Raw genomic sequence first — 43818 nt, 5'->3', positions numbered from 1 at the left:
ATGTGGATCAGGCTCTCCTTGTGGGCACGGATCCGCGGGGGCAGGGTAGTGAGGTCGAGCTGGATCATGGTCTTATCCTCTGGTCATTGTGCTGTGAGTGGCTGATGTCATGGGGTGTTGCTAGCCCCGGGTGAACGGGGTCAGCCCCTGCTCACGGGCACACTCATGGGCAAAGGCGAGCAGTGCCGGGTCATCGAGTGGCTGCAGGGGGGCCTGATAGGGTTGGTCGAGCAGGGCGTACTTGCCCGCGCCCAAGGTGTGGTAGGGGAGAAAGTGGATCTCCTGCACAGTGCCAAGGCTGGCGGCAGCTTGGGTAATGGCCTCTATGGATGCGCGGTCGGCATTGAAGCCGGGGATGAGCGGCACCCGGATCTGCATGGCCACGCCGCGCTCGGCCAGACGCTTGAGGTTGGCCAGGGGCAGGGCGACCTTGCCGCGAGTCCAGTCGAAGAAGCGCTCCTCATCCACATGCTTGAGATCCGCCAGCAGCAAGTCGAGATGGGGGAGGCTTGGCTCAATCTGGTGCCAGGGCACGTGCAGGCAACTTTCCACTGCGGTATGCAGCCCCTCGGACTTGCAGCGGGCCAGCAGGTTGGCAGCAAACTCGGGCTGCATAAACGGCTCGCCACCAGAGAGGGTCACTCCGCCGCCGCTGCGCTCGAAGAAGGGGCGATCCCGCAAGATGGTGGCCATCAGGGTGTCCAGGCTCTCCTCCCGGCCGCACACCTGCAGCGCTTCGCTCGGGCAGAGGCCGCGCAGCCGTTCCACATCCTGATTGCCGAGGGTTGAGCGGACGAGCTGGACACCCTGGCTGTCACGCAAGATTGCCGGACAGGCATCGCTGCAGAGCCGGCATCCCTCGATGCATTGGCGCCGGTCGAGTAGTATGTCCGGCTTGGGAGAGCGGCTTTCCGGGTTTTGACACCAGCGACAGGCCAGCGAGCACCCCTTGAGAAATACCAGGGTGCGAATGCCGGGGCCATCGTGAGTTGAATAGCGTTGCAGGTCGAAAATCATACCGCCTCCTTTTGTATTTGCATTCTATTTGCTTTCGTTCGAAAGTTGATTTGATTTTGATCAACTAAATTGCGGATGTTATCTGGCTAAAATGGCGACAGATTGAACATCCCTTTAAGGAGTCAGAGATGGAGCTTTATCTCGATACTGCCGATGTGGCTGCGGTGCGCCGCTGGTCACGGATCCTGCCGCTGGCTGGCGTCACCACCAATCCGTCCATTGCTGCGGCAGGCGGCATGCCGCTGACCGAGTTGCTGCCCGCCTTGCGGGAGGTGCTTGGGCCCAAGGCACGCCTGTTTGCCCAGGTGATGGCCAAGACCGAGACCGAGATGGTGCGCGAGGCGTTTGCCCTGCGTGAACTGGACCGCGACCTGGTGATCAAGATCCCGGTATGTGAAGAGGGATTGGCGGCCATCAAGACCCTGACTGCCAACGGGGTGCCGACGCTGGGGACGGCGGTCTATACCCCGCTGCAGGGCTGGCTGGCGGCGGTAGCGGGGGCAGAATACGTAGCGCCCTACGTCAACCGGCTGGATGCGCAGGGGGGCGACGGCATCGCCACCGTGCAGGAGCTGCAGCAACTGCTGGCGCTGCATGTTCCGGGCAGCAAGGTGCTGGCGGCGTCGTTCCGCACGCCGCGCCAGGCGCTCGACTGCCTGCTGGCGGGCTGCCAGTCCATCACTCTGCCGCTCGACGTGGCCGAGCAGCTGCTGAGAGTACCGGCGGTGGATGCGGCGCTGGCAAAATTCGATCAGGATTGGCAGCAGGCATTTGCCTGAACCTGATTGAAGGCAAGATGACGGGGTGGCAGAGGGCTAAGCTATAAGGGAGAGCCCGACGTGACGGGTTGGTGTCGATGGTTGACCGGAGGTGCCCCATGAGCGACCACTCCCTGCTGCCCCATGGTGAAGATCTGCGCCGCGCTGTGCGCTGGCTCAGCGAGCACCATCAACACGATATTCGAGCCATCGAAGAGGCGTGTATCCGTTTTGATTTGTCGCCGCTGGATGAGGCGTTTCTCATCCAGCATTGCGCCGAGCGGCGGCGAGAAGGCGAGTCGGGCTAGACGGAGCGGATTTAGACGAAGTTGGCCAGATTGATGCCAAACTCCTTGGGATCAACCGTGTTTTCGATGGTTTCCTGAACCCCGTTTTTGGCGAGATCCAGCCACTGCACATCAAGGTAGTGGCGCTGGGTCGCGTGATAGATCACCTTGACCACCGGCTTGAGCGGCTCCTGCTGATTGCGCTGCATGACGATGGCCAGCCGCTGGTTTGACAGCTGCACCAGCGTACCCACCGGATAGACCCCCATGCATTTGATGAACTTGGTGACCAGCTCGGCATCGAAGTGGTTGTGCAACCCCTTGAGCAGGATGCGAAACGCCTGGGTCGGCTGCATTCCTGCCTTGTAGACCCGATCCGCAGTGATGGCGTCATAGACATCAACAATCCCGCTCATGCGGGTATAGAGTGAGAGCTGATCGCCTTTCAGACGCCGCGGATATCCGGTGCCATCGAGCCGCTCGTGGTGGTTGGCTGCCACTTCCAGCATGGTGGGGGTGATGCCCGGGGTATTGCTGAGGATCTCGTAACTGTGCACCACATGCTGGCGCATGATATCGAACTCCTCGTCAGTCAGCTTGCCCGGTTTGTTGAGCACCTCGTCGGGCGTCATGATCTTGCCCACATCGTGCAGTAACCCCCCGAGCGTCAGCTCCTTGAGCACGCTGCGCTCCAGTCCCAGATAGCGGCCAAAATTGGCCAACAGGATGGCAACGTTCATGGAGTGCTCCATCAGGTAGGCATCCTTGGCGCGGATGCGGGCCAGACAGAGCATGGCATCGCCGTGGGTAAACATGGTGTCTACCATCTCTTCGGCGACTTCGGCCAGCGGCGTGATATCGATGGGTTCGCCCGCCTTGAGGTGGCTGATGAACTTGCCTTGCAGCTCGCGCGCTTCCTGATAGAGGCGGCGGATCTTGAGTTCCTTGCCCTCACCGTTGGCACTGACCCGGCGTCTGGCCTGATCGCTGCCGTTGCCAAGTTCCGGTGAAGCGACCGCTTCGCTCTCGGCATGACCCAGCTTGCTGCGGGAGAGATCGATCCGCACCGTGAGTACACCCTGACGAACCAGATTGGCAATTTGTCCCTGAGTGGTGACCAACCCCATCTGGGCAATTTCCATTCCGCCGGTCTGACTGGCAATAGCGATGACATACATGCCGGGTTTCAGCTGATTGACGGGGATGACAGGATAGGATGCTTGAGACTTCATGGCGGCTTCCCGAGATTTATTATTATGAGTATCGCCCGTGATGGGTCATAGCGCAGTGTAACATCTGATGGCCACTTCGTCACAATTGGCCGCCCGTTAACAGTGGCGTTGTCGCCCCCGCCAGATATAATGTTGCCCCTTTACTTTTTGGACTCCGAGGTTGTGAATGCGGCTTGATAAATTTCTGTGCGACTGTTCCGATTTGACCCGTTCGCTCGCTGGCAAACTGATCCGTCAGGGTGAGGTCATGGTGGATGGCATCGTGGTCAAGCAGCCCGCTTTTCATATCAACGAAGAGAGCCAGATCGAGTTCGACGGCGTTGTCCTGACGCTGGATCGCCGCAATCGCTACTTCATGCTGCACAAACCCGAGGGATATGTCTGCTCCAACGAGGATCCCGATCATCCGACCGTTTTCTTCCTGATGGATGAGCCCTCTATGGGCAAGCTGCACGTGGTGGGGCGCCTTGACCTCGACACTACCGGCCTGGTGCTGGTGACCGACGACGGTCAGTGGTCCCATCGCATCACTTCTCCCCGCCACGAGTGTGCCAAGACCTATCACGTCTGGTTGGCCGATCCGGTGAGCCCCGATGCCATCGCCCTCTTTGCCGAAGGTGTGCTGCTGCGCAGTGAAACCGAGAAGACTCGCCCCGCCCAGCTGGAGTTACTGGGGGAGTGCGAGGCGCGTTTGACCATTCATGAGGGCAAGTACCATCAGGTGAAGCGGATGTTTGCCGCAATCGGCAACAAGGTGGTGGGTCTGCACCGCGAGCAGGTCGGCGGCTTGGCGCTGGATGAAGATCTGGCGCCCGGCGAGTACCGTGAACTCACGTCCGACGAGATCGCTCTCTTCTAAATCCTCCCGGGTGTCAGTGGCCGCTGGCACCCAGTACCAGCACTGTGCCCAGCGTGGCGAGCAGGGTTCCGCACCATGCCGCCGCCGAAGGTCGTTCCCCCGAGTGCCACCACAAGAGCGGCAGCAGGATCACCGGCGTGGTGGAGGATAGAATCGCCACCATTCCCACATCTCCATGTCGCAATGCGAGCAGGATCAGCGTCATCCCGAGAGCCATGGCCAGAAAGCCGTTGATGGCGATCATGCCGAAGATTTGACGGTTGATGGGACGAAATGGTCGGGTCAGCGGCAATCCGGTTAGTCGCAATGCGCAGTGGGCCAGCAGGGCGCTGACCATCCTGACTCCCGATGCACTCACCGCATCGACGTTGCCGCTCATCATGACCGGCTTGGCGATGATGGCGCCCAGACTCTGACAGAGGGCGGCGGTGAGGCCCAGCGCCACGCCGATGGTCAGACTTCCCCGTATCCGCTCCCATTCGCTGCCACTGCTGCGCCGACCAAACAGGATGGCCAGCATGACGCCGGCAAAGACCAGCAGGGCGCCAGCCAGTCGTGAGCCGGTCAACTGCTCGTTGAAGATCCAGAGCCCGAGCAGGGCGGAGAAGAGGGCATGGCAGGAGAAGAGCAAACCGCTGCGCCGCGGGCCGAGCCGGTTCATGCAGGCGTAGAGGGCGGTATCGCCGATAAAGATGCCGATCAATCCGGACAGGGCGAGCAGGGGAATGGCGCTGCCGGAAAGGGTGTGCCAGCCGCCAGTCAGCAGACTGATGCTGCCAAGCATCAGGCTGACCAGAAACATCCGCCAGCGGCTATAGGCAAACGGGCCCAGATGGCGGGCTGGTTTGACCGAAATCAGGGCGGCAACTGCCCATAAACTGGCCGATGCGAGAGCCAGCCACTCATAACCCATAAAAACTCCCGAAAAAATTAACCCTAAAGACTCCATCTCCGGGGCAAGCCCGATACAATACGGGGCGTTTTCGGGGATAACAAGGGCGGCATCAGGCATTCATCAGGCGCGCCGTCGGCCTTCCCCTCCTGCAGTGGTTTTATTCGAGGTTCTGTCATGAGGTATGGTCTCTTCCCCCGGCTGGCGCAACGCTGGCTTTCCCCGCTTTTGCTCGGTGTGCTGGCGCTACCGCCGGCATACGCCACTACGGTGGAGATGGCGCCCCGCTTGTCGGATCGGCAGGTGCTGGTCAAGGGCAATGGCGGTGAACCCGACTCTCTGGATCCGGCGTTGATGCGCAGCGGTTTTCCCGGGGAAGAGGTGCTGGTGGATCTCTTTGAAGGTCTGGTCAGCGAGGATGGCCAGGGACGCATTGTTCCTGCCCAAGCTGCGCGTTGGGAAGTGAGCGAAGATGGCCTCGAATGGCGGTTTTTCCTGCGTCCACAGTTGAAGTGGTCCAATGGCGATCCGCTGGTTGCCGGTGACTTTGTCTACGCCTGGCGCCGGCTGCTTGATCCTGCCCTCGGCTCTCCCTCGGCGACCTTGCTGCTGACTGCCGGGATCAACAATGCCCAGTCCATCTATGCCGGTGCGCTGGAGCCCGCCAATCTCGGGGTCGAGGCGCAGAGCGACCAGATCCTGAAGGTTACTCTGGAGCGACCGGTGCCCTATTTTCTGCAGCTCATCAGCCAGCTGCCATTTGTGCCGGTCAATCAGAAGGCTATAGCTCGTTTTGGCAAACAGTGGACCGAGCCCGGCAAGCTGGTGAGCAATGGTGCTTATCGCTTGGCAAACCGGGTGACCAACGAGCGGCTTGAGGCGGAGCGCAACAGCAATTACTGGAATGATCGCCATACCCGTATTCAGCGAGTCACCTACCTACCCATCGCCTCACAACATGCCGAGCGCTTGCGTTATGAGGCGGGTGAGATACAGCTCACCAACCGGGTGTCGCCCGACTATTACCAGAAGATGAAGCAGAGCGATCCGTTGCGAGTCTGGGGATCGCCGTTGCTGGGCACCTATCTCTACACCTTCAATATGCGCCGCCCCGAGTTGCAGGATGTGCGGGTGCGCCAGGCGCTCTCCATTGCCATCGACCGCTATCAGTTGGCCAAGTCGGTGATCGGTCAGGAGGAGCTGGCGGCCTGGTCTCTGGTGCCTGATATGCCGGGTTACTCCCACCTCTCTCCCCCCGTTGCGCTGGAGGATCAAACCACCCGTCAGGCCAGGGCCGTTGCATTGCTGACCGCCGCCGGTTACAGCAGTGCTCATCCACTCAGGCTGAGCATTACCTACAACACGGCAGATACCCACAAGAAGATAGCCACCTTGATTGCCGGTATGTGGCGTCAGTTGGGGGTGGAGGTCACGCTCAACAATCTGGAGTGGAACAGCTATCAGGTCGCCAAGGATAGCGGCGATTTTCTGGTGGCAAGAAGCTTTCTGTTCGGTGATTACGTCGAGCCCTCGGCCATGCTGAACAGTTTCCGCTGCCAGGATCTGCGCAACGAAAGCGGTTACTGCAATCCCGATTTTGATCTGTTGCTGGAACAGGCTGCCAGCACTCTGGATGAGAAGAGCAGGGTTGCACTCTATCAGCATGCCGAACAGCTGCTGATGGAAGAGGCGCCCATCATCCCCGTGTATCATTACAACCAGATGCGACTGGTCGATCCCACTTTGCACGGGTTGCCCAGCCAGAATCTGAAAGGGACGATTGCCACCAAGGATCTCTATTTCGGCCCGCTGTAAGGAGCACTTCATGAAACTTGCCATTATTTCCGACATTCACGGCAGCATCATGGCACTGGAGCTGGCGTTGTCACGGCTGGACGCCTGGCAGCCCGACCACTACCTGTTGCTCGGCGATCTGCTCAACCACGGCCCGCGCAATCCCGTGCCTGAAGGATACAACCCGGCCGCAGTTGCCGAGCGGCTCAACGAGCTGGCCCCCTATATCATGGCGGTGCGTGGAAATTGCGATTCCGAAGTGGATCAGATGCTGCTTGCGTTTCCCATCACAGCCCCTTACAACCAGCTGCTGGTTGATGGGCGCCGCTGGTTTATGAGCCACGGCCATCTCTACCGCCCCGATGAGGTGCAACTGCCTGCGGACAGTGTATTTTTGAGCGGCCATAGTCATGTTCCGGTACTGGAGCGGCAGGGAGACCAGATCTTGATGAATCCGGGCTCCATCTGTTTTCCACGCGGTGAACTGCCGGCCAGTTATGGCTGCTATGAGGCGGGCGTACTGAGCGTCAAGAGTTGTGTCGACGGGCGAGAATTACTGCGACTGGCGCTGTAGGTCTTATTGATTGCAGAAAGTGGCAAGGCCCGATTCGTCGAGAGTCAGGCCTTGATACCGAAGGAGCGGGTGCCTGAGCGGGTATTGCCTTTGGCATCGTAGGTGAGGCTGTTGCGATCGCGCAGCTGGCTCAGAAAGCTCGCAAGACGGCGATTGGAGACAATACTGAGCTCCAGCAGTCGACCGTTGAGGTCATTTTGTTCCTGACAGGCATCCAGTTTTTCCCGGATCCGGGTCATCTCGTCAGGATAAGCGGCCAGTTGCTGAGTCAACTCGGGCAATTGGGCCAGCTGTTTATCCAGACTTTCTATCTCAGCAAGCAGCAGCTGTTTTCGCTCGGTGAGTTCAGGCAGGGCCAGAGCCTGATGCTTTTCGAGCAAGGAGAACTCCTCTTCCAGAAGGCTTTGCATCTGGCTGAGGTGTTCATCCTGGGTGTGCAGTAACGAAGGCAGATCCATCATCCGAGAACTTTGTCCAGATTGGTCTCAAAGCTGAACATCTTTTTGGCCACAGCTTCGCTGTTAACCTGATATTCGCCACTGGCAACGGCTTTCTTGAGCCGCTCGACCTTGCTTTCGTTGCCGGTAGAGGCTGTATTGAGATTCTGCTGCATCTTTTGCAATTGTTGGGCCTCACTGGTCAAGGAGACGGAGTCCAGCTTGACTGCAGCCGCTTTATTTTCGGGCTCTGGCGAAGAAGAGGTGACTGACTTGCTGCCTGTCCCCTGGCTGCTAACGGTGTTTTGCAACCGATTATTCGCCAAGTTGTTGATATTGTTGATGGCCATTTGAGTTACCTTCGTCTGCTTTAAGGTTTGCTTACCTGTTTATCGGTGCGGCAGGTCAAAACTTTAGAAAAAAGTTGGTGATAAACCCGACATTTAAAAAGTGACCGTTACGGCACCGACTGCACTGACTTTTCCTTCGACAGTTTTTCCGGAGCGAATATTAACAAGCCTGATGATCTCTCCGAAGCTGCCATCTTGCAAGGCTCGGGCCATGGTTTTGATCTGGAAGCTGCTATTTTCGGCTGTCAGAGTGACCTGATCACCTTTACACACGACACACACCTGACTCAAACGGATTGGTTGCCCCGGTTTGATTTCTCGTTTGCTGCGTACGCCGACCAGCATGCTCATGTCGGTCAGGTAGTCGCCACGGATCAGCGTCTGATCCTGATAGCCCAGTTGCAGCTGGCTTTCACTCAATAGGTCGCCTTTAGCAATCGGAGTGTTGACCGTCACATAGGGCTTCTGGATGCTGACTCGTACCGGAAGATAGACATCCCAGGGTTTGTCTTCCTCACATTTCAGGTAAACTGTTGTATTACGGCGAATTTCCATTTTTGCAGGTAAGCTGATAGTCAATAGATCGTCGCAGCGGGTCAATGGAAGTCGGTCATCAAGGGTTGCCGCCGTTACTTCAGCCCTGGCATCTAATGGCACCTCGAGCTGGTTAAACACGAACTCTTGTGCTTTTTCTTGCAAATAGGTGGTGACGTCCGAGGCGTGGCTGGAAGAGATGCTGCCCAAAAAGAGGCTGATGAGTAAAAGTCGGTTAATCATTTTTGCTCGTTGGTCGATAAGTTGTTCACGCATATCACCATATTTAACTATGATTGCTTCAGAATCTGTTCGTTGTCACATCGATAGTCTGACGCAATCCATCACGCATGCATGATTAATGCCAAGCGTTTTTAGGGAGTGTTTATGGCCAGTATCCTGGACTCGGTCAACCAACGTACCCAGCTAGTGGGGCAAAACCGGCTGGAGTTGTTGTTGTTTCGTCTCAATGGACGTCAAAGATTTGGCATCAACGTATTCAAAGTGCGTGAAGTGTTGCAGTGTCCTCCCTTGACCGTGATGCCCAAGTTGAACTCCTGTATTCGTGGAGTTGCACACATTCGGGGTCAGACTATTTCGGTTATCGATCTGAGCATGGCGATGGGCAAACGTCCCATTGAAGACCTGAGCAAGTGCTTCATTATTATCTCCGAGTACAACCGCTCCATTCAGGGTTTTCTGGTGCATTCGGTCGAGCGCATCATCAACATGAACTGGGAATCAATTCTACCGCCGCCGAAGGGCGCAGGCCGTATAAACTACATGACGGCTGTTACCGAAGTGGACGGTGAGTTGGTTGAAATTCTCGACGTTGAACGCATTCTCAACGAGATCTCTCCGGTCTCCACCGAGGTTAGTCAGGAGCTGGTTGAAGCTAGTGTCGAGCACCCAACTCTCGGACGCCCTGTGCTGGTAGCCGATGACTCATCGGTTGCTCGCAAACAGGTTCAGCGTGCACTTGAGGCGATCGGGGTTGAGTGCGTATTGGCAAAAGATGGCCGTGAAGCATTGAACATGCTGCTCGAAATGACCAAGAATGGCCCGATTAAAGAGCAGATTGCTCTCGTCATTTCGGATATCGAGATGCCGGAGATGGATGGTTACACCTTCACTGCCGAGATCCGCAATAATCCCAACCTCAAAGACTTGCATGTTATTCTGCACACATCCCTCAGTGGAGTATTCAACCAGGCAATGGTGCAGAAAGTGGGGGCCAACAATTTTATCGCCAAGTTCCAACCGGATGAATTGGCCAAGGCCGTACAAAACGCACTCTAATAAAGAAGAACAGCTGCATGAAGACACTTTCGGACGACTTATACAAACAGTTCAGCAATTTTCTGGCGGTACAGAGCGGAATCGTGCTGGGTGATAACAAACAGTATCTGGTGAAGAGCCGTCTTTCACCTTTGATGGCTCAGTTTGGCATCGAGAGTCTGTCTGACCTGGTTACCCGTGCAATGAGTGTGCGAGAGCGTGACCTGAAAATGGCGGTGGTAGATGCCATGACAACCAACGAGACACTCTGGTTTCGTGACACCTATCCGTTCCAGTTGTTGACCGACAAGATTTTCCCAGAACTGGGTAAAAGTGGCCGCCCCGTCAAGATTTGGTCTGCGGCGTCATCTTCCGGACAGGAGCCATACTCTATTGCCATGACGGCACTGGAACAGCAGATGAAAAAACCTGGCACTCTGCCTGGCGGTGTACAGATCGTGGGTACAGATATTTCGACCACCATGCTCAACCAGTGCAAAGAGGGTGTATACGACAGCCTTGCTTTGGCGCGGGGCTTGTCACCTGAGCGCAAGAAAATGTTCTTTGAACCCTATGGTGACAATAAAATGCGGGTGGTGGAACGAGTCAGAAAATTGACCACTTTCCGTCCCTTGAATTTGCTCGAAAGCTACAGCTTGCTCGGTAAATTTGACATTATTTTCTGTCGTAATGTGTTGATTTATTTTGCTCCGGAAGTGAAGTCAAAAATCCTCAACCAGTTTGCAGCGAGCCTCAATCCGGGAGGATATCTGATGCTAGGGGCATCAGAGTCACTGGCCGGTTTGACTGATCGATTCGAGATGATCCGTTGCAATCCGGGGATTGTTTACAAGGTGAAATAGGCCTTAAATCCGCACTCCTGGAGGATTGACAGAATACCGGCAATATCACGTCAGAGGGAGGCACAATGCCTCCCTCTTTATTTACGTTAGAAGCATACTGGTTGATATCTGCGTGGGTTTTCCACAATCGTCAGCCTGTTTATTGGCGCGTTCCGTGCTTCCTGATAATGCAACCCCTTCCTTGCCTATCTCTCATTACCGGTCTTTTGTGGCATAGCTCTTGCTTGGAAACAGTATCAAGCAGGAGGTGAGCTATGGCTCTTTCATTCGACAAGGCATTTGGTGTTCATCAATACACGCTGGGGGTTCGTGCCAATCGTGCAGAAGTGCTCTCCAGCAATATTGCCAATGCCGATACCCCTGGCTATAAGGCCAGAGATATCGACTTTGCACAGGCATTGCAGGATGCGCAGCACCAACAACAGGGGTTTGGTCTGGCGACCACCAGCGAAAAGCACTTTGCCTTGAATATGGATGTGCCCGGTTCGGTTCAGTATCGCAACCCGCTGCAGCCTGATACTGGTGACGGCAATACGGTAGACGTGCAGCAGGAGCGAACAGAGTTTCTGCGTAATAGCCTTGAGTATCAGACCTCTCTTGAATTCATGAATAGCAAGATCAGTGGCCTGCTCAAGGCGCTGAAAGGAGAACAGTGATGAGTTTGTTCAAGGTCTTTGACATCGCCGGCTCGGCCATGAGCGCGCAGACCGTGCGGCTCAACACCGTTGCCAGCAATATGGCCAACGCAGATAGCGTCAGCTCCAGTGTGGAAAAAACTTACCATGCCCGGCGGCCAATTTTTGCCGCCCAGCTTGATCAGGCTATGTCTGATAATCAAGGCTCGGTTGGGGTCGAGGTGAAAGGTATTGTCGAGAGTAAGGCTCCACTGCTCAAGGAGTACAACCCCAATCACCCAATGGCGGATAAGGATGGCTTCATCTTCAAGCCAAACGTCAACATGGTTGAAGAGATGGCGGACATGATCAATGCCTCGCGCAGCTATCAAACGAACGTTCAGGTTGCAGACTCGGCCAAGAAAATGCTTCAGCAGACGCTGAATCTTGGCAAGTCCTGATAGGGGGAATGCAACATGGCCAATACAAACGGTGTGAGCGGAGTTAACTATGCGTCCACTCAGACAAATGGTACGACAACAGCGCCAAAGAAGGAGCTGGACCAGGCTTCATTTCTGAAATTGCTTACGATGCAGCTCTCGTATCAGGATCCTTTCAAGCCTGTTGATAATGCTCAGATGCTCTCCCAGATGGCGTCCATGTCCACCTCGGAGGGGATTAGCAGTTTGTCTACCCAGATGGGCAAGCTAAATGAGCAGATGATTTCCAGCCAGGCTCTGCAAGCCTCTTCTCTGGTTGGGCAGAATGTGTTGCTGCAAAGCAGTACCGGGTTTTTGGATAAGGAAGGTTCTTTGTCAGGGGTTGTTGCGGTTGGTACGACTAATAAGTATGCAAGCGTCAAAATTACTGTCGAAGACGAGAAGGGGCAGGTTATCAAAGAGTTTCCCCTTGAAGGTGATCAGATGGGTAACGTCGAGATTGCTTGGGATGGAACAGATAAAGATGGTAAGCGTGCTCCATCAGGTAAATATGTGCTTAAGGCCAGTGGCAATCTTGATGGCAAGTCGGAAAGTATTACCACTTTTGCTTATGGCAAGGTGGAAAGTGTTGCCTTGGGTACAGCCACAAGCCCGACTCGCCTCAATTTGAAGGGGCTGGGTGGAGAGTATTTAAACAACATCCTGCAGGTGTCAGGAATTAATTCAAATCAGACGACCACGTCATCCAAGACCACGTCGACATCATCGATCTAAGGAGCTGGGTATGTCATTTAACAATGCTTTAAGCGGTGTCAACGCGGCACAAAAAGACTTGAACGTCACCGCTAACAACATTGCCAACGTTAATACGATGGGCTTTAAAGAGTCCCGAGCCGAGTTTGCGGATGTTTACGCCAACTCCATTTTTGTCAATGCGAAGACCCAGGTTGGTAACGGTGTGGCAACCGGTGCTGTTGCGCAGCAGTTCCACCAGGGGGCGCTGCAATTTACCAGTAATGCGCTGGATCTGGCGATCCAGGGTAACGGTTTCTTTGTGACTTCCGATGGTCTTACCAATCTGGACCGTACCTATACCCGTGCTGGTGCTTTCAAGCTCAATGAAAACAGCTATATGGTCAATAATCAGGGCCATTACCTGCAGGGTTATGAAATAAACGCAGATGGTACTCCAAAGGCCGTCAGTATCAATGCAACCAAGCCGATCCAGATTCCAGACCGTGCAGGTGAGCCGGTGAAGACTAGCAAAATTGACGCTAGTTTTAACCTGCCGTCTACGGCAGCGCCATTACCATCCGGTTTTGGTGGTGGTCCAGCATCAACATTTGACCCGAAGGATTCAAAGACCTATTCATCATCGACTTCTGTAGTGATTTATGACTCGTTGGGTGAGCCTCATACAATAACCCAGTATTTTGTCAAAGAGGCTGATCCTGCAAACCCGGGCAAGCCGACCACCCCTACTTCTTGGCGGATGTATCTGTATCAAGGAGATAAACCGATCGATATCGTTGGTGGTGCGGCGCCTACGATGGCTGCGGGCTTGAACCAAGCTCCGCTGGGCGCACAGATTACGTTTGGTGCTGATGGCAAAATGATCACACCGACAGTTCCGGCAACCATCAAGACAGAGCAGTTGGGTGTCGCGCCCCCTGCTGGCGCCGGTATTATCACTAACGGTGCAGATCCTACCCAGCAGGTTGATATTTCGTTTGGGACTGTGACCCAGTATGCGTCACCGTTTGAAGTCAACAAGTTGTCACAGGATGGCTCGACCGTCGGTCGTTTGACCAAGGTAGAGATCACGCCAGATGGTATTGTCTCTGCCACCTATAGCAATGCCACCACCATCAAGGTTGCCATGGTCGCTATGGCCAAGTTTGCCAACTCGCAAGGGTTGACTCAGGTGGGCGATACCTCTTGGCGGCAATCACTGCTCTCTGGCGATGCCTTGCCGGGTACCCCCAACTCGGGCACCTTCGGTACCATCAAGTCCTCGGCACTGGAACAATCCAACGTGGATTTGACTTCGGAGCTGGTGGATTTGATCACTGCCCAGCGTAACTTCCAGGCCAACTCCCGTTCCTTGGAGGTTAACAGCTCGCTGCAACAGACCATCCTGCAGATCCGTTAATGGATGTACTGACAATATATTGATCAGAGGAGGGGGCTCGTGCCCCTTCTTCATTTCTGCCCCTAAATCCCCGCTATCTCCTCCCATTTTCCTGTTGGCACTCAAATTGCAGTTCCCTAATTAGAGTCATCTGTTTGACGGAGGATCCCATGGATCACCTGCTTTACATCGCCATGTCCGGGGCTAAAGAGAACATGAATAGCCTGGCTATTCGCAGCAATAACCTCGCCAACGCCAATACCACCGGCTTCAAGTCCGACTTCGAGCAGGCGCGCAGTATGCAGGCTTTCGGCGAAGGCTTGCCCAGCCGGGTATTTGCCATGACGGAGCGCCCAGGCCAGAACTTGCAGCATGGCATGTTGATGACAACAGGACGGGATCTTGACGTGGCAGTAGATGGTCCGGGTTGGATTGCGGTGCAGGATCCCAAGGGGGGAGAAGCCTATACCCGCATGGGAAACTTGCAGGTGAATGCCACTGGCAATCTGCAGACCTCAACCGGACTGAACGTAGTGGATGATGGTGGCCAGCCCATCGTGCTGCCGATGCCGATGGAGAAGCTTGAAATCAACCGTGATGGCACCATCACCGGCCGGCCCGAAGGTGCGGCGGCCAACCTGTCTGAGGATTTTCAGCGGATCAAACTGGTTAACCCGGCTGCCAATGCGGTAGAGAAGGGGAGTGATGGCCTGTTTCGCCGCAAGGATGGTCAGAATGAGCCAGCTTCTGCCGCTGTTGGTCTGATTGCCGGATCTCTTGAAGGAAGCAACGTCAATGTGGTGGATGAGATGACCAACCTCATTCAACTGCAGCGTCAGTTCGAAACCCAGATCAAGTTAATGAAAACGGCCGAAGAGAATGACGAGGCCCAAACCCAGCTGCTGCGTATCAGCTAATCAAGGAGTTACACCATGAATCCTGCACTCTGGATCAGCAAGACCGGGTTGGATGCTCAGCAGACCAATATTTCGGTTACCTCGAACAACCTGGCGAACGCCAGCACCGTGGGCTTTAAAAAGTCGCGGGCCATCTTTGAAGATCTGCTTTATCAGAACATCAACCAGCCCGGTGGCCGCTCCTCGGCTGATACCGAACGCCCCTCAGGTTTGATGCTGGGGGCCGGTGCCAAGGTAGTCGCGACCCAGAAAGATCACAGCCAAGGTAACGTGCAAACCACAGATAACTCTCTGGATCTGATGATCAGTGGTCGCGGTTATTTTGAAGTTCAGTTGCCGGATGGCAGCTCTGCCTACACCCGCAACGGCCAATTTACCCTGAACAGCGAAGGGACCATCGTTACTCCCGGCAACGGTTACACCCTGCAGCCGGAGATCCAGATCCCGGAAAATGCCCAGAGCGTGACGGTTGGCGAAGATGGTCAGGTCTCTGTCCAGCTCAAGGGGGATGGCGCATCTCAGGTTGTCGGTCAGATCACGCTCTCCGATTTCGTCAACGCCAGCGGCCTGCAGCCGATGGGGGAGAACATGTTTGTGGAAACCCAGTCCAGTGGCGCGGCCATTCAGGGGACTGCGGGGGCCGACGGTATGGGTGTGGTAAAACAGGGGATGCTGGAGACTTCCAACGTCAACGTGACCGAGGAATTGGTGAACCTGATCCAGGCCCAACGGGTCTACGAGATGAACTCCAAGGTTATCTCGGCGGTGGACGGCATGATGTCCTTCCTTATCCAGCGTACCTAAGTAGGAGGTGCATGATGAAAGCCGTATGGATGCTGGGCTTGCTGGTGCTGGGCGGTTGTACCTCGACCCCCAATACCCCCAAACCCGATGATCCCGAGTTTTCCCCCGTGTACGGGGAGTCGGAGCCGGTCTCGGTGAGACCGACAGGGGCGATCTTTCAGCCGGAGCAGGTCAACGGCATCTATTCGGATATCAAGGCACACAAGGTTGGCGACATCATCACTATCGAGCTGTCTGAGTCGACTTCCGCCTCCAAAAAGGCCAATACCCAGAGTGGCAAGGACAATAAGTTCAATCTGGACCCGGTCAAGCTGGGTGGCGTGCCAGTCACCGCCAGTCCCTATGATCTCTCGGCTTCCATTGGACAAGACAGCGCGTTCAAGGGGCAGGCCAAAGCGGATCAGAGCAACAGCCTGCAGGGCAATATTTCAGTTAGCGTGGCCAAGGTGCTGCCCAACGGCAATCTGCTGGTGCGCGGCGAGAAGTGGATCATGCTTAACAATGGTAACGAGTATATCCGGATCACCGGCCTTATTCGCCCAGAGGATGTGACCTCTGATAACAGCGTTTCATCCCAGAAAGTTGCCAATGCCCGTATCTACTACGGTGGTACCGGTGATCTGGCCAATACCCAGGAACAGGGATGGTTGACCAGCTTTTTCAATGGTCCTTGGTGGCCGCTCTAGGAGATGTTATGAAGTCACTCCGTCTTGCCACACTCCTCTGCTGTCTGTTGCCGCTGGGCATGGCTCATGCCGCCCGGATCAAGGACATCAGCTCGGTTGAAGGGGTTCGCACCAACCAGTTGATTGGTTACGGTCTGGTGGTCGGTTTGCCCGGTACTGGCGAGAAGAACAACGCTTTCACCGAGCAGACTTTCCGCACCATGCTCAACAACTTTGGCATCAAGGTGCCGGACAACATCAAGCCCAAGATCAAGGATGTGGCGCCGGTGGCTATTCATGCCGACTTGCCGCCCTTTTCCAAGCCGGGCCAGACCATTGATGTCACGGTTTCCGCGATTGGTGAGGCGAAAAGTCTGCGTGGCGGTACTCTGCTGCAGAGCTTCCTCAAGGGGCTTGATGGTCGGGTCTATGCGGTTGCCCAAGGCAGTCTGGTAGTTGGCGGTCTGGGCGCCGAAGGGGCGGATGGTTCCAAGGTGGTGATCAATACCCCGACCGTCGGGCGCATTGCCAACGGGGCGACTGTCGAGCGGGAAGTACCCAATGCGTTCAGTCAAGGCGATACCATTACGTTCAATCTGAACCGTCCGGATTTTACTACTGCACGCCGACTGGCGGATGTGGTGAACGATCTGGTCGGCCCCAATACCGCGCAGGCACTCGACGCCACGTCGGTCAAGGTTTATGCGCCGCGAGATCCTGGTCAGCGGGTTTCCTATCTCGCGACCATCGAGAATCTGGAAGTTGATCCGGCCAATGAAGCAGCCAAGATCATCGTCAACTCGAGAACTGGCACCATTGTTATTGGCAGCGAAGTCAGGTTGAAACCGGCGGCCATCAGCCACGGCGGGTTGACCGTCACCATCGCGGAAAATCAGCAGGTATCCCAGCCCAATCCGCTCTCTGGCGGGCAGACCACCACCACCAACAGCTCGACCATCAACGTCAAGCAGGAGCAGGGGCGGATGTTCAAGTTTGATACCGGTGCCACGCTGGATGAGCTGGTTCGGGCCGTCAACCAGGTAGGGGTTGCTCCCGGTGACCTGATGGCCATCCTCGAGGCGCTGCAACAGGCTGGCGCTATCGAAGGACAGCTGGTCATATTGTAACAAGCGGCAAGGGGTTGCCACGGGCGGCAAAGAGGTAAGCAAAATGGCGGATTTTGACACTAACAGCGGTATCAATCTCGGGGTCGTGCAGGACGTCAAGAACCTGGATCGTCTCCGTCAGATGAGTAACAGCAAAGAGGGGCAGGCTGAAGCGCTCCGGAGTGCATCGCGCCAGTTCGAGTCAATTTTCACCCAGATGATCTTTCAGGGGATGCGGCAGGCCAATCAGGTGTTGACCAAGGATAGCCCGTTCAACAGCAGCTATACCCAGTTTTATGAAGGGATGCTGGATGAGCAACGTGTTTCCGATATGACCAATAAAGGTGGGTTGGGTCTGGCTGATATGGTGGCCAAGCAGCTTTCGCCAGCCACCTTTACCCACAAGGATGGGCGGGTGCTCAAGATGCCGCAGCGCACGGAGCGTGCCTACAAACCCTACGAGCCGCCCACCGGAGCAGCAAATGATCTGATTGAAGCCTCTAAAGTTGGCAAGGATTTTGCTGAAAAGGGGATGGCAGAGGATAAACCCGTGTTCACCATGCCGGTACGTCCTCACCGTACCGTGCCGCCGATGGGCATTGCTGCCAAAGCTGACAGTAGTGCTGATGGCAAAGAGTTTGATAGCCCGGAAGAGTTTGTGCAGCGCTTGATGCCACTAGCCAAGAAAGCGGCTGACAAGCTGGGGCTCAGTCCGGCGGTACTGGTGGCTCAGGCCGCACTGGAGAGTGGCTGGGGCAAACGGGTGATCAAGGATGGCGAGGGGAACGTAACTCACAACCTGTTTGGCATAAAGGCTGATCCCCGTTGGGAGGGGCCCAAGGCAGTGGTGAGTACGCTCGAGTATGAGGAAGGGGTTGCATCGCGCCAAAAAGCGGCCTTCCGCTCCTACGACTCTTTTGAAGAGAGCTTCAATGATTACGTGGATTTTCTCACCTCCGGTTCCCGCTACAAGGGGGCGTTGGCCAAGGTAGGCAGTCCGGACCACTACTTTGAAGCGCTGCAAAAGGCCGGTTATGCCACGGATCCTCACTACGCCAACAAATTGAAACAGGTATTGCGCAGCGATGCCATTGCGCAATACAACGAGATGGAGCTGTAACGTATGGCAAGCGATCTGCTTGGAATTGGCTCATCAGGTGTGCTGGCACAGCAGCGCCTGTTGCAGAGCACCAGTAACAACATAGTGAACGTCAATAGCCAGGGCTATGTGCGTGAGCGTACGCTGGTATATACCAATTCTATTGGGCTGGGTACTGGCGACATCAAGACCGAGCGGATCCTCAACAGCTATATGCAGGGGGAGGTGCGCCGTGATACCTCTGCCTACCATGCATCCTTGACTCACTATGATCAGCTTTCCTCCGTGGACAGGTTGCTTGGGGATACCAGCAACAGCGTAGGGGCTGCCATGACCTCTTATTTCAATGCTTTCCATTCTGCCAATGAGTCACCCGCCGACACTGGTGGCCGTAAGGTTGCCATGACCGAACTGAGCGGCATGGTCAACCGGTTTCACACCCTTTCGGCCCAGCTCGACAAGCAGAGTGACACCATCAGCACGCGCATTGAGGACGAGACCAAGCAGGTCAACAGCCTGCTTACCAGCATCAATGACCTGAACCAGGCGATTATACGGACCCAGGGCTCACCTGAAGAGAACCTGATGCTGTTCGACCAGCGGGACGAGGCCATTCGCCAGCTCTCCGAAAAGATGGATATTCGCACCATCCCCCAGGCCAACGGCAGTATGCTGGTCAATATGAGCACTGGTCATTCATTGATCCTCGATGGTGGAGTGGCTCAGTTTAAGGTAGTGGCAGGGGACCCTGATTCGCGCAACCAGGAGCTGCAACTGACCTTGGGTGATAATCAGGCGCTTATCGATCACGATACCTTCGGGGGTACTGTGGGTGGGCTTTTCAAGGCTCGAACTGATCTGGAGCCGACCAAGCGCGAGTTGGGGCAACTTTCTATTGCCATGGCCGATGCCATGAACCAGCAAAACCGGCTGGGGATGGATCTGGATAACGAGCTGGGTAGCGATATTTTCACCCTGCCCACCAGCAAGGGGTTGCCTTACAACTCCAATGGCGGTACTGCCGGTGCTACGGTCAGTTTTGTACCCGGCAAGGGAACAGAAGTGACCCCCTTCGATTATGAGATCCGTTTTAGCAGCGCCACCGGTTACGAGGTTTTTTCGCTGGACAAGGATGGCAATGCTACTTCCGTTGCTACGGGAACGACACCACCTGCCACTTTCCAGATCCCGGGCCACGGCATTTCAGTCGATTTGACCGGGGCGCCAGTTGCCGGCGACAAGCTGCTGTTGCAACCAGCCAAGAGTGCAGCAGCGGGCATTACGCAAAATATAACCAGGCCTGAAGATTTGGCTTTGGCTTCTCCGCTCAAAGCGCAAAAGGCCACAAATAATACAGGTACTGCAGATATCAAGCTGGGCGGTGTGTTCAATACCGGAGCCGGTTCAGGTTTTGGTACCAATGCGCTGAGCGCTGCTGCGCCTCAGGTTGTCAAAATAAACGGAGCTGGTGACTACGAGGTTTATGACAAAGGGGGCACGCTGATCGGTGTGGCTCCGGCTGCCAGCAAGGGTCAAGATTTGATGGCGGCTCTGCAATTGCCGCCTCCCGCTACGGGGCCTGTCTATGCCAATCCCAAACAGACTCCTGGCTACGAGTTCAGTATCACCGGTACGGTCAACGCGGGTGACAGTTTCACCCTCAGTTACAACAGCAATGGCTTTGCCGATAACAGCAACGGTCTTGCATTGGCGGAGCTGCAAAACAAGGATTTGGTGCGTAAAGGCAGTAGTGGCGGTACAGCCAATGACAAGATGACTTTCAATGAAGCCTATTCAGGACTGGTTATGTCGGTGGGTAACAATACCAGCCAGGCGAAGACCTTGCTCAAGGCCAATGAGTCCAAGCTGATCCAGAGTACCGGAATCTATGAAAGCGTCTCCGGGGTCAATCTGGAAGAGGAAGCTGCCAATCTGATCCGGTTCCAGCAATCCTATGCGGCATCGGCCCAGATTGTCAGTACTGCCAAAACCATTTTCGACACACTGCTTGCTTCCGTGAGGTAACGTCATGCGCATTACGACCAACATGATCTACGACCGGAATATCTATTCCCTCAACAGTGCCAATGAGCGGCTCAATACCGCTTATCAGCAGTTGCAGACCGGCAATAAGTTCCAGACGGCGGGTGAAGACCCGGCTGGCATGAGCCAAAAAATGGCGCTGACCAAGGAGATCGACCTCTTCAAGCAATATGGGGTCAACGGTAGTCTGCTAGAGAACAGCCTTGGTCATGAAGAGACGGTATTGACCTCTCTGAATACCGCCATGCTGAGCGCCCAAACCCTGATCCAGAAGTCAAATAATGGCTCCATCAGCATGGAGGATCGCAAATCGATCGCCAGCGAACTGGAGGGCTTGCAGCAGCAGATGTTTGATCTGATGAACAGCAAGAACTCTCAGGGGGAATATATCTTCGGGGGCAACCAGAGCAAGACCCAGCCCTACGTGAGAGATACCAACGGCAAGTTCATCTATCAGGGGGATACCGGACAGCGTGAGATCCAGGTCTCGCCGACCGTCAAGATTGCTGCCAATGACTCGGGGCAGGATCTCTTCGAGATCGTGGCGACCAGGCGCACAGCCAGTGCAGGGACTGCCAATATCAAGGTGGGCATCGCAGATCAGGGCAACTTTGATAACTTTTTCCAGTCAAACTACAACTCGGCACTGGCCAGCAATGACTACACCGTTTCCACCACAATAGGGCCTCCCGATACCTATCAGATCAAGGATTCCGGTGGCGCTACGTTGCAGACTGGGAATTACACGCCCGGTACCAAGATCCCGTTCAATGGCCTTGAGTTGACGCTCGATTTGCCAGCAGGTGGGGCAGCACAGCAGTTTTCGCTCAATCCGCCAAAGAATGACAACATTCTCAATGGCATGTCCGACTTTATCAATACGCTGCGTGATCCGACCATCTCTGCCGATACGTTTCAGAGCAAGGTGGCCGATGTAACCGTTCATATGAAGAATGCCCGCCAGAACATCGATCATGGGCTCGGTGAACTGGGCGGTCGGATGAACAGCCTTGAACAGGTGATGAGCTCCAACGAGGGGTTGAGTAACCTGAACACCGAGGCTCGGGCCAAGGTTTCCGAGGCCGATCTCTACGAGGTGATATCCACACTGGCGAAAGAGGATGCGGCGTTGAGTGCCTCACAGCTATCCTTCAGCAAGATAAGCCGGCTGACCCTTTTTGATTACATCCGTTAAATGCATAAAAGGCCTCATCGGGGCCTTTTTGCATATTGGGCTATCCCATCGTTGAGCCATGATTGGGCCAGTAATTGTAACAAGCTGTTACCTATGGCGGTTTCTGGCTAAACCGGGGTTGACCTTGTTGTGTGATTGGACAATTATGCCGCCCGCACAACAGAGCGTTGTGCAAGTTTAATTGCAGCATCTCGTTAGGCGAGGCTCCTGTATAAACACAGGCCACTGATCTCACGACGTCCAGAGACGCCCAAGATCAGGACAGTTTTCATCGGATTAAGGTGTAAACCCAAGTGGCTTCCGGCATGCCGGATACGTTATGCAGTGCTAAAGCTGGTACGTGGGGATGATGACACGCCGAACGGCGTCATTTCCTGCCTATTACTCGTCAATCAAATTGCTGTTTTCTTTCAGATGGCGAACGGATCTCCGCTCGCGCTCAGGCTTGCCTGAAATCACATGGGATTATTTGTGATGAAGAAAACACACACCATTCTCAACCGTCATCAACTGCTCGATCTCGCCAGCCTGCAGGGTTGGTTGGAACATAATCTGGATCCGGTTCAGCGCGCAGATCAACTGCTGACCCTGCGTCCGGAAGAGCTCAACTGCATCTTTGATACCTTGCCTGTGCCGCAGGGGGCTGAACTTATCGCTTCTCTCTCGGCAGAGAGTGCGGGTCGCCTGTTGCAGCGCATGCATGGCAGCATCGTTACAGTCTTGCAAGAGGCCATTCCCCGTCGCGAGATGGTGGCTATCCTGCGCAAGCTCGGCCGTCAGGATCGTACCATGCTGTTGGCACGTTTTCCCACCCAGGCTCAGGCCATGTACTACTCCCTGCTCGACTGGCCTACCGAGTCGGTCGGGGCCAACATGCGTCACGAATATCTGGCCGTGAGTGAACAGGACACAGTGGGCAAGGCCAAGCAGCTGATCCACGATGCCTGGGACAATGCCCAGCTGTTTCGCCACATCTATGTGGTCAACGCGGATGGGCGTCTGCAGGGGAGCATCTCGCTCAAGACTTTGCTGATCGCCGACCCGCTGGCCAACGTCGCGACTCTGATGGACCGTGAAACGGTGCGGATCAACGCCCGGGCGGATCAGGAGCTGGCGGCGCGCCTGCTGATTGACCGCGACTTGTCGGTGTTGCCGGTCGAGGATCAGGGGCGGCTGGTCGGTATTTTCCACGTTGATGATGCAGCCGATATCCTGGAGCTCGAATCCACCGAGGATGCCGAGATGCAGGGTGGTTCATCGCCGCTGGATACCCCCTACCTGCAGGCAACTCCCTGGCAGTTGTGGCGCAAACGGGTGGGCTGGCTACTTATCCTGTTTGTGGCTGAAGCCTATACCGGCACCGTGCTGCGGGCATTCGAGGAGCAGCTGGAAGCGGCCATCGCGCTGGCGTTCTTTATCCCACTGCTGATCGGTACCGGTGGTAACAGCGGTACCCAGATCACCACCACCATAGTGCGTGCCATGGCGGTCGGGGAGGTGAGTCTGCGCAACCTCGGTACCGTACTTAAGAAAGAGATTTCCACCGGTCTGCTTATCTCGGCGGCTATTGCGCTGGCGGCTTGGGTACGGGCCTGGAGCCTTGGGGTGGGGCCCCAGATTGGCATGGTAGTTACTCTGACCATCATCGCAATCGTGCTCTGGAGTGCCACCGTGGCGTCGGTTATCCCCATGGTGCTGCGCCGCTTTCGTATCGACCCGGCGGTCGTATCGGCTCCCTTTATTGCGACGCTGGTGGATGGTACCGGTCTTATCATCTACTTCGAGATTGCCAAGATGCTGCTGCCCGAACTGCAGTAAGCCAGAACCTGAGAATGCAAAAGGCAGCCAATGGGCTGCCTTTTTTACATCTCTCTTTGTGGTTCAGCCGAGCTGGAACAACAGTGGCCAGCCCTGCTCCTGGCAATAACGGTGCTCCTTCTCCAGATTCTGCATCAGGAGACGGTTCTCCTCACACCAGTCGATTGGCAGGGTCACTACCAGCTGATCGCCCTGCACCGCGACTTTCCACTCAGGCAGCAGGTTGTCCTGCCGCTTGTGGTGCGCGGCTACCGCTAGGCGCAGGATGCGGATGCAGCGCAGCACGGTTTGCAGGTCGTGGTTGGGCAGGTGCGGTAGCTCGGAGAGTTTTAGCCCCTTGCGCTGAAAGCGTACCAGCGCGGCCAGCAATGCCTGATCGTCCTGGTTGAAGCCGGGCAGGTCGGTGTGTTGCAGGATATAGGCGGAGTGGCGGTGGATGCCGCTGTAGTTGATGGCAAGGCCAATTTCGTGCAGCCGTGCCGCCCAGCCGAGGATGGCGCGATAGGGTTCAACCTCCATCTGCCAGGGCTCTTGCAAGGCATCAAACAGAGTTAGCACACTCTGCTCCACCCGGGCGGCTTGTTTGCGGTCCATCCGGTAGTGGGTGCCCAGTGCTTGCGCTGTGCGCTCGCGAATATCGTGGTGCTGCAAGCGCTCCTCGAACTCATACAGCAATCCTTCACGCAGGGCGCCGTCGGAGTAGTCGAGCCGCTCGATGGGCAGCGAGGTAAACAGGCCGAGCAGGATGGCAACCGCGGCGGCAAACACCTCCTGACGCTCCTCGGTGAGCCCGACCAGTTTGAGGTTATCGACCCGCTTGTGTTCGATCATCAGCGCCTTGAGGCGCTCTAGCCCCTCCAGCGTAATGCTGCCATCGGTCAGCCCCTCACCCTGCAGTACGTCGCGCACGGTGCGGATCGAACCTGAGCTGCCAAGACAGCTCTGCCAGCCCAGCTTGCGGTACTGGTTGACGATGGGGGCGAGCTGGTGCTGCGCCTCCAGCACGGCATTGGTGAAGTGCTTGTCACTCAGCTTGCCGCTGGCAAAGAAGCTCTGGGTAAAGCTGACGCAGCCCATCTTGCGGCTGGTGAGCGCTTTGTGTTCAAACCCTTCACCGATGATGAGCTCGGTGCTGCCGCCACCGATATCGATGACCAGTACCTGGCCCTCAATATGCTGGGTATGGGCGACCCCCTGATAGATGAGGCGCGCCTCTTCCTGCCCGCTGATGATCTCGATGGGGTGGTTGAGCACCTTGGCCGCTTCACTGACGAACTCGCGCGCATTGCTGGCACGGCGCAATGTGTAGGTGCCGGCGATGCGGATCTGGTCCGGTTTGATGTTGGTGAGCCGCTCGGCAAACAGCGACAGACAGGCGAGGCCGCGTTCCATCGCCTCCGGGCTCATTCGTTTCTGCTCATCCATCCCTTCCGCCAGCCGCACCCGCTCCTTGATGCGATCGACGATGCGAAAACGCCCTTCGCTCAGATGGGCGATCACCATATGAAAACTGTTGGAGCCGAGATCGACGGCGGCGTAGAGGCTATTGTCCATTGTTTGACTCGATACGTTTGAGATAGTCGTAAATCGCGACCTGAGAGCGGATTTTGCGGCGGTTGCCCCGCTTCACATATTCGTTCTGCTGGTCGGCATCGATCACCCGCGCCTTGCAGGTATCACTCAGTTGTAGCTCGAGAATATCCATGATGCGCTGCTTGAGCCGCTCGTCATAGATGGGGGTGCCCACCTCGATCCGGCCGTCAATATTACGGCTCATCCAGTCGGCGCTGGAGATATAGAGCTGGGGGTTGCCCTTGTTGTGGAACACCATCACCCGCGGGTGTTCGAGGAAGCGGTCGATGATGCTGATCACCTTGATGTTGTCACTGAGGCCCGGCACGCCCGGGCGCAGGGCGCACATGCCGCGGATGATCATCTGGATCGGCACCCCGGCCTGACCGGCGGCATAGAGCCGGTTGATCAGATCCCTGTCCACCAGGTTGTTGATCTTGAGGGTAATGCCGCTCGGTTGCCCCGCCTTGGCGTTGGAGAGCTCGTTGTCGATGAGGCGATAGAGCTGACGTCGGCTGTTGATAGGGGAGACCAGCAGGTGGTTGAACTTGTAGCGCCGGTAGGGGTACTCGATGTACTCGAACACGCTCTCCACCTCGGCGGTGATGTCCGGGTGGCGGGTCAGCAGCGAGAAGTCGGTATAGATCTTGGCGGTCTTCTCGTTGAAGTTGCCGGTCCCGATATGGGCGTAGCGCACCGCCTCGCCATTTTCGTGGCGGGTAATGAGGCAGAGCTTGGAGTGGATCTTGAGGCTCGGCACCCCGAACACCACCTTGACCCCGGCATCGGTCAGGATGTTGGCCCAGTCGATATTGGCCGCTTCGTCGAAACGGGCGCGCAGCTCCACCACCACGGTCACCTTCTTGCCGTTGTTGGCGGCATCGATGAGGGAGTGGATGATCCGCGACTTCTTGGCGACCCGGTAGATATTGATGCGAATGGCGCTGACCGCCGGATCGAACGCCGCCTGACGCACCAGCTCGGTGAAGTGGTGGAACTTGTGGTACGGGTAGTAGAGCAGGATGTCCTGCTTGGTGATGGCATCGAAGGCATTGACGAAGCCGTCAAAGTCGCGGCAATCGATGGCCGGCAGCTTGGGGTTTTCCAGATAGTCGCGGCCCACGTTGGGGAAGCCGATGAAATCTTTGAAGTTGTGATAGCGCCCGCCCGGCATGATGGCGTCGTAGGAGCTGATCTGCAGCTTGAGCTTGAGGAAGCTTATCATCGCTGCCGGCATCTCCCGCTCGTAGACGAAACGCACCGGCATAGCGGTGAGACGCTGTTTCAAGCCGTCACTCATCTTGTCGACCAGGCTCAAGTCCAGCTGGTCGGAGAGGTCATATTCGGCATCCCGGGTCAGCTTCACCGCATAGGCGGCAATCTCGTCGTAGTCGAAGAAACCTTTAAAGATCTCGTCCAGACAGAAGCGGATGACATTGTCCAGAATGATGATCTGCTTCTTGCGGCGGGTCCCTTCCGGCGGCAGCTGGAAGAAGCGGGGCAGGTCATCGGTCGGCACCTCAACCAGCGCGTACTGGATCACCTGGCCGTTCTTCTTCATCTCGATGGCGAGATAGGTGTGCTCGTCTTTCAGGAACTTGACCGGGTTGACCTCTTTATTGAGCAGGATCGGGATGATGTGGCGCAGCACCTTTTCCCGAAAGAACACCCGCAGCCACTTCTGGATAGCATCGGAGAGCTGGTTTTCGTTGACCAGAAAGATGTTGTGGCGAGCCAGGGCGATCAGCAGCTCCTTGTAGGTGTTGTCGAATGCCTCGCCAAGGGCCATCACCTTCTGCTGGATGGCGCGCAGCAGCACCTTGGCTTCATCGTCGCCGCCATGTACTTCGTTGATCAGAATGCGGCGCTTGACGTCCGACACTCGAACTTTAAAAAACTCATCCTGGTTGGAGGAGAAGATCCCCAAAAAGCGGACCCGCTCGATGAGGGGGACCGTCTTGTCCATCGCTTCTTGCAACACCCGTTCATTGAATGAGAGCCAGCTCAGCTCTTTCTCTTCATACAGCTTGTCGGTGCTCATGTTATGCCTCTGGTCTCTAATCAGTTCGCCTCTGCGCGGCAGGTATGACGTGAATATATGACAGAAAAGTGACAGCAATATTACTCGGGCATCGCCTCGTCAATATCGACCACCAGATCATCGGAGAGAGACTCCAGCGCAGAGACAAGACTCTCCATCTCCAGCCCGTCTGGCAGGGCAACCAGTGCATGGGCGTAGAAGAGCGATGCGCCGGAGTGGGGGGCCGGTTCACAGCCGGTGGTGAGATCGGCCACATTGATATCAAGTTGCCGCAGGATGCTGGCCACTTCGTGGACGATGCCGGGGCGATCATTGCCGGTGACCGTCATCATCACCTGATGGGCCGGTTCGGCGGTGGGGGTCCCTTCTGCAAAACTGATGGTGAGGCCGGGCAGCAGGGCCAGCGCTTCGCACAGGCTGCGGTAGTGCTCCTCGGGCACGGCCACATGGAGGATGCCGGCAAACTGGCCTGCCAGCTCGCTCATGGCACTGCCCAGCCAGTTGCCCTGCTCGCGACTGATGACGGCAGCCAGACTCTCGACGATACCTGGTTTGTCTGCACCGATCACGGTGACCACCAATTGCTTTTGCATCCTGCTCTCCTTGGAATTGGATTTCTCCAGCATTGTGCCTGCTGTGGCTGGTCATATGAAGCCCCGCCCGCTGGCAAATGGATAAAAAGCAGGGAGTTTTACACTTTCCATACGCTTGCCTGCTGCCTTGCGTGACGCTGGCTGTGGTAAAGTACTCCCCCTTTCGTGTTGTGAACTGGATTGTGCTCTCATGAATACCCTCGTCCTGTCGGGATTACTGTTGCTGGCCCTGCTGGTGCTGGCGATTTTCTGGAGCAGAAACAAGGAGCAGAAGCAGCTGCCCTACGATCTGCAGGAGACTCTCTTCACTCCGGCCGAACGCTCTTTTCTCGGGGTTCTGGACTTGGCGGTAGGCGACAAGGCCAGAGTGCTGGCCAAGGTGCGGGTGGCCGATGTGCTGACCCCGCAAGCCGGGCTTGGCAAGAGCAAGTGGCAGCAACACTTCAACAAGATCAGCGGCAAGCATTTTGACTATCTGCTCTGCCATCCGACCGACCTCTCGTTTATCTGCGCCATCGAGCTGGATGACAGCTCTCACCGTCATCAGAAGCGCAAGGCGCGCGATCTCTTTCTGAAAACTGCCTGCGACAGCGCCGGTCTGCCCCTGCTGCAAATTCCGGCCAGCAGCGGTTATCAGGTGGAAGAGCTGCGCGAACAGATTTTGCCGTTGCTGGTCAAAACCAGCGAGCCGGTGGTCGATGATCTGCTGCCGGGCCAGCGGCGTGAACCCACTTTCAACCCTCTGTTGCTGGACGGGGTCGATCTTGGCACGCCGCTCCGCGGTGGCTCGCCACAGGCAACCGTTCGCCCGGTCGATGAAGAGCCGCTTCACTTCCCAAATCTGGAGAGCCCTGCGCCGAGCGTTGCAGTTCCCGTGATGGAGCCGGAGCTTGCCGACAACCTGTTTGCCGATCCGTCTGAAGACGAGGATGAAGAGGTGCACCTCTGTCCTCGCTGCGATGCGCCGCTGGTGGAGCGTGAAGCCAAGAAAGGGCCCCATGCCGGCCGCCTCTTTCTGGCCTGCAGCCGTTTCCCCGAGTGCCGCTACGCGACCCCGCGCCACCATATCCACCCTTGAACTGCTGCATCTGAGTGATACCGCCGCCGGCAAGGCGGTATCACCTGAATATTCCCTTCGAAAAAAATGCTGTAGCCATTTCGTTTATCCCCGTTTTATGTCGATACACTTAGCCTGAATACGACAATTTTTGACAAAGTGTCGGAATTTTGGCACTTTGTCTGTCTGAAATAAAATAAGTGATATATGTTTTATATCTATATAAAACAATGAATTATATTCGGTCGTCGCGAGGGATTGATATGGTGGAGATGGGCGTGTTGATTGTTGATGCCGATGCGCAGCGGCGTCAGCAGTTGGGAACAGTGCTCTCGTTTATGGGGATCCCGTGGCAAGAGGTCGCTGAAGGCGATCTGGATGTCGCCATCGACTCCTCCGGCCCCCTGCAAGGTGTGCTGGCCGGTGAGCTCGGCGCCCGTGTTCTGCCGGATCTGCTGGCCGCATTCCCCCGAACCCCCTTTATCTCTCTGGTCGAGGCCGACCTGCCCAACAGCAACTTCATCGGGGTTGCCGAGGCTCCGTTTACCTACGAGTCGCTGACTCGCCACCTGCACTTCTGTCAGGCGTTTGTTTCTCTGCATCCCCGTCAGCAGACCCATGACAAGGGGCAGGCTCTGCTGCGCCTGCTGGTGGGCAAGGGGAAGGGGATCCAGGAGGTGCGTCGCCTCATCAGCCAGGTTGCCGAGACCGATGCCAACGTGCTGATCCTCGGTGAGTCGGGTACCGGTAAAGAGGTGGTGGCGCGCGCCATTCACGAACTCTCTGCCCGCAGCCAGGGGCCGTTCGTACCTATCAACTGCGGCGCTATTCCGGCGGAGCTCTTGGAGAGCGAGCTGTTTGGTCACGAGAAGGGGGCCTTTACCGGTGCTATCGCCGCGCGGCGTGGCCGTTTTGAGCTGGCGCAGGGGGGCACTCTGTTCCTCGACGAGATTGGCGACATGCCGATGCCGATGCAGGTCAAGCTGCTGCGGGTGTTGCAGGAGCGGCTCTTTGATCGGGTGGGTGGTGGTAAGCCCATTCAGGCCGATGTGCGTATCATCGCCGCGACTCACCGGGATCTGGAGGCGCTGATCCGCACCCAGGGCTTCCGTGAAGATCTCTACTATCGCCTCAACGTCTTCCCCATCGAGACCCCGCCGCTGCGAGATCGCATCGACGATATCCCCCTGCTACTGCAAGAGCTGCTCAACCGTCATGCCGAACAGCACCACAGCACCATCCGTCTGACCCAGCGAGCGATGGAGTCGCTGATGCAGTATCCCTGGCCGGGCAACGTGCGTGAGCTTTCCAACCTGCTGGAGCGGCTGCTCATTCTCTATCCGCAGCAGATTGTCGATGTGGCCGATCTGCCGAGCCGCTACCGCCTGCTGCCAAGCGAGCCGCGTGATGAACGGCTGACCGAGATGGATGAGCGGGATGCGCTGGCCGCGGTGTTTCAGGATCCGCCGGAGATCGACCATCCGCTTTCCTCGCCCCGTACCATGCAACTGCCGGAGGAGGGGGTCAATCTCAAGGAGATGCTGGCCGACCTCGAAGTAGAGCTGATCCGTCAGGCGCTGGAGTCGCAGGATGGGGTGGTGGCCCGCGCTGCCGATCTGCTCGGCATGCGCCGCACCACCCTGGTCGAGAAGATGAAAAAGTACGGGATGAGCAAGGACGTCTGAGGGTCAAAGCCTTGACGCAAAGCGGTAATCTATTGGTTTTAATAGATTAATTTAGTGGCATGGAAATTGAATAACCTGACCAGGTCGCCAGTTTGAGGTCAGGTTTATGACAGCCCAACAGCAGGATATCCCACTCCAGTCTCACGAAGTGAGCCAGCTTTACGCCATCTTCAAGGCGCTCCCGACCGGGGTGCTGTTGCTTGATGGCACTGGCATCATCACCCGTGCCAATCCGGCGGCGATAGACCTGCTGGGGGAGCCGCTGGAGGGGGAACTCTGGCGTCACGTCATCACCCGCTGCTTCGAGCCGCGCGAGGATGATGGTCACGAGATCTCCCTGCGCGATGGCCGCCGGGTCCAACTCTCGACCCAACCGCTGCAGGATCAGGCGGGCCAGCTGGTTTTTATCAACGATTTGACCGAAACCCGTCAGCTGCAGGATCGCATCAACCACATGAAGCGGTTGTCGGCCCTTGGCAATATGGCCGCTTCGCTGGCCCATCAGATCCGCACCCCGCTCTCGGCCGCCATGCTCTATGCTGCCAACCTGGCCAACCGCACCCTCAAACCCGAATCCCGCACCCAGTTTCAGCAAAAGCTGATGGCCCGGCTGCAGGACTTGGAGAAGCAGATCAACGACATCCTGCTGTTTGCCCGCAATGGCGACAATCAGGTGGTTACCCCCATCTCGGTACAGGGTCTGCTGGCTGAAGTACATGCGGGGGCAGAGGCGTTCTGCACCCAGCAGGGGTGCGAGCTGCACATGGAGGCGCCGGAGCCCGATCTCTGCCTGCTGGCCAACAGCAGTGCGCTCTCCGGAGCCATCAACAATCTCATCGCCAACGCCCAGCAGGCGGGGGCAACGTCACTTCTGGTGAGTGCAGTGCGCAGCGGTGCCCGCGTCGAGATGCGGGTGATCGACAATGGCAAGGGGATGCCGGCTCACCTGCTCAGCCAGATTTTCGAACCCTTCTTTACCACTCGCTCCCAGGGCACCGGCCTTGGACTGGCGGTGGTGCAATCCGTCGTGCGTGCCCATCAGGGCGAGGTCGGTGTGGCCTCGGTTCCCGGAGAGGGCACCTGTTTTACTCTGTCGTTCCCCCTGCATCAGCAGCAGGTACAACTTGGAGGTGCAGCATGAGCCTTGTTAAGGAGTTGTGCCGGCCGAGAGGGAGCCATATCAATGCGGCCAGGTTGGCTGTCGTGGGAGGTGTAGCATGACTCAGGCCCGGATCCTGGTTGTAGAAGATGACAATGGCCTGCGTGAAGCGCTGGTCGATACCCTGTTGCTTGGCGGCTATGAGTGCCGTGAGGTAGACAGCGGCGAGCGGGCCTTGCTGGCTCTCTCCCGTCAGCCGTTTGACATGGTGATCTCCGATATTCAGATGGGAGGGATGGATGGCCTGACCCTGTTGGCCACCATACGCCAGCAGTATCCGCAGGTGCCGGTACTCCTGATGACTGCCTACGCCAACATCGACGGTGCGGTGCGCGCCATGCGTGAAGGGGCTATTGACTATCTGGCCAAGCCCTTTTCGCCTGAGGTGCTGCTCAATCAGGTGAGCCGCTATGTACCGGCCCAGAAGGTAGAAAAACGTGCCGTAGTCTATGGCGATCCCAAGAGCGCCGAGCTGTTCCAGCTGGCGACCCGGGTGGCCAGAAGCGAGGCTACCGTGATGGTGACCGGCCCGAGCGGGACGGGGAAAGAGGTGTTGGCCCGCTACATCCACGACAACTCCAACCGCGCCGAGCAGCCCTTTATCGCCATCAACTGCGCAGCCATTCCGGAGAACATGCTGGAGGCGACCCTGTTTGGCTACGAGAAGGGGGCATTTACCGGTGCGGTGCAGGGGTGCCCCGGCAAGTTCGAGCAGGCGCAGGGGGGGACTCTGCTGCTCGACGAGATCACCGAGATGGATCTGGGTTTGCAGGCCAAGTTGCTGCGAGTGCTGCAGGAGAAAGAGGTGGAGCGGCTCGGCAGCCGCAAGATGATCCCGCTAGATGTGCGGGTCATCGCCACCAGCAACCGGGATCTCAAGAAGGCGGTGCAGGATGGTCTGTTCCGCGAAGATCTCTACTACCGTCTCAACGTCTTTCCGCTGCGCTGGTCTGCCCTGTGCGAGCGGCCCGGTGACATCTTGCCGCTGGCTGAACATCTGCTGGCCCTCCATGCCAGCCAGCAAGGGCTGCCCACCCCGCAGCTGGAGCCGCAGGCGCGCGAGCGGCTGCTCTCTCACCCCTGGCCCGGCAACGTGCGGGAGCTGGACAATGTGGTACAGCGGGCGCTGATCCTCAGCCCTGATGGAGTGATCGATTGCAGCCACCTCATTCTGGAAGAGGTGGACGAGCAGGAGATGGAGTTTGCCGTCGCAGAGCGCGCTTATGGCGGTGATCGTCTCGGCAGCGAACTCAAGCAGCAGGAGCACCAGATCATTCTCGACACCCTGCAAGAGTGCAACGGCAGTCGCAAGGATGTGGCCGACCGGCTCGGGATCAGCCCGCGCACTCTGCGCTACAAGCTGGCCCAGATGCGGGATGCCGGCATCGACTTGCCCGCCTGAGTCAGGCTGGATGCCTGAATAGAGGGAAGTATCACTGTGTGGGAACCGTCATGGTCTTGATGGCGGCTCTCGATTATCATAGGGCCCTTGGCGTTTTGAGCCGGGGCCTTGTTTTTATTGGTAAAACAGGGAATCGCGCCGTTATAAAGGGACCCTTATGATCTCTCATCGAAAATTGGAAACCGTACTCAACCACCTGCTTGAGCCCCACGCCATCAAGGATTACTGCCCCAATGGTCTGCAAATTGAGGGGCGCGAGCGCATTCGCAAGGTGGTGACCGGCGTGACCGCCAGTCAGGCCCTTATCGACGCCGCCGTGGCTGCCGATGCCGATGCCATTCTGGTTCACCACGGCTACTTCTGGAGCGGTGAACCGGCCCAGATCACCGGCATGAAGCAGCGCCGCATCAAGACCCTGCTGGCCCACGATATCAACCTGTTTGCCTACCACCTGCCGCTCGATGTCCATCCCGAGGTGGGCAACAACGCCCAGCTCGCCAAGCTGCTCGACATCAAGGTGCGCCGTGGTCTGGAGCCGTGGAACAGCAAGAGCGTCGCCATGGTTGGCAAGCTGGAAGAGCCCATGAGCGGCAGCGATTTTGCCAAGCTGATTGCCGAACGGCTCGGCCGTGAACCGCTCCACTGCGGCGACAGCGGCCCCGAGCTTATCCGCTCCGTGGCCTGGTGCACCGGCGGCGGTCAGAGCTACATCAATCTGGCGGCGGAGCAGGGCATCGATGCCTTTATTTCCGGTGAAGCCTCCGAGCAGACCATCCACACCGCTCGCGAGATGGGGATGCACTTCTACGCTGCCGGTCATCACGCTACCGAACGCTACGGCGTCAAGGCGCTGGGAGAGTGGCTGGCGACCGTGCACGGGTTGGATGTGACCTTTATCGATATCGACAATCCGGTCTGATTAGCCGCGTAGTGGCGTAATCAGAGATGTGAGTGGTCATCGCGTTGATCTATGGAAATGACAAGGGAGGCCTGGGCCTCCCTTTGTTACATTTTGCGTGCTGTGATTAGCGGTTACTCGCAGGCATAGCCAGCCGGGCCAAGTTGCTTGCCATCGAGAAAGGCAGACCCTTCTCGCATCTGCAAGCGCCCTTCACAGAACCACTGCACCACCAGCGGGTAGATGCTGTGCTCCTGCACCTGTACCCGTGCCGCAACCTCGTCAGCATCATCGCCTTCGAAGATGGGGACGTGTGCCTGCAGGATCACCGGGCCACCATCGAGCTCTTCGGTCACGAAGTGAACGCTGGCGCCATGCTCACTGTCACCTGCGTCGATAGCGCGCTGGTGGGTGTGCAGCCCCTGATATTTCGGCAGCAGGGAGGGGTGGATATTGATCATCCGCCCTGCGAAGTGGCGCACCAGATCACCGCTCAATATGCGCATAAAGCCGGCCAGTACCACCAGATCCGGCTGATAGTCAGCCATCAGCGCCAGCAGGGCGGTGTCATACTCCTCCCGACTGGCAAACTGCTGCTGGCTGAGGGTGGTGGTAGCCACCCCTGCCTCTTGTGCGCGGATCAGGCCATAGGCATCGGCCTTGTTGCTGATGACGCCGACCACCTCACCGCCAATCTTGCCGCTGGCGCAGTGGTCGAGGAGCGCCTGCAGATTGCTGCCGCTGCCGGAGATTAGCACCAGGATGCGCTTCATGGGGGAGGTCATTTGGCTGTTGATCCGGTCATTCATTGAATGATGACCTGCTCCTCGCCATCGGCGGCCTTGGCCACATGACCGATGTGCCATGCGTTCTCACCCTCGGCTTTGAGCAGAGTCAGTGCCTTCTCCAGCTGATGGGCTGGCAGGGCGATGATCATGCCAACGCCGCAGTTGAAGGTGCGATACATCTCGTGGCGGGTGACGTTGCCAGCCTGCTGCAGCCAGCTGAACACCGCCGGCCACTGCCAGCTCTGCTCGTCGATCACCGCCTGGGTGTTGGCGGGCAGTACGCGCGGGATGTTCTCCCAGAAGCCACCACCGGTGATGTGGGAGAGAGCGTGGATCTCGCACTCCTTGATGAGCTTGAGCACAGGTTTCACATAGATGCGGGTCGGCTCCAGCAGGGCGTTGGCAAGGGTGGTGTCACCCAGCTGCTGATGAACATCTGCCTTGGAGACCTCGAGGATTTTGCGGATCAGGGAAAAACCGTTGGAGTGGGGGCCGCTGGCGGCCAGCGCGATCAGGGCATCACCTTCAGCAACCTTGCTGCCGTCGATGATCTCGCTCTTCTCCACCACGCCGACGCAGAAACCAGCGATGTCGTAGTCTTCCCCTTCATACATGCCCGGCATCTCGGCGGTTTCGCCGCCCACCAGAGCACAGCCGGACTGCTCGCAACCGGCACCGATCCCGGTGACCACGGCTGCAGCTGTGTCCACATCCAGCTTGCCAGTGGCGTAGTAGTCGAGGAAGAAGAGGGGCTCGGCACCCTGTACGATCAGGTCGTTGACGCACATGGCCACCAGATCGATACCCACGGTGTCATGTTTTTTCAGATCGATGGCGAGGCGCAGCTTGGTGCCCACACCGTCGGTGCCGGAAACCAGCACCGGCTCCTTGTAGCCCGCAGGGATTTGACACAAGGCCCCAAAGCCGCCAAGACCACCAAGGACTTCAGGACGACGAGTGCGCTTTGACACGCCCTTGATACGTTCAACCAGTGCATTGCCGGCATCGATATCCACGCCAGCATCCTTGTAGCTCAGTGAGGTTTTGTCAGTCACGAGTAGTCCCCGTCATGTGAGAAGTGGAGGGTAAAATTCGGGGCGTATTCTAACAGTGGCGGTCAAAAACCAGAAAGGAAATCGTTTGCGCGTTTTTGCGCAAAACTGCTCTACAAGCGGCGGCTTTTGTTGTATGATTCCGCGATTTTTTTTGCGGCAGGTTAGAGGAGATAATAATGAAAGTCGTTGAAGTCAAACACCCCCTGGTCAAACACAAGATCGGTCTGATGCGTGAAGGCGATATCAGCACCAAGCGTTTCCGTGAACTGGCCAAAGAAGTGGGCAGTTTGTTGACCTATGAAGCGACCTCTGACTTCGAAACCGAGAAGGTTATCATCGATGGCTGGAATGGGCCAGTAGAAGTTGACCAGATCAAGGGCAAGAAGGTAACCGTCGTACCGATCCTGCGTGCCGGTCTTGGCATGATGGATGGCGTGCTGGAGCACATGCCGAGCGCCCGCGTCAGCGTGGTTGGTATCTACCGCGATGAAGAGACCCTGCAGCCGGTTCCCTACTTCGAGAAGATCGTCAGCAACATCGAAGAGCGTCTGGCGCTGGTCATCGACCCCATGCTGGCCACCGGCGGCTCCATGATCGCCACTATCGATCTGCTTAAAAAGAAAGGCTGCCAGTCCATCAAGGTGCTGGTGCTGGTTGCCGCGCCGGAAGGCATCAAGGCGCTGGAAGCCGCTCACCCTGACGTGGAGCTGTTCTGTGCCTCCATCGACCAGGGCCTGAACGAGAAAGGCTACATCGTGCCGGGTCTGGGCGATGCCGGCGACAAGATCTTCGGTACCAAGTAAGTTGCTGTGACACGCCGCCTCTGCCGAGGCGGCTGACGGAGCCGGCGTCCTGCCGGCTTCGCTGTTTAGGGCCTTTGTCCCAGCCTTGCCGCAGGACGCGCCTTGCCGCTACCATAAGCACCATCTCCCATTTCGAGACTCTGTTCATGTTCAAACGTGTTGTGACCGCCCTCTGCTGCGGCTTGTCATTCATTGCCTCGGCCGCTCAGGTGACCGACCTCTATCAGGGCAAGGCCCCGACCACCGGCGACATGGTGGCTGCTCAGGGTCAGGCGCTGGGCGAGGTGTTGATCAAGGTGACCGGCAAGCGGGATATTCTGACCCAGCCTGCCGTGGTCAAGGCGCTGGCTGCGCCGGGTGACTATGTAAAGAGCTATGGCTATCAGGATGTGGATTCGGTCAAGTATCTGAAGGCCGAGTTCAAGAGCGACAAGGTCAACAGCCTGGTCTCCGAGAGCAAATTCGCTCTGCTTGGCCCGGCTCGTCCCCAGATGGCCCTCTGGCTGGTGGTAGATCAGGGTGAGCGCCATCTGCTGGCCGACCAGTCTACCGATGGCTGGGCACAGGCACTGCGCGAACAGACCCTGGCGCTGGGGCTGCCGGTCAGCATTCCCCTGATGGATCTCGACGACAACATGGCGGTCAGTGCCACCGATGTATGGGGCCGTTTTGCCGATCCCATCCTCAAGGCGAGCCAGCGCTATGGCGCCGAAATGGTGGTGCTGGGCAAGCTGACCCCGGAAGGGGACAAGTGGAGCATCGACTGGGGACTCTACGGCCCCAAGGCCGCTGGTGAAGTGGCCGAACTGACCCGAGGCAACACCACGGGTACCCAGGCCGAAGTGGCGCAAGGGCTTGCCGAAACCCTGGCGACCTGGCTGGTGAAAAACTATGGCGCCCGTATCTCGGGGCCGGCAACCAGTCAGACCCTGGTAGTGGATGGTCTCTCCGATGTGGACAGCATGATCTCCGTGCAGAAGATGCTGCAGGGGATGGCCAACGTCAGCAAGGTGGAGATCGGCAAGCTGGAAGGCAATCAGGTCACCTTCAACTTCACTCTGCAGGGGGAGCAGAGCGAGTTGGTGCGAGCCCTGCAGCTGGAGAGCCGCTTGCACAAGGTTGACGATAATGGCAGCAATCTGCGTTACCAATGGTCGCAGCCCTGATTTCACAAGGCTTTTGTCTACCGCCCGGCTTGTCCGGGCGGTTCTCTATCTGCCATTGCGATGGTACACTTAGCCACAAATGTCACAGTCAAAGCCCAACGAGTGAAGCAACCGGCCCAACTGTCCCTAGCCGTACAACTACCGGATGATGAAACCTTCGTCAGTTTTTATCCCGGCACCAATGCTCATCTGATCACCGCCCTCAAGAATGCGGCCATCGGTCAGGGGTCGCCTTTCCTCTATTTCTGGGGAGCCAAGGGCTCCGGGCGCTCCCATCTGCTCCATGCTACCTGTGCCGAGGTCAATGCCCGCGATGCAGCGGCGGCCTATCTCTCCCTCGATCAGTTTGAACAGCTCGACCCCAGCATGCTTGATGCCCTCGAAAGCCTGCCGCTGGTCTGCCTCGACAGCATTGAGGCCATCGCCGGCAATGCCGTTTGGGAGCGGGCGCTGTTTGATTTCTACAATCGCTGGCAGGAGAAAGGGGAAGGGACGCTGATCGTCACCGGTTGCAGCGCGCCGCGCAAACTGGGGCTGCAGCTGCCGGATCTCGCCTCGCGCTTGGATTGGGGGGTGAGTTTCCATCTCGAAGAGCTGGATGATGAAGGCAAGCTCAGTGCCCTGCAGCTGCGTGCAGAGCTGCGGGGCTTCAAACTGCCCATCGATGTGGGCCGCTTCCTGCTCAACCGCCTCTCGCGCGACATGCGCACTCTGCTCACCACCCTCAATCAGCTCGACAACGCCTCATTTCGCGCCAAGCGCAAGCTGACCATTCCCTTTGTAAAAGAGATCCTGGAGCTCTGAGCCATTGGGTGTGCTTGAGCCTCAGCGGTGCTGATACAACGGACAAAAGGAAACCCCGGCTTCAAGCCGGGGTTTTGCTATCTCAAGGGGGCTCTGCCTATCAGTGGAACTGATCTTCTTCGGTGGAGCCGGTCAGTGCGGTAACCGAGGATTGGCCACCCTGAATGACGGTGGTCACCTTGTCGAAGTAACCGGTGCCGACCTCCTGCTGGTGTGCCACGAAGGTGTAGCCACGGCTGGCGGCGGCAAATTCCGGCTCTTGCACCATCTCGACGTAGTGCTTCATCCCTTCGCCACGGGCGTACTGGTAGGCCAGTTCGTACATGTGGAACCACATGTTGTGGATACCTGCCAGGGTGATGAACTGGTACTTGTAGCCCATGTCGGAGAGCTCCTGCTGGAAGCGGGCGATGGTGGCATCGTCCAGATTTTTCTTCCAGTTGAAGCTCGGGGAGCAGTTGTAGGCCAGGATGCGATCCGGGAACTTGGCCTTGATCGCTTCGGCAAATTTACGCGCTTCGTCCAGATCCGGCTTGGCGGTTTCACACCACACCATGTCGGCGTAGGGGGCGTAAGCCAGACCGCGAGCGATGGCCTGATCGATACCGGCACGCACCTTGTAGAAACCTTCGGCAGTGCGCTCGCCAGTCAGGAAGTCTGCATCGTACGGGTCGGCGTCGGTGGTCAACAGGTCAGCCGCGTTGGCGTCGGTACGGGCGATCACCAGGGTGGTGGTGCCGCACACATCGGCTGCCAGACGGGCGGCAACCAGTTTCTGCACCGCTTCCTGAGTCGGTACCAGCACTTTGCCGCCCATGTGGCCGCACTTCTTGACGGAAGCCAGCTGATCTTCGAAGTGCACGCCGGCGGCACCCGCTTCAATCATCCCTTTCATCAGTTCGAAGGCGTTCAATACGCCACCGAAACCGGCTTCCGCATCCGCCACGATAGGCAGGAAGTAGTCGATAAAGCCCTCATCCTGCGGCCCAACCTTGTTGGCCCACTGGATCTGGTCGGCACGGGCGAAGGAGTTGTTGATGCGCTCCACCACGGATGGTACCGAGTTGGCCGGGTAGAGGGATTGATCCGGATACATGGTGGAGGACAAGTTGTTGTCCGCCGCCACCTGCCAGCCGGAGAGGTAAATCGCTTCGATCCCCGCCTTGGCCTGCTGGACCGCCTGACCACCGGTCAGGGCGCCGAGACAGTTGACGTAGCCTTTCTTGGCGTCGCCGTGGATCAGACCCCACAGCTTGTCGGCGCCGCGTTGGGCCAGAGTGTGTACCGGCTGCAAGCTGCCGCGCAGGTTTACCACATCTTCGGCGCTGTAGCCGCGCTTGATCCCTTTCCAGCGGGGGTTTTCCGCCCAGTCTTTCTCGATAGCCTGGATCTGTTGCTCACGGGTCAGTGCCATATCAGTTCCCTCTTTCATTGATTTCACGTTTCCATTGACTTGTTATTGGCGAGCCCCGCCCGGGGCCCGGAGTTCAGAGCCGCTCGTAACCGGGCAGCGTCAGAAAATCGATCAGGGTATCGGCGCAGGTGATCTCTTCCATCAGTTCGCTCGCCTCGGCAAAGCGACCCGCCTGCCAGCGCTCGGCACCCACTTCGGCTTTGACCACCTCTTGTTCTTCGGCCAGCATCTGGCGGAACAGATCCTTGGTCACCACCTTGCCGTTGGCGAGGCTCTTGCCGTGGCGGATCCATTGCCAGATGGAGGTGCGGGAGATCTCGGCGGTGGCGGCATCTTCCATCAGACCGTAGATGGGCACGCAGCCGTTGCCGTTGATCCAAGCCTCCAGATATTGCAGGGCAACCCGGATATTGGTGCGCATCCCTGCCTCGGTGCGCTCGCCCTCGCAGGGGGCCAGCAGGTCGGCGGCAGTTATGGGGGCATCCTGCTCGCGCAGCACGCCGATCTGGTTCTTGGCGCCAACCGCAATGGTGGCGTTGAACACCGCCATGGCGGTATCGGCGAGACCGGGGTGGGCGACCCAGGTGCCATCGTGGCCGTTGTTGGCTTCACGCTCCTTGTCGGCTTTGACCTTGGCAAACACCTGCTCGTTGACGGCGGCATCTTTGGCCGGAATAAAGGCGGCCATGCCCCCCATCGCCAGCGCACCGCGCTTATGGCAGGTCTTGATCAGCAGTCGCGAGTAGGCGGAGAGGAACGGCTTGTCCATGGTCACCACCTGGCGATCAGGCAGTACCCGATCCGGGTGGTTCTTTAAGGTCTTGATGTAGCTGAAGATGTAGTCCCAGCGGCCGCAGTTTAGGGCGACGATGTGATCCTTCATCTGATAGAGCAGCTCATCCATCTCGAACACTGCTGGCAGGGTTTCGATCAGCACGGTGGCTTTGATGGTGCCACGGGGCAGACCGAACTTGTCCTCGGTCCAGGCGAATACCTCGCTCCACCAGCGCCCTTCCAGATGGCTCTGCAGCTTGGGTACGTAGAAGTAGGGGCCGGAGCCTTTGGCCAGCAGCGCCTGATAGTTGTGCAGGAAGTAGAGGGCAAAATCGAACAGGCCACCGGGGATCGGCTCGCCATCGAAGGTGACATGTTTTTCTGGCAGGTGCAGCCCGCGAACCCGGCAGATGAGCACCGCCGGATTGGGGTTCAGGGTATAGGCCTTTCCTTCCGGACTGGTGTAGGAGACGGTGCCGTTGACCGCATCGCGCAGGTTGATTTGACCCTCGATCACCTTGTTCCAGGCGGGGGCCAGTGAGTCCTCGAAGTCCGCCATAAACACCTTGACGTTGGCGTTGAGGGCGTTGATCACCATCTTGCGCTCGACCGGGCCGGTGATCTCCACACGGCGGTCTTGCAGGTCGGCGGGAATGCCGCGAATGGTCCAGTCACCTTCACGGATGTGGGCGGTTTCCGGCAGGAAGTCCGGTAACTCGCCGCCATCGATACGGGCCTGACGTGCCACACGTTGTTTCAGCAATTCCCCTCTTTGGGGAGCAAAACGTTCCACCAGTTCGGAGACCAGAGCCACCGCTTCCGGCGTCAGAATTTGCGCGTATTCGGGCAGCATCTCGCCCTGGATGCGAAGGCGGGCGCTACAGTGGGTCTGAGCCGGTGCCGACATAAGGTTCACTCCTTTGAGAATTACATTTTGAACTTACTAACTACGACTAAAGTCGAATCCCTGTTCCTGAAACGTTCCCGCAACAACGGGATAACACGATTGATAAGGTGCGAAATATTGTCGATTACGTCAACAGTTTTTTTTAAACGCTTGTTTGGGGGTGATATTTAAGTTGATGTTTTTAATTGAGTTATTGGATTGGTATAAAAGCTCTACACAGATGGTTATGCTCCTGGTTTTTCTGTCCGGACGATGGCTCATCCGGTCACTCTTCTTGTCATGCGATTCGTAACTTATTACGTAATAAAATTACAAATGCAAAAACAAATCCCGACCTTACTCCAGGCTTTTGAAAAACAGCTGTATGAAGTGCGTTTAAATATTTCAATCAATAGACTGGTGGCGTTGATGCTGGATAGTGAACGTTCGTTTAAAACTGCCATACCTTCGCAGGGCTCTGTTGGCGCTGACGGCTTGCCGCATTGAAAGTGGAGCGCAATAACGTAGGTTTGTATCAGCTGATGGGGATCAACCCGGCGGGGAGTGGTGGTTAAACAGTAGTCAATTACACTGCGTAATCATGTTTTGGTAGTGGTTTGTCGTTTTTTTAAGGTGGTACGTCTTAAGAGGCAGAAAACGGACAAAAGAGGGCAAAGAGAGGAGAAAATCGCCCGCAGGCGGGCTCAGTAGTCATCGTCAGGTTCGGCCAGATCGATGACATCAAGCTGGATGACCAGCTCTTCCTCTTCACCTTGCGGGGTGCAGGAGGTGTCGTGAGGAACAGGGTAGAGCGGAATGAGCGGGGTGAAATCGGTGGTCTGGTTCATGCTTGCTCCCGTATTGAATGCAAGCCGGCCAGTGATCCCTTCACTTGTGCCTCCACCTCCCTGTCTTGATACCGGCGGAAAGTTGCGCATATTAATGATCGCATCAAAAAGATTCAAGCGATTCTGTACATTTTTTGTTCCTGACTCTGATGGCGTTGGTTGCGTCGGGCAGAAAAGGGGGGGAAAGCGGGAGAGGGAAGGCAATTCAGAGCAAAAACGGGAGTAAAAAAATAGCCCAGTCGTTTGACTGGGCTATTTTCGGGGAATGATGGTCGGCGTGAGAGGATTTGAACCTCCGACCCCTGACACCCCATGACAGTGCGCTACCTGGCTGCGCTACACGCCGACAAGGTCAGTCTGAGCTGACGGGGAGGAAGTCTAATGATCTGCACTCATGGGTGCAACTCCTTTTTTATCATAGAGATGCCGACTGCTTCTTTATTGCTCAGCCAAGATGCGGCTTGGGCGGAGGAGGGAGTTTTGGCATAATCGCCGCCCCGCAGCAGCCACTATTTATGCAAGATATTCATAATATCGGCTGAAAGGTGCGGCAGTATGGAATACCAATGCAGAGATTGAACAGACAGAGAGGCATGGCCGTGAAACCAGCAGAGGGGGCCGATGCGCCGGAACAGGCCGCAACGGATGAGAAGTGGATGCGCCACGCCATGGCACTGGCGGGTCGCGCCGAGGGGATCGGCGAGATACCGGTTGGTGCCGTTCTGGTGCTGGGTGACGAGATCGTGGGGGAGGGGTGGAACCGCTCCATCAGCGAGCACGATGCCTGCGCCCATGCCGAGGTGATGGCGATCCGCGCGGCAGGTAGCCAGCTGGAGAACTACCGCCTGCTCGACACCACCCTCTACGTGACGCTGGAGCCCTGCTGCATGTGTGCCGGAGCCCTCATCCATAGCCGGGTCAAGCGGGTGGTCTTTGGCGCACGGGATCTCAAAACGGGTGCAGCGGGGTCGGTGTTCGAGATCTTGCAGGATCCGCGTCACAACCACAGGGTCGAGCTGACCGCTGGCGTACTGGCAGAGGCCTGTTCGACCCAGCTCTCCGATTTCTTCAAGCGGCGCCGCGCTGAGAAAAAGGCGGCCAAACTGGCGCTGCAACAATCGGGTGAGGCTTCCGCCTGAACCTGTCGGCGGCGGGTTAGTGCATCC

Annotated in this window: 43 protein-coding genes, 1 tRNA gene and 1 riboswitch; of the genes, 29 read left to right on the top strand and 15 right to left on the bottom strand. The window is 57.2% G+C overall.

Annotated features, from left to right (window positions below; genetic code table 11):
• Positions 1-120: 120 nt before the first annotated feature.
• The gene (locus AACS24_RS08360; RefSeq protein ID WP_108573126.1) at positions 121-1017 is read right to left on the bottom strand and encodes a glycyl-radical enzyme activating protein; all 897 of its coding nucleotides are present in this window, start codon (positions 1015-1017) and stop codon (positions 121-123) included.
• 128 nt (positions 1018-1145) lie between these two features.
• On the opposite strand from AACS24_RS08360, the gene fsa reads away from it, so the two are divergent.
• Positions 1146-1796 carry a fructose-6-phosphate aldolase gene (fsa, locus tag AACS24_RS08355; RefSeq protein ID WP_042033318.1) on the top strand — a complete coding sequence of 217 codons (651 nt, stop codon included), beginning with the start codon at positions 1146-1148 and terminating at the stop codon, positions 1794-1796.
• 98 nt (positions 1797-1894) lie between these two features.
• A complete protein-coding gene (locus tag AACS24_RS08350; protein WP_108573124.1) occupies positions 1895-2083 on the top strand; it encodes a hypothetical protein in 189 nt (62 codons plus the stop codon).
• 11 nt (positions 2084-2094) lie between these two features.
• Here the strand turns inward: AACS24_RS08350 and AACS24_RS08345 are convergent, their stop codons facing one another.
• Positions 2095-3294 (bottom strand): HD-GYP domain-containing protein, encoded by a 1200-nt coding sequence (locus tag AACS24_RS08345; protein WP_033113414.1) that lies wholly within the window; start codon positions 3292-3294, stop codon positions 2095-2097.
• 166 nt (positions 3295-3460) lie between these two features.
• Between AACS24_RS08345 and rsuA the strand changes: the two genes are divergently transcribed.
• Positions 3461-4153, top strand: a complete 693-nt coding sequence (gene rsuA / locus AACS24_RS08340) for a 16S rRNA pseudouridine(516) synthase RsuA (RefSeq protein WP_108573122.1) — start codon at positions 3461-3463, stop codon at positions 4151-4153.
• A 13-nt stretch (positions 4154-4166) separates the two neighbouring features.
• On the opposite strand, the gene AACS24_RS08335 is transcribed toward rsuA, so the two are convergent.
• On the bottom strand, positions 4167-5066 hold the full coding sequence (locus tag AACS24_RS08335; RefSeq protein WP_108573120.1) for a DMT family transporter: 900 nt from the start codon (positions 5064-5066) through the stop codon (positions 4167-4169).
• Between the two features lie 156 nt (positions 5067-5222).
• On the opposite strand from AACS24_RS08335, the gene AACS24_RS08330 reads away from it, so the two are divergent.
• Both AACS24_RS08330 and yfcE read left to right on the top strand, forming a co-directional pair.
• A complete protein-coding gene (locus tag AACS24_RS08330; protein ID WP_181364351.1) occupies positions 5223-6860 on the top strand; it encodes a peptide ABC transporter substrate-binding protein in 1638 nt (545 codons plus the stop codon).
• Positions 6861-6870: 10 nt separating this feature from the next.
• On the top strand, positions 6871-7413 hold the full coding sequence (gene yfcE / locus AACS24_RS08325) for a phosphodiesterase (protein ID WP_108573115.1): 543 nt from the start codon (positions 6871-6873) through the stop codon (positions 7411-7413).
• 44 nt (positions 7414-7457) lie between these two features.
• On the opposite strand, the gene flgN is transcribed toward yfcE, so the two are convergent.
• The 3 genes from flgN to flgA all read right to left on the bottom strand — a co-directional run bounded on the left by flgN (position 7458) and on the right by flgA (position 8977).
• Complete coding sequence (gene flgN, locus AACS24_RS08320; RefSeq protein WP_181364350.1) at positions 7458-7874, bottom strand: flagellar protein FlgN; 417 nt, start codon at positions 7872-7874, stop codon at positions 7458-7460.
• The gene (gene flgM / locus AACS24_RS08315) at positions 7871-8200 is read right to left on the bottom strand and encodes a flagellar biosynthesis anti-sigma factor FlgM (RefSeq protein WP_033113408.1); all 330 of its coding nucleotides are present in this window, start codon (positions 8198-8200) and stop codon (positions 7871-7873) included. Before flgM ends, flgN begins: the two co-directional genes overlap by 4 nt.
• 93 nt (positions 8201-8293) lie before the next feature.
• Positions 8294-8977: a flagellar basal body P-ring formation chaperone FlgA gene (gene flgA / locus AACS24_RS08310; protein ID WP_108573113.1), complete on the bottom strand. Its 684-nt coding sequence runs from the start codon at positions 8975-8977 to the stop codon at positions 8294-8296.
• Between the two features lie 144 nt (positions 8978-9121).
• On the opposite strand from flgA, the gene AACS24_RS08305 reads away from it, so the two are divergent.
• The 14 genes from AACS24_RS08305 (at position 9122) to mgtE (ending at position 23707) form a co-directional block, all read left to right on the top strand.
• Positions 9122-10033 (top strand): chemotaxis protein CheV, encoded by a 912-nt coding sequence (locus AACS24_RS08305; protein ID WP_033114353.1) that lies wholly within the window; start codon positions 9122-9124, stop codon positions 10031-10033.
• Between the two features lie 17 nt (positions 10034-10050).
• Complete coding sequence (locus tag AACS24_RS08300; RefSeq protein WP_033114354.1) at positions 10051-10875, top strand: CheR family methyltransferase; 825 nt, start codon at positions 10051-10053, stop codon at positions 10873-10875.
• Between the two features lie 254 nt (positions 10876-11129).
• The gene (flgB, locus tag AACS24_RS08295; RefSeq protein WP_108573111.1) at positions 11130-11531 is read left to right on the top strand and encodes a flagellar basal body rod protein FlgB; all 402 of its coding nucleotides are present in this window, start codon (positions 11130-11132) and stop codon (positions 11529-11531) included.
• Positions 11531-11950 carry a flagellar basal body rod protein FlgC gene (gene flgC, locus AACS24_RS08290; RefSeq protein WP_033114356.1) on the top strand — a complete coding sequence of 140 codons (420 nt, stop codon included), beginning with the start codon at positions 11531-11533 and terminating at the stop codon, positions 11948-11950. Before flgB ends, flgC begins: the two co-directional genes overlap by 1 nt.
• A gap of 15 nt (positions 11951-11965) precedes the next feature.
• On the top strand, positions 11966-12703 hold the full coding sequence (locus tag AACS24_RS08285; protein WP_108573109.1) for a flagellar hook assembly protein FlgD: 738 nt from the start codon (positions 11966-11968) through the stop codon (positions 12701-12703).
• A gap of 10 nt (positions 12704-12713) precedes the next feature.
• On the top strand, positions 12714-14081 hold the full coding sequence (flgE, locus tag AACS24_RS08280; protein ID WP_041209852.1) for a flagellar hook protein FlgE: 1368 nt from the start codon (positions 12714-12716) through the stop codon (positions 14079-14081).
• 149 nt (positions 14082-14230) lie between these two features.
• The gene (flgF, locus tag AACS24_RS08275) at positions 14231-14977 is read left to right on the top strand and encodes a flagellar basal-body rod protein FlgF (RefSeq protein ID WP_041209853.1); all 747 of its coding nucleotides are present in this window, start codon (positions 14231-14233) and stop codon (positions 14975-14977) included.
• Between the two features lie 15 nt (positions 14978-14992).
• On the top strand, positions 14993-15781 hold the full coding sequence (gene flgG, locus AACS24_RS08270) for a flagellar basal-body rod protein FlgG (RefSeq protein WP_043850558.1): 789 nt from the start codon (positions 14993-14995) through the stop codon (positions 15779-15781).
• A 14-nt stretch (positions 15782-15795) separates the two neighbouring features.
• Positions 15796-16467, top strand: a complete 672-nt coding sequence (flgH, locus tag AACS24_RS08265; RefSeq protein ID WP_033114361.1) for a flagellar basal body L-ring protein FlgH — start codon at positions 15796-15798, stop codon at positions 16465-16467.
• A gap of 8 nt (positions 16468-16475) precedes the next feature.
• On the top strand, positions 16476-17573 hold the full coding sequence (locus AACS24_RS08260) for a flagellar basal body P-ring protein FlgI (RefSeq protein ID WP_033114362.1): 1098 nt from the start codon (positions 16476-16478) through the stop codon (positions 17571-17573).
• A gap of 43 nt (positions 17574-17616) precedes the next feature.
• The gene (flgJ, locus tag AACS24_RS08255) at positions 17617-18672 is read left to right on the top strand and encodes a flagellar assembly peptidoglycan hydrolase FlgJ (protein WP_181364349.1); all 1056 of its coding nucleotides are present in this window, start codon (positions 17617-17619) and stop codon (positions 18670-18672) included.
• 3 nt (positions 18673-18675) lie between these two features.
• Positions 18676-20676: a FlgK family flagellar hook-associated protein gene (locus tag AACS24_RS08250; protein ID WP_108573107.1), complete on the top strand. Its 2001-nt coding sequence runs from the start codon at positions 18676-18678 to the stop codon at positions 20674-20676.
• Between the two features lie 4 nt (positions 20677-20680).
• Entirely contained in the window at positions 20681-21889 is a 1209-nt protein-coding gene (flgL, locus tag AACS24_RS08245) for a flagellar hook-associated protein FlgL (RefSeq protein ID WP_108573105.1), read from the top strand.
• Positions 21890-22072: 183 nt separating this feature from the next.
• Positions 22073-22242: riboswitch (M-box (ykoK) riboswitch) on the top strand.
• Between the two features lie 121 nt (positions 22243-22363).
• Complete coding sequence (mgtE, locus tag AACS24_RS08240) at positions 22364-23707, top strand: magnesium transporter (protein WP_108573104.1); 1344 nt, start codon at positions 22364-22366, stop codon at positions 23705-23707.
• Between the two features lie 63 nt (positions 23708-23770).
• On the opposite strand, the gene ppx is transcribed toward mgtE, so the two are convergent.
• The 3 genes from ppx to AACS24_RS08225 form a co-directional block, all read right to left on the bottom strand.
• Positions 23771-25261, bottom strand: coding sequence for an exopolyphosphatase (gene ppx / locus AACS24_RS08235; RefSeq protein WP_108573102.1), 1491 nt, complete (start codon positions 25259-25261; stop codon positions 23771-23773).
• Positions 25251-27320: a polyphosphate kinase 1 gene (gene ppk1, locus AACS24_RS08230; protein WP_041209862.1), complete on the bottom strand. Its 2070-nt coding sequence runs from the start codon at positions 27318-27320 to the stop codon at positions 25251-25253. Before ppk1 ends, ppx begins: the two co-directional genes overlap by 11 nt.
• An 80-nt stretch (positions 27321-27400) precedes the next feature.
• A complete protein-coding gene (locus tag AACS24_RS08225; protein WP_033114369.1) occupies positions 27401-27913 on the bottom strand; it encodes a glycine cleavage system protein R in 513 nt (170 codons plus the stop codon).
• Between the two features lie 190 nt (positions 27914-28103).
• Between AACS24_RS08225 and AACS24_RS08220 the strand changes: the two genes are divergently transcribed.
• The 5 genes from AACS24_RS08220 to AACS24_RS08200 all read left to right on the top strand — a co-directional run bounded on the left by AACS24_RS08220 (position 28104) and on the right by AACS24_RS08200 (position 34135).
• Positions 28104-28991, top strand: coding sequence for a DUF2726 domain-containing protein (locus AACS24_RS08220; RefSeq protein ID WP_108573100.1), 888 nt, complete (start codon positions 28104-28106; stop codon positions 28989-28991).
• A 242-nt stretch (positions 28992-29233) separates the two neighbouring features.
• Positions 29234-30655 carry a sigma-54 dependent transcriptional regulator gene (locus AACS24_RS08215; RefSeq protein ID WP_033114371.1) on the top strand — a complete coding sequence of 474 codons (1422 nt, stop codon included), beginning with the start codon at positions 29234-29236 and terminating at the stop codon, positions 30653-30655.
• 106 nt (positions 30656-30761) lie between these two features.
• Positions 30762-31796 carry a sensor histidine kinase gene (locus tag AACS24_RS08210; RefSeq protein WP_033114372.1) on the top strand — a complete coding sequence of 345 codons (1035 nt, stop codon included), beginning with the start codon at positions 30762-30764 and terminating at the stop codon, positions 31794-31796.
• A gap of 76 nt (positions 31797-31872) precedes the next feature.
• The gene (locus AACS24_RS08205; RefSeq protein WP_042033344.1) at positions 31873-33216 is read left to right on the top strand and encodes a sigma-54-dependent transcriptional regulator; all 1344 of its coding nucleotides are present in this window, start codon (positions 31873-31875) and stop codon (positions 33214-33216) included.
• Between the two features lie 157 nt (positions 33217-33373).
• Positions 33374-34135, top strand: a complete 762-nt coding sequence (locus AACS24_RS08200; protein ID WP_033114374.1) for a Nif3-like dinuclear metal center hexameric protein — start codon at positions 33374-33376, stop codon at positions 34133-34135.
• Positions 34136-34248: 113 nt separating this feature from the next.
• Here the strand turns inward: AACS24_RS08200 and purN are convergent, their stop codons facing one another.
• Together purN and purM are read right to left on the bottom strand one after the other, a co-directional pair.
• Positions 34249-34887 (bottom strand): phosphoribosylglycinamide formyltransferase, encoded by a 639-nt coding sequence (gene purN, locus AACS24_RS08195; RefSeq protein WP_181364348.1) that lies wholly within the window; start codon positions 34885-34887, stop codon positions 34249-34251.
• A gap of 32 nt (positions 34888-34919) precedes the next feature.
• Complete coding sequence (gene purM, locus AACS24_RS08190) at positions 34920-35957, bottom strand: phosphoribosylformylglycinamidine cyclo-ligase (protein ID WP_108573098.1); 1038 nt, start codon at positions 35955-35957, stop codon at positions 34920-34922.
• 176 nt (positions 35958-36133) lie between these two features.
• Between purM and upp the strand changes: the two genes are divergently transcribed.
• The 3 genes from upp (at position 36134) to hda (ending at position 38730) form a co-directional block, all read left to right on the top strand.
• A complete protein-coding gene (gene upp, locus AACS24_RS08185; RefSeq protein ID WP_033114376.1) occupies positions 36134-36760 on the top strand; it encodes a uracil phosphoribosyltransferase in 627 nt (208 codons plus the stop codon).
• Between the two features lie 146 nt (positions 36761-36906).
• Positions 36907-37926 carry a DUF2066 domain-containing protein gene (locus tag AACS24_RS08180; RefSeq protein ID WP_108573096.1) on the top strand — a complete coding sequence of 340 codons (1020 nt, stop codon included), beginning with the start codon at positions 36907-36909 and terminating at the stop codon, positions 37924-37926.
• Positions 37927-38028: 102 nt separating this feature from the next.
• Entirely contained in the window at positions 38029-38730 is a 702-nt protein-coding gene (hda, locus tag AACS24_RS08175) for a DnaA inactivator Hda (RefSeq protein ID WP_033114378.1), read from the top strand.
• 100 nt (positions 38731-38830) lie between these two features.
• Here the strand turns inward: hda and aceA are convergent, their stop codons facing one another.
• Together aceA and aceB are read right to left on the bottom strand one after the other, a co-directional pair.
• On the bottom strand, positions 38831-40144 hold the full coding sequence (gene aceA / locus AACS24_RS08170) for an isocitrate lyase (protein ID WP_005344572.1): 1314 nt from the start codon (positions 40142-40144) through the stop codon (positions 38831-38833).
• 73 nt (positions 40145-40217) lie between these two features.
• Positions 40218-41825 carry a malate synthase A gene (aceB, locus tag AACS24_RS08165; protein WP_108573094.1) on the bottom strand — a complete coding sequence of 536 codons (1608 nt, stop codon included), beginning with the start codon at positions 41823-41825 and terminating at the stop codon, positions 40218-40220.
• 315 nt (positions 41826-42140) lie between these two features.
• Here aceB and AACS24_RS08160 point away from each other — a divergent pair, with 315 nt between their 5' ends.
• Entirely contained in the window at positions 42141-42311 is a 171-nt protein-coding gene (locus AACS24_RS08160) for a hypothetical protein (protein WP_161785983.1), read from the top strand.
• A gap of 197 nt (positions 42312-42508) precedes the next feature.
• On the opposite strand, the gene AACS24_RS08155 is transcribed toward AACS24_RS08160, so the two are convergent.
• On the bottom strand, positions 42509-42652 hold the full coding sequence (locus AACS24_RS08155; protein WP_167334755.1) for a hypothetical protein: 144 nt from the start codon (positions 42650-42652) through the stop codon (positions 42509-42511).
• A gap of 269 nt (positions 42653-42921) precedes the next feature.
• Positions 42922-42998, bottom strand: a tRNA-Pro gene (locus AACS24_RS08150).
• A gap of 310 nt (positions 42999-43308) precedes the next feature.
• Here AACS24_RS08150 and tadA point away from each other — a divergent pair.
• A complete protein-coding gene (gene tadA, locus AACS24_RS08145) occupies positions 43309-43791 on the top strand; it encodes a tRNA adenosine(34) deaminase TadA (RefSeq protein ID WP_033114405.1) in 483 nt (160 codons plus the stop codon).
• Positions 43792-43818 lie beyond the last annotated feature (27 nt).

Origin of the sequence: Aeromonas sp. HMWF016 (assembly GCF_963878195.1) — a bacterium.
Classification (GTDB): Bacteria; Pseudomonadota; Gammaproteobacteria; order Enterobacterales; family Aeromonadaceae; genus Aeromonas; species Aeromonas lacus.
Note: the sequence above shows the minus strand (reverse complement) of the source record. Positions and strands in the feature narration are given on the sequence as shown.

Bases quoted from the DNA above. Each gene is read 5' to 3' on its own strand.
- AACS24_RS08360 (WP_108573126.1), bottom strand. From the start codon at position 1,017: ATGATTTTCGACCTGCAACGCTATTCAACTCACGATGGCCCCGGCATT.
- fsa (WP_042033318.1), top strand. From the start codon at position 1,146: ATGGAGCTTTATCTCGATACTGCCGATGTGGCTGCGGTGCGCCGCTGG.
- AACS24_RS08350 (WP_108573124.1), top strand. From the start codon at position 1,895: ATGAGCGACCACTCCCTGCTGCCCCATGGTGAAGATCTGCGCCGCGCT.
- AACS24_RS08345 (WP_033113414.1), bottom strand. From the start codon at position 3,294: ATGAAGTCTCAAGCATCCTATCCTGTCATCCCCGTCAATCAGCTGAAA.
- rsuA (WP_108573122.1), top strand. From the start codon at position 3,461: ATGCGGCTTGATAAATTTCTGTGCGACTGTTCCGATTTGACCCGTTCG.
- AACS24_RS08335 (WP_108573120.1), bottom strand. From the start codon at position 5,066: ATGGGTTATGAGTGGCTGGCTCTCGCATCGGCCAGTTTATGGGCAGTT.
- AACS24_RS08330 (WP_181364351.1), top strand. From the start codon at position 5,223: ATGAGGTATGGTCTCTTCCCCCGGCTGGCGCAACGCTGGCTTTCCCCG.
- yfcE (WP_108573115.1), top strand. From the start codon at position 6,871: ATGAAACTTGCCATTATTTCCGACATTCACGGCAGCATCATGGCACTG.
- flgN (WP_181364350.1), bottom strand. From the start codon at position 7,874: ATGATGGATCTGCCTTCGTTACTGCACACCCAGGATGAACACCTCAGC.
- flgM (WP_033113408.1), bottom strand. From the start codon at position 8,200: ATGGCCATCAACAATATCAACAACTTGGCGAATAATCGGTTGCAAAAC.
- flgA (WP_108573113.1), bottom strand. From the start codon at position 8,977: ATGATTAACCGACTTTTACTCATCAGCCTCTTTTTGGGCAGCATCTCT.
- AACS24_RS08305 (WP_033114353.1), top strand. From the start codon at position 9,122: ATGGCCAGTATCCTGGACTCGGTCAACCAACGTACCCAGCTAGTGGGG.
- AACS24_RS08300 (WP_033114354.1), top strand. From the start codon at position 10,051: ATGAAGACACTTTCGGACGACTTATACAAACAGTTCAGCAATTTTCTG.
- flgB (WP_108573111.1), top strand. From the start codon at position 11,130: ATGGCTCTTTCATTCGACAAGGCATTTGGTGTTCATCAATACACGCTG.
- flgC (WP_033114356.1), top strand. From the start codon at position 11,531: ATGAGTTTGTTCAAGGTCTTTGACATCGCCGGCTCGGCCATGAGCGCG.
- AACS24_RS08285 (WP_108573109.1), top strand. From the start codon at position 11,966: ATGGCCAATACAAACGGTGTGAGCGGAGTTAACTATGCGTCCACTCAG.
- flgE (WP_041209852.1), top strand. From the start codon at position 12,714: ATGTCATTTAACAATGCTTTAAGCGGTGTCAACGCGGCACAAAAAGAC.
- flgF (WP_041209853.1), top strand. From the start codon at position 14,231: ATGGATCACCTGCTTTACATCGCCATGTCCGGGGCTAAAGAGAACATG.
- flgG (WP_043850558.1), top strand. From the start codon at position 14,993: ATGAATCCTGCACTCTGGATCAGCAAGACCGGGTTGGATGCTCAGCAG.
- flgH (WP_033114361.1), top strand. From the start codon at position 15,796: ATGAAAGCCGTATGGATGCTGGGCTTGCTGGTGCTGGGCGGTTGTACC.
- AACS24_RS08260 (WP_033114362.1), top strand. From the start codon at position 16,476: ATGAAGTCACTCCGTCTTGCCACACTCCTCTGCTGTCTGTTGCCGCTG.
- flgJ (WP_181364349.1), top strand. From the start codon at position 17,617: ATGGCGGATTTTGACACTAACAGCGGTATCAATCTCGGGGTCGTGCAG.
- AACS24_RS08250 (WP_108573107.1), top strand. From the start codon at position 18,676: ATGGCAAGCGATCTGCTTGGAATTGGCTCATCAGGTGTGCTGGCACAG.
- flgL (WP_108573105.1), top strand. From the start codon at position 20,681: ATGCGCATTACGACCAACATGATCTACGACCGGAATATCTATTCCCTC.
- mgtE (WP_108573104.1), top strand. From the start codon at position 22,364: ATGAAGAAAACACACACCATTCTCAACCGTCATCAACTGCTCGATCTC.
- ppx (WP_108573102.1), bottom strand. From the start codon at position 25,261: ATGGACAATAGCCTCTACGCCGCCGTCGATCTCGGCTCCAACAGTTTT.
- ppk1 (WP_041209862.1), bottom strand. From the start codon at position 27,320: ATGAGCACCGACAAGCTGTATGAAGAGAAAGAGCTGAGCTGGCTCTCA.
- AACS24_RS08225 (WP_033114369.1), bottom strand. From the start codon at position 27,913: ATGCAAAAGCAATTGGTGGTCACCGTGATCGGTGCAGACAAACCAGGT.
- AACS24_RS08220 (WP_108573100.1), top strand. From the start codon at position 28,104: ATGAATACCCTCGTCCTGTCGGGATTACTGTTGCTGGCCCTGCTGGTG.
- AACS24_RS08215 (WP_033114371.1), top strand. From the start codon at position 29,234: ATGGTGGAGATGGGCGTGTTGATTGTTGATGCCGATGCGCAGCGGCGT.
- AACS24_RS08210 (WP_033114372.1), top strand. From the start codon at position 30,762: ATGACAGCCCAACAGCAGGATATCCCACTCCAGTCTCACGAAGTGAGC.
- AACS24_RS08205 (WP_042033344.1), top strand. From the start codon at position 31,873: ATGACTCAGGCCCGGATCCTGGTTGTAGAAGATGACAATGGCCTGCGT.
- AACS24_RS08200 (WP_033114374.1), top strand. From the start codon at position 33,374: ATGATCTCTCATCGAAAATTGGAAACCGTACTCAACCACCTGCTTGAG.
- purN (WP_181364348.1), bottom strand. From the start codon at position 34,887: ATGAAGCGCATCCTGGTGCTAATCTCCGGCAGCGGCAGCAATCTGCAG.
- upp (WP_033114376.1), top strand. From the start codon at position 36,134: ATGAAAGTCGTTGAAGTCAAACACCCCCTGGTCAAACACAAGATCGGT.
- AACS24_RS08180 (WP_108573096.1), top strand. From the start codon at position 36,907: ATGTTCAAACGTGTTGTGACCGCCCTCTGCTGCGGCTTGTCATTCATT.
- aceA (WP_005344572.1), bottom strand. From the start codon at position 40,144: ATGGCACTGACCCGTGAGCAACAGATCCAGGCTATCGAGAAAGACTGG.
- aceB (WP_108573094.1), bottom strand. From the start codon at position 41,825: ATGTCGGCACCGGCTCAGACCCACTGTAGCGCCCGCCTTCGCATCCAG.
- AACS24_RS08160 (WP_161785983.1), top strand. From the start codon at position 42,141: ATGCAAAAACAAATCCCGACCTTACTCCAGGCTTTTGAAAAACAGCTG.
- AACS24_RS08155 (WP_167334755.1), bottom strand. From the start codon at position 42,652: ATGAACCAGACCACCGATTTCACCCCGCTCATTCCGCTCTACCCTGTT.
- tadA (WP_033114405.1), top strand. From the start codon at position 43,309: ATGCGCCACGCCATGGCACTGGCGGGTCGCGCCGAGGGGATCGGCGAG.